Genomic DNA, 57,671 nt, shown 5'->3' with positions numbered 1-57,671 from the left:
GCCGGAAGCCTATATTGCGACGACGGACACCTATATTGAAAAGGATTCCGCAATCAATGATGAAATAGACAAGCTGCGCCATTCGGCTACCTCGGCCCTTTCGGAGCGCCGGGACGTCATCATCGTTGCCAGCGTGTCCTGCATTTACAGCTTGGGCGACCCGATCGATTACCGCACCATGGTGATTTCCCTGCGCCCGGGCATGGAAAAGAGCCGCGACGATCTGCTGCGCAAGCTTGTTGAGCTTCAGTATGAACGGAACGACATCAATTTTATCCGTAATAAATTCCGGGTCCGCGGCGACGTGGTGGAGATTTTCCCCGCCCAGTCGAACGATACGGTGATTCGCGTGGAATTCTTTGGCGACGAAATTGACCGGATCAGTGAAATCAACGCGCTGACGGGGGAACTCAAGGCCGTCTTAAAGCACGTTGCCATTTATCCGGCGTCCCATTACATTGTCCCGCGGGAAAAGATGCAGCGCGCCATGGGCGATCTTGAACGGGAAATGGAAGAACGGGTCGCGTTTTTCAAAGCCAACGGCAAGCTGATTGAGGCGCAGAGAATTCAGGAGCGTACCCGGTACGACATGGAAATGCTGGCCGAAATCGGGTTCTGTAAAGGGATTGAAAACTATTCGCGCGTTCTGTCCGGGCGTGAGCCGGGCAGCTCGCCGTTCACCCTTCTGGATTACTTTCCGAAGGACTTTTTGCTGTTTGTGGACGAGTCCCATGTGACGCTTCCGCAGGTCCGCTCCATGTACGCGGGCGACCGGGCCAGAAAACAGTCGCTGGTCGATTTCGGCTTCCGCCTGCCGTCCGCGTTTGACAACCGTCCGCTGAATTTTGACGAGTTTTACAACCATGTCAATCAGGCCGTCTTCGTTAGTGCGACGCCGGGCGATCTGGAAAAAGAAAAATCGGCTCAGGTCGTGGAGCAGGTGATCCGTCCGACCGGACTGGTCGATCCTGAGATTATCGTCAAACCGACGGATGGGCAGATTGACGATCTGATTTCCGAGATCAACATGAGAACCGCCGACGGAGAGCGCGTCCTCATTACCACCCTGACCAAAAAAATGGCGGAAGACCTCACCTCTTATCTGGAGGGAATGGGAATCCGCGTCAGATATATGCATCACGATATCGATACCGTGGAACGGATGGAAATTCTCCGTGACCTGCGCCTGGGAGAGTTTGACGTGCTGGTCGGTATCAATCTGCTGCGGGAAGGACTGGATATTCCGGAAGTTTCGCTGGTAGCCATACTGGATGCGGACAAAGAGGGCTTCCTGCGTTCCGAGCGTTCGCTGATTCAGACGATCGGCCGTGCCGCGCGCAACGCTAAGGGACAGGTCATCATGTACGGCGATACGGTCACTCCGTCCATGGAGTCCGCTATCCGTGAAACGGAACGCCGCCGCTCCATTCAGACCGCGTATAACCGGGAGCACGGGATTATTCCAAAAACCATCAAGAAAAAGGTTTCCGATATTTTGGAAATCTCCACTCATAAAGAGGACGAGAAGGGAAAGAAGCAGAAGCGTCTGAGCCCGATTGAGAGAAAACAGATGATCGAACAGCTCACAAAGGAAATGAAGGCGGCTGCGAAGCTGCTCGAATTCGAGCACGCCGCTTACCTGCGTGACAAAATCAAACAACTGAACGGTGAAAAATAGCCGGCGAAACGCTACGGAGGAAATTATAATCAATGACAGCAAAGAACATTTTTGTTAAGGGCGCAAGGGAACATAATCTGAAAAACATCGATATCGAAATTCCAAGGGACAAACTGATTGTTTTCACGGGACTTTCCGGCTCCGGAAAGTCCTCTCTCGCTTTCGATACCATCTATGCGGAAGGGCAGCGCCGCTATGTGGAGTCTCTTTCATCCTATGCTCGCCAGTTTCTGGGGCAGATGGAAAAGCCGGATGTGGATTACATCGAGGGGCTTTCCCCGGCCATTTCCATCGATCAGAAGACGACTTCCAAAAATCCCCGCTCCACGGTCGGAACGGTAACGGAGATTTACGATTATCTACGGCTTTTGTACGCGAGAATCGGAATCCCGCACTGCCCGATCTGCGGTCGGGAAATCAAGCAGCAGACCATTGACCAGATTGTCGACCGCATCCTCAATCTGGAAGAGGGAACAAAGATTCAGGTGCTTGCTCCCGTGGTGCGGGGACGCAAGGGCGAACATACCAAAGAGTTTGACGCCGCGCGCAAGAGCGGGTTTGTCCGCGTGCGTGTGGACGGCAATCTCTATGATCTATCGGAAACCATTCAGCTTGAAAAAAATAAGAAACATACGATCGAGGTCATTGTCGACAGGCTGGTCATCCACCCCTCGATTCACTCCCGCCTGTCCGATTCCATCGAAACGGCCTCCTCGCTTTCCGGCGGAATTATCGTGATTAATGTCGCCGGGGGAGACGATATCACCTTTTCCCAGAACTACGCCTGCCCGGAGCACGGCATCAGCGTGGAGGAGCTTACTCCGCGCATGTTTTCCTTTAACAATCCGTTCGGCGCGTGTCCCAAATGTACGGGACTCGGTGTCTTTATGAAAATTGACCCCGACCTGATTATTCCGGACAAGTCCCTTTCCATCAGCAAGGGCGGCCTGAAAGCCAGCGGATGGGCGATGGAAGGCAGCACGATCGCCTCCATGTACATGACGGCGCTGTCCAAACACTATCATTTTTCTCTCGACACGCCTCTTGGAAAGCTGCCGCCGGAAATTATCGATGTCCTCCTTTATGGCACGAAGGGCGAAAAGATACAGATTGAGCGCAGCAACGAATACGGAAGCGGAATCTATAAAACCGAATTTGAGGGAATCATCAATAATCTTGAGCGGCGTTTCCGTGAAACGCAGAGCAACTGGATCAAAGAGGAAATCGAATCCTATATGAGCGCGATTCCCTGCGATGCCTGCCATGGCAAGCGCCTTTCCCCGATCAGCCTGGCCGTAACCGTGGGCGGCATCAATATCAGCGATTTCTGCGACAAATCGGTCACGCAGGCGCTGGATTTCATCAATCATCTGGAGCTTTCCGAACGCGATACCATGATTGCAACCGCTATCTTAAAGGAGATCAGAAGCCGTCTGGGGTTCCTGCAGAGCGTTGGGCTGGAGTACCTTACGCTTTCGCGCTCGTCCGGTACGCTTTCCGGCGGAGAAAGCCAGCGTATCCGTCTGGCCACGCAGATCGGTTCGTCCCTGATGGGAGTCCTTTACATTCTTGACGAACCGAGCATCGGACTGCACCAGCGCGACAACGATAAGCTCCTTGCCACGCTGAAGCGGCTGCGCGACCTGGGGAACACCGTCATTGTCGTAGAGCACGACGAGGATACCATGCGCGCCTCCGACCATATTGTGGATATCGGCCCGGGCGCGGGCATCCACGGCGGCCATGTGGTATTCAACGGGAGCGTGGACGATATTGTCAACTGCAGGGAATCCATTACCGGGCAGTATCTGAGCGGGGTAAAAAAGGTGGAGATTCCCGCAAAACGCCGCAAGGGCAACGGGAAAAAGCTGAAAATCATCGGCGCTTCCCAGAACAATCTGAAAAACGTGAACGTGGATATCCCGCTTGGGGAATTTGTCTGTGTCACCGGTGTATCCGGTTCCGGAAAATCTTCGCTGATCAATGAAATATTATATAAATACCTGGCGGCGGAGCTGAACGGGGCGAAATCCCGTCCCGGCGCTTTTAAAGAAATCAAGGGGCTCTCGGAGCTGGACAAGGTGATTGAAATCAACCAGTCGCCCATCGGCAGGACGCCCCGTTCCAACCCCGCTACTTATACCGGCGTTTTCACGGATATCCGCGAACTGTACGCCTCCACGCAGGACGCCAAGCTGCGCGGGTTCAATTCCGGACGGTTCTCCTTTAATGTAAAGGGCGGCCGCTGTGAGGCCTGTCAGGGCGACGGCATCATCAAAATCGAGATGCATTTCCTTCCGGATGTCTACGTTCCCTGCGACGTCTGCAAAGGGAAACGCTACAACCGTGAAACGCTGGAGATCAAGTATAAAGGCAAAAGCATCTATGATGTGCTGGAGATGACGGTGGAAGAGGGACTGGAGTTCTTTTCCAGCATTCCGCGCATTGCCCGCAAGCTGCAGACGCTGCAGGACGTCGGACTGGGCTATGTCAAAATCGGCCAGCCGGCGACGACCCTGTCCGGCGGCGAAGCGCAAAGAGTCAAGCTGGCAACTGAGCTTTCCAAGCGCTCCACGGGCAGAACGATTTATATTCTGGATGAGCCCACCACCGGCCTTCATATCGCGGACGTTCACAAGCTGATTGAAGTGCTCCAGAAGCTGGTGGACGGCGGAAACACCGTAGTGGTCATCGAGCATAATCTGGACCTGATCAAAACCGCCGACTATATCATCGACCTTGGTCCGGAGGGCGGGGACGGCGGCGGTGAGGTCATCGCAAAGGGAACCCCGGAACAGATCGTAAAAGTAAAGGAATCCTATACCGGAAAATATCTGAAAAAATTGCTGTAAGTATCAAAAAACCTTCCGCACGGGAATTTACATTCCCTGCGGAAGGTTTTTGTTTTCTATGGATTTATTCCACGCTGTCTTCCTGCAGTTCCGTCCTTTTTTGATTCAATCTGAAGAAAGACGGCTTCGTTTCCGAAATCAGAATGGAAAGAAGAATCAGCAGAGATCCGGCTAAGATTTTGGGCGTCAGCGCTTCATGCAAAAAGATAATGCCGAAAACCGAGCCGAACAGAGATTCCAGCGACATAATCAAGGAAGCTCTGGCGGGCGGAGTGTATTTTTGACAGACGGTCTGCAAGACCAGTGCGATCAAGGTACTGAATACGCCGATGTATAAAAGAGACAGCACAGAGTCGGTTCCCAGACCGGCGGGGAACGTTTCGGTGCAGAGAGCCACTGCCAGTCCAATTACTCCGGTAACGGCAAATTGCGTGTAGGAGAGCAGAATAGGATCATTCTTTTCGGTTAAAATACTGGTACCTACGATCTGTGAAGCAAAAGCGATTCCGCACAGCAGGGAGAGAATATCGCCGACATTCATCGTGAATCCCGCGTGCAGCGATAAAAGCCCGATTCCGGCAATGCATATTAATGCAGCCGTTATATTGTACAGGTCCGGCTTTTCATTGCGCAACAGCCAATAAAGGAACGGTACCACCACAACATAGACAGCCGTCAGAAACGCATTGTTGCCCGCCGTTGTATATTGGATACCGGTTGTCTGCAAATAATAGGCGACAAAACTCAGGATCCCGAGGATGGCACCCGACTTGATACAGTCGGCGTCTATTTTTTTCAGCCTTTTGAAGAAAAAAACAGTCATGAGCAAAACGGCGATCCCGAAACGGATTGCAATAATGTAGCTTGTCGGAACGGCGCCGGTAGCGTTCTTTACGACGACAAAAGCGCTGCCCCAGATGATTGTGACAAAAACCAGCCCCAAATCCGCGGCCAATGCCTGATTTTTAATTTTCAATAATGCCACCTCGTTTTTATGTTCCCGGATATTATAACATTATTCTATTTTTACCGCAACAGAAAAGCGACTGATTCCGGCAGGACACAGCATGAATTTTGTATGTTCATAAATAATTTAGAATATTATTTCTTTGCTAAAGCAGAGGATTGTGATATAATAAAGCTTGATTTTAACCGAGTTTAATATGGAGATGAATAATCGAATGACAGAGATAGAACAGCGCTCCGTTTGTGACGGCGTCAATTTCAGAAGCGTCCGGGATGTCAAATTCAAAACGGTGCGCATGTCCGTTAATTTTTTACTGCCCCTTCAAAAAGAAGCTGCGGCTTCCAATGCTATTCTGCCTTTCCTTCTCAGCCGTGCCAGCAGGGAATATCCCGACTTTACAAAACTGGGAGAACGTCTGGCCGAGCTTTACGGAGCGGATCTGAGCGCCGACGTTCAGAAAATCGGCGACGTTCAGATGCTGTCGCTTTATGCTTCCGGAATTGCCGACAGGTATGCTTTGCAGGGGGAGAGCACCTCGACGGAGCTCTCAAAGCTGCTGTGCAGCATTCTGTTTGACCCGCCGTTTGAAGACGGCCTTTTCCCGAAGGAGGGATTTGAGCAGGAACAGCGCCAGACCATTGAACTGATCGACTCTGAATTCAATGACAAGCGTACCTATGCCAGACAGCGCTGTGAAGAAATCATGTGTAAAAACGAGCCGTACGGCATCAGCCGTTATGGCAGCAAGGAAGATATCAGGAATCTGAAGCGTGAGGAACTGACCGGGGTATGGCGCTATCTGATTCAGAACGCAAGGATCGAAATCATGGTTCTGGGCGACTGTGATCCAAAGCCCGTTTATGAAGGGTTTTATAACGCTTTTCAGAAGCTTGGGAAAAGGTCCACGGTGGAGTGTCCGACCGTCAATGTCAAAAAAGCCGATCAGGTCAATGAAGTCACTGAAAAAATGGATATTGCCCAGTCCAAACTTGTTCTCGGCTTCCGCACCGCGGCCTCCCTTCGGGATGAGCAGGTGGAGGCGGTCAAGCTGATGGTTGCCCTTTTTGGCGGCACCCCGAACTCCAAGCTGTTTCTGAATGTCCGCGAAAAGCTCAGCCTTTGCTACTATTGCAGCGCGCTGTACGTTTCCATGAAGGGAATCATGCTTGTACAGAGCGGCGTTGAAACAAAAAATATTGAAAAGGCCAAAGAGGAAATTTTATTCCAGCTGGAAGAAATAAAAAAGGGTAATTTTGACGATAATGAAGTCAATGCGGCAAAACTCAGTATGTGCAACAGCTACCGCTCTCTTTCCGATTCCCTTGGCGGGCTGGAAGCGTGGTACCTGTCGCAGACGTTTGCCAATTATGTCAAACGCCCGGAGGAAGCGGCGGCTCTGATCAGCGCCGTTACGCGTCAGCAGATGATCGACGCCGCTAACAATGTCACTCTCGACACAGTGTATCGCTTGGTCGGAAACGGGGTAGAAAAAGAATGAATGTAATGAAGGAAATCAAAAGCTCGCGGATCGGCGACCGGTATTTTGAGATCAACCATTCGTCCGGGCTGAAAATTTTTGTATATCCGAAAGAGAATTACAGTTCCACTTATGCCGTATTTGGCACCAAATACGGTTCCGTAGACACCTGCTTTAAAACCTCGGAAGAAGCCGAGATGAATACGGTTCCCAACGGCATCGCGCATTATCTGGAGCATAAGCTTTTTGAAAGCGAGGACGGGGACGCCTTTGCCCGTTACGCAAAAACGGGGGCTTCCGCAAACGCCTATACTTCTTTTGACAAAACCTGTTACCTGTTTTCGTGTTCGGAAAAAGTATACGAATCGCTGGAAATCCTTCTGGATTTTGTTCAGTCCCCTTATTTTACCGAGCAGACCGTACAGAAGGAGCAGGGCATTATCGGGCAGGAAATCAGAATGTACGACGACGACCCGCAGTGGCGCGTGATGTTCAACCTTCTGCGTGCTATATACCATAAGCATCCGGTCAGGATCGATATTGCCGGAACGGTTGAAAGCATTGCGGAGATTACGCCGGAATTGCTTTATAAGTGCTATCATACCTTCTATAACCTCAACAATATGGTGCTGTGTGTCGCGGGAAACGTCGACGTTTACAAGGTGTTGGAGCTTTGCGATAAAATGCTGAAGCCCTCGAAAGACGTCACCATCGACCGGTTCTTTGAGGAAGAGCCCGAAGAGGTTGTGGAGAGCAGGGTGGAGCAGAAGCTTTCCGTGGCCGCCCCGATCTTTCAGCTTGGTTTTAAGGAAAAAGCGGGCAAAAACCGCCTGTCTGCCCGCGAAATCGCGGACACTGAAATCCTGCTGGAAATCCTGGCTTCCGACGCGTCCCCACTGTTCCGCAGGCTGCTGGACGCCGGGCTGATCAATCAATCCTCTTTCACCTATGAATATTTTGAGGGACCCGGTTATGCGTCGGTGATCTTTTCCGGGGAATCAAAGGACCCCGATGCCGTTGCGCAGGAGATCAAAAAAGAGGTTGCCGGGCTGCGTGAACACGGACTGGACCCCGCGGCTTTTGAGCGTTCCAAAAAAGCGGTTTACGGCCGTATGGTTTCGTCCTTCAACAGTGTGGACAACATCGCCAACACCATGGCCTCCCTGGCATTTACCGGCCATGAACTTTTTAACTATATCGATACGATTGCTTCGGCGGATATTCAGTCCGTGCAGAACAGGCTCAATGTCCAGCTCAGACCGGAGTATTCCGCACTTTCCATTGTGAGACCGGTTGAAGAATAAGCTTTTCTTTATTCTTACCGCCAGAACATCCCACGCGAAGTTTTGGCCGGGGTCTAATCTGTTTTTGCGCGTGGAGAAATGGTGGAGTATATGTTAAATGTTCAATTTCCGGGACTGGGCATTCACTTTACAATCAATCCAGTTGCGTTTTCAATCGGTTCGCTTACCGTCAGATGGTACGGTGTGATTATCGCAGTCGGTTTTTTACTGGCTTTCCTTTATGTGATGGCAAGCTGCAAAAAGTTTAATATGGATCAGGACAGGCTGATCGACGCCGTGATTGTCGGTATTATCGGCGGGATCATCGGCGCAAGGGCCTATTATGTTATTTTCGATACCAGCGACCAGTATCTGAGAAATCCGATCAGCGCCCTTTATATCTGGGAAGGCGGACTTGGAATTTACGGCGGAATCATCGGCGGCCTGCTCTGCGGCGCGCTGATCGCCAAGCTGCGTAAAATCAGCATTCCGGCCATGCTGGACCTGGCTTCGCTCGGTTTCTTAATCGGACAGACGATCGGCCGCTGGGGCAACTTTGTCAATCAGGAGGCGTTTGGCCGTGAAACCACTCTGCCGTGGGGCATGGTCAGCGAAAATACTTCCGCCATTGCGAACGGCCCTGTGCATCCCTGCTTCCTTTATGAATCCTTATGGTGCCTTCTGGGCTTTGTCCTGCTACATATTTTCAGCCGCAGGTTCAGAAGATATGACGGACAGGTTTTTCTCGGTTATTTGATCTGGTACGGCGTCGGCCGGTTCTTTATTGAGGGACTGCGCACGGACAGCCTGATTACCCCGGTCATTCCTCTCAGAGTCTCTCAGGTAGTTGCTGTGATAACGGTTTTAACCGGTATCGCCTTGTTAATTGTTTTCCGCAACAGAACCGCTCTTGCCGGATGCGGTTCCCCGAAAGTCATGGCGCTCAATGCTGTGGTGGATGAAGTACCCGAAGAATTGATTGACGACGATGCAAGCACTATTTTTGACACAGATGCTTCTGAAGATGCGTCGGACGGTGCGGTACAGGAAGAGCCAGAGCCCACTGCGTCCGAACCAGCCGCGGAAACGGAAGAGCCCGTTTCCGCTTCTCCCGAGGATACGGCGGAGGAAACGGACAAATCATGATTTTGGAGGCAGGTTATGGCGAAATACATTGACGGGAAAGCGGTTGCAGCCGAAATTCGGGCTCAGCTGGCCCTTGAAGTTGAGAAAACGGTCCGGCTCGGCGTAACGCCGGGCCTTGCCGTGGTGATTGTCGGAGACGATCCCGCGTCAAGGACATATGTAAACAATAAAAAGAAGGCCTGCGCTCAGGCGGGAATCTATTCGGAAGAATACGCCCTGCCCGCGTCCGCCTCTCAAAAAGAAATCATGGACCTGGTCGCGAAACTGAACGCAAAAAAAGACATTAACGGTATTTTGGTTCAATCCCCGCTGCCGGACGGATTGGATGAAAAGGCGGTGGTGGAAGCCATTGATCCCGAAAAAGACGTGGACGCTTTCCACCCTTCCAATGTGGGCAGGATCATGATCGGAAACTATCATTTCCTGCCCTGTACTCCCGCGGGGGTCATTGAGCTTCTCCGCCATGAAAAAATCGAAATCGAAGGAAAGAACTGTGTCGTAATCGGCAGAAGCAATATTGTCGGCAAGCCGATGGCCATGCTGCTCCTGCATCACAACGGAACGGTGACTATCTGCCACAGCAGGACAAAAAACCTGAAGGAAGTATGCAGACAGGCCGATATCCTTGTCGCGGCGGTCGGCAAACCGAAATTTGTTACCGCGGATATGGTGAAACCGGGTGCGGTGGTGATCGATGTGGGAATGGACCGCGACGAAAACGGAAAACTGTGCGGAGACGTGGATTTCGCCAATGTGGAAAAAACAGCGTCTTACATAACTCCTGTTCCGGGCGGTGTCGGTCCTATGACGATTGCGATGCTCCTTAAAAATACAGTTGCCGCGGCGAAACGTCAGAACGGGATGACTCTGTAAAATGCGGGATCCCGGTATACTGCGTCCGGCGGCTGCCAGTTGAGGTACGGAATGGACAACCTTTTAAATCAAATTAATTTTCCGGAGGACTTGCAAAAGCTTTCTCTGGATGAACTTTATGAATTGTGCGATGAAATTCGCGAAAAAATCATTAAGACTGTTTCCAATAACGGAGGGCATCTGGCTTCCAATCTGGGGGTCGTTGAATTAACGGTTGCGCTGCACCGTGTTTTCAGTTCCAAGGACGACAGGATCGTCTGGGACGTCGGGCATCAGGCCTATACCCATAAGATTCTGACCGGCAGGCGCGACACCATTTCCACCATCCGGACGCAGGGTGGCCTTTCCGGCTATCCGAGCCGTATGGAAAGCAGCTACGACGCTTTTAACGTGGGGCACAGCAGCACCTCCATCTCCGCTGCGCTGGGGATCGCCAACGCAAAGCTTCTTGCCGGAGAGCCCGGCCACGTCATTTCTCTGCTCGGCGACGGCGCTCTGACCGGCGGTCTGGCCTATGAAGGGCTGAACAACGCCGGGCGTTTTAAGAAGAATTTTATTGTTATTTTAAATGACAATAAAATGTCTATTTCGCGGAATGTCGGTTCCATTGCCCGCTATTTGGCGCATATTCGCACAAAGCCCGGTTATTTCAAGGCAAAGGGCAATATTGAAACCGCGCTGAACCGGCTTCCTCACGTAGGAAAGCCGCTGCACCATTTTCTTTCGAAATCAAAGGCTGCTTTAAAGCAGATATTATATAACAGCACCATTTTTGAAGATATGGGCTTTTATTATTACGGGCCGTTTGACGGTCATGATTTAGGAAAACTGATCGATGTTCTGGAAAATGCCAAGAATATCAATCATCCGGTTTTGCTCCATGTGATTACCCGTAAGGGAAAGGGCTATCCATATGCGGAGCAGAATCCGGGAGCTTTTCACGGGATATCCAGCTTTGATATTAAGACGGGAAAATCCGCCCCCGCCGGTGAGAATTTTTCCAGTGTTTTCGGCAGCCATCTTTGTACGCTGGCAAGTAAGGATGAAAAAATCTGCGCAATTACCGCAGCGATGCAGATGGGAACCGGTCTGACGGGGTTTGCGAAGCAGTTTCCCGGCCGCTTCTTCGACGTGGGGATTGCGGAAGAGCATGCGATCACCTTTGCCGGCGGTCTTGCCGCGGGCGGCATGCTTCCCGTATGCGCGATTTACTCCACGTTTTTACAGCGCGGCTACGATCAGATTATTCATGACGCGGCCATCCAGCGTGTAAAAGTGACGTTGGCCATTGACCGGGCGGGTGTTGTCGGCGACGACGGCGAAACACATCAGGGTATCTTTGACGCGGCTTTTTTGAGTACCGTCCCCGGTATTACCGTTTATTCCCCGGCTTACTATGACGAGCTTTATTTTTCTTTCCAGCAGGCACTTTACCAGAGCGAAGGCGTTTCGGCCGTGCGCTATCCGCGCGGAAAGCCCATGTTTAAGCCCTTCGACTTTGAAAGCACCGGAAAAGCGTACGACACTTACGGACAGAGTGGGGCGGAGCTGGTGATTGTGACCTACGGCCGTTTATTTTCCCTGGCCTGTAAGGCTATCACGTCGCTGAAAGAGTCCGGGATCTCTGCGAAAATTATCAAGCTGAACCGGATTACTCCGGTGGACAGGGATGCGGTAGCGGAAGCTGCGGCCGCGAGAAAAGTCTTTTTCTTTGAAGAAGGAATCCAGCAGGGAGGAATCGGAGAGCATTTCGGCTATCTGCTGTCCCAGAACGGGTACTGCGGCGAGTTCCGCTTACGCGCGATCACCAACTTTGTTCCCCATGCGACCATGCTGCAGTCGCTCAGCGCCCTTGGCCTCGACGACAAGGGAATGGTAAATATGATATTGACGGAGTACAAAAAGTGATAGAGAAAAAAAGACTGGACTGCCTGCTGTTTGACCAGGGCCTTGCCGAAAGCAGGGAAAAGGCCAAGGCAATGATTATGATGGGCAACGTCTATATCGACCATCAGAAGTCCGACAAGCCCGGGACCATGCTTCCGGTCGGTACGAAAATAGAAATCCGCGGGGAAACCATGCCCTATGTGAGCCGCGGCGGCTGGAAGCTGGAAAAAGCCATGGCGGCTTTTCCGATTGAACTGAAAGACAAAATCACGATGGATATCGGCGCTTCTACCGGAGGCTTCACGGACTGCATGCTGCAGAGCGGCGCGAAAAAGGTCTACTCCATCGACGTCGGCTACGGGCAGCTCGCGTGGAAGCTGCGCACCGACCCAAGGGTCGTGAATCTGGAGCGCACCAATGTCCGTTACCTTACACGGGAGCAGGTGCCGGACGACATCGATTTTTTCAGCGTGGACGTCTCTTTTATTTCCCTTTGTCTGGTCCTTCCCGTCGCAAGGGAGTTCATGGCGGAAAACGCGCAGGCCGTCTGTCTGATTAAGCCCCAGTTTGAAGCGGGACGGGGGAAAGTAGGCAAAAAAGGCGTGGTACGCGATCAGGCGGTTCACCGGGAAGTGATTGAAAAAATCGTCGGCTTTGTGCTGGAACACGGATTTTCCGTTCTGGGCCTTACCTATTCCCCGGTAAAAGGACCGGAGGGAAATATTGAGTATCTGGTTTACCTTCAAAAATCGGAGAAACCGGAAAGTGTTCCGCTGAATATAGAAGCATTGGTGGAAGAATCGCATCATGAATTAAACGGTGGTGAATAATGTGAAAATAGCGATCATGCCGAATCTAAGCAAGCACAACGCACAGCTTCATACTACGCGGGTAGCGGAAACGCTGCAAAAATTCGGCGCGGAGGTATGCATGCGATTAAACCTGAAAAGCTGTTTTCCAAATTCGCACATTGTCTTTTACGATGATTTTGATAAAATGATGTCCGACTGTGACGCCGTCATTGCCGTTGGCGGCGACGGAACCATCATTCACTCTTCCCGGCATGCCGCTATGGCGGAAAAGCCGATTTTGGGCATCAATGTGGGGCGGCTCGGTTTTGTCGCCGGGCTGGAAACGGACGAGCTTGACAAGCTGAAAAAGCTGATCGACGGGGACTATACCATCGAAAACCGTATGATGCTGGAAATCCGGCTGGTCAATCAGGGGAAAGAGGAAACCCATCTGGCGCTGAATGACGCGGTGATCGCCCGCGGAGCGCTTTCCCGGATATTGGATATCACGGTTCACTTCAATGACAAAAATGTCTGCGAATACAGGGCGGACGGCCTGATTATTTCCACTCCCACCGGCTCGACCGCGTACTCCCTTTCCGCCGGCGGCCCTGTGATTGACCCGAGCATCAACTGTATTCTGCTTTCGCCGATCTGTCCGCATTCCCTGCTGACAAGGCCGGTTATTTTCGGGCCGGACGCCAAGCTGAGCGTAACGGCGTGTTCCCACTATAAAAGCGAGATTATTTTGTCCGTGGACGGGGACACTTTTATTCAGATTGCCGATAATCAGAAAATTAATTTTTGCCGTTCAGAACGTATGGTGAGAATTATTAAATTAAAAGACGATAATTTTTATGAGGTAGTGAACGAAAAATTAGCCGAGAGGAGAAATTGAATTGAAAACACGACGACACGCAAAAATCCTTGAATTGATTAACGAATACGCGATTGATACCCAGGAAGAACTGCTGCGCCGCCTGCGCGAAGACGGTTTTGAAGTAACCCAGGCCACCGTTTCCCGCGACATTAAAGAGCTCAGGCTGATCAAGACTTTGTCCCACGACGGAAAGTACAGATACTCCACCGGCAGAAGCAACACGGCCGATTACTCCTCTAAATTTTATTCCCTCCTCTCCGATTCCGCTGTGCAGATTGACTACGCGTGCAATCTGGTGGTAATCAAATGCCACGCGGGCATGGCGCAGGCTGTTTGCGCGGCAATGGACACCATGCACTGGCAGGGCGCCGTCGGCACTCTGGCCGGGGACGATACCATTTTTATTGCGATGAGGGACGAAGACCATGCACAGCAGCTGGTTGCTGAACTTAAAAAAATGGTTGGGTGATTGCAATGCTTTCTCAGCTTTACATCGAAAATATTGCTGTGATTGAAAAGACCGGGATTGATTTTCACCCCGGCCTGAACGTTCTGACCGGGGAAACCGGAGCCGGAAAATCCATTGTTATTGATTCCATCAACGCGATTTTGGGGGAAAGAACCTCGCGCGAGCTTGTACGGACCGGGGCGCGTTCCGCTTTTGTCACCGCCGTTTTTTCCGACCTGGGGGAACAGGCCGTCCATAAGCTGGCGGAATTCGGCTATGCGCCGGAAGAAGACGGTTCCGTCATGATTCAGCGTGAAATCCATACCGACGGCAAAGCCGTGTGCCGCATCAACGGCCGTCCGGCAACCGTATCCGTTTTGAAAGAGATCGGGGTCATGCTGATCAGTATTCACGGCCAGCACGAGAGCTATGACCTGCTGTCGCCCGATTTACATATCCGGTATATCGACCGCATGGGCGTGCCCGAGGCACTGCTCTCGGAGTATCGCGCCGCTTTCAGCAATATGCAGCGTATGAAAAGCACCCTGGACGCTTTTGATATGGACGAGGCACAGAAAGCAAGACAGATTGATCTGCTGACCTATCAGATCAATGAACTGGAGGCAGCCGGACTGCGGGCCGGCGAGCAGGAAGAACTGAATAAAATCCGCACCCGCTATTTAAACAGCGAAAAGATCGCCTCGGCGATTCATACGGCGCAATCGGCCTTGAACGGGGAAGAAAGCTTTGACGGCGCTTTATCCGCCGTCGCTTCCGCTTCGGACGCTCTGTCCGAAACGGAAAAATACCTTCCGGAAATCCATGAGCTTTCCGAAAGAATCAAAAATATCCGCTACGATCTGGAGGACTGCGGCGAGGAACTGCGCGGTTTCTCTTCGGAGCTGGAATATGATCCCGCGGACCTTGAAAGGATAGAGGACCGGCTGGACGTCCTTTATCGCCTTGGTCTGAAATACGGCGGCTCCGTGGAAAATATGATCGATTTTCTCGAAAAATCGCAGGCCCAGCTGGAGGACATCCAGCTTTCGGATGAAAAAATTCTGCAGATGACAAAGGAATATCAAAAGGCAAAGGCGGAGGCGGAAAGACTTGCGAAAAAGATTTCCGCCTGCCGCAAAGAGGCGGCACGGGCCTTTACGAAACGGGTGAAGGAAGAGCTCCGTTTTCTCGATATGCCGAGCATCGATTTTCAGGTACAGCAGGAGGAATGCCCGCTGAATCCGCTCGGCTGCGACAAGCTTCAGTTCCTGATTTCGGTGAACGCGGGCGAGCCGGCCAAGCCGATTGCAAAAATCGCCTCCGGCGGCGAGCTTTCCCGCATTATGCTTTCTATCAAAACGGTGCTTGCCGGGAAAGACGATATTGACACGCTGATTTTCGACGAGGTCGACACCGGTATCAGCGGAAGCGCTGCGCAGAAGGTTGGCTTGAAGCTGCATGAGGTCGCGGGCCACCGTCAGGTGATCTGTGTAACGCATCTGGCGCAGATAGCCGCTTTGGCCGACACGCAGTTCCTAATCAAAAAGCAGGTCCGAGAGAACAAAACCTTCACCGACGTGGCCGAGCTGGATTACGAGGGAAGGAAGCAGGAACTGGCAAGAATTATAGGCGGAGCACAGATCACGCCGCTGCTGCTGGAAAATGCGGCGGAAATGCTCAGGCTTGCCAAAAAGCACGGATCGTCTTGACAATGCGGAGGGAATTAGGTATAATGCAGTATAATGACATTGATGGGAAGAAGTAAGTCAAAAAGCCGGCAAAGAGAGCCTGCGGCTGGTGTAAGCAGGCGCGTGATTTGGCTGAAGTACATCCCGGAGTCGCCAGATTGAACGGTTCCTATTAGATTTGGCCGTGAAAGCGCACGTTACAGCGCGTGGGTATTTTTTGTACCCGTAAGGCCGTATCCGCGAGGTTACGGTGAACTGAGGTGGTACCGCGGTTATTTCCGCCCTCTGCAAATTAGCAGGGGGCGTTTTTTATCCCCCTGAAATGGAGGATTTTTTATGGGAGTTTTCGAAGAACTCAAAGCAAGGGGCTTGATTGCCCAGATGACGGATGAGGAGAAGATTCAGGATCTTCTCAACAATCACAAAACCACATTCTATATCGGGTTTGATCCGACAGCCGACAGCCTGCACGTAGGCCACTTTGTACAGATTATGGTCATGGCGCACATGCAGAGAGCCGGCCATACGCCGATTGCGCTGTTCGGCGGCGGAACGGGCATGGTCGGCGATCCTTCCGGAAAATCCGATATGCGCAAAATGCTGACCAAAGAGGAAATCGACCACAATATTGCCTGCTTCCAAAAGCAGATGTCCCGTCTGGTTGATTTTTCGGAAGGCAAGGCGATTATGGCCAACAACGGTGACTGGCTTCTGAATCTGAATTATATTGAGTTTTTGCGCGATGTCGGCGTGCATTTTTCCGTCAACCGTATGCTTGCCGCGGAATGCTATAAGCAGCGTTTGGAAAAGGGACTTTCTTTCTTTGAGCTGAACTATATGATTATGCAGAGCTATGACTTTCTGGAACTGAACCACCGCTATAACTGTCAGCTGGAGCTTGGCGGCGACGACCAGTGGAGCAATATTATCGGCGGCGTCGAGTTGCTTCGCCGCAAAGAGGGCAAGGAAGCCTACGGCATGACGTTTACCCTGCTGACCACCAGCGAGGGCAAAAAGATGGGCAAAACCGAAAAGGGTGCTGTTTGGCTGGACCCCGAAAAGACCACGCCGTTCGACTTCTACCAGTACTGGCGCAATATCGGCGACGCCGACGTTATCAAATGCCTGAAAATCCTTACGTTTCTTCCGCTGTCGGAGATCAATGAACTTGCGAAGCTGGAAGGCGGGGAACTCAACAAGGCCAAGGAAATTCTTGCGTTTGAGGTCACTAAGCTGATTCACGGCGAGCAGGAAGCGCTAAAGGCGCAGGAAGGCGCGCGCGCGCTGTTCTGCAGCGGCGAGAACACGGACAACATGCCCTCCACGGACATTACCGCGGCCGATTTTGCCGATGGGGAAATCGGCGTGCTTGATCTTCTGGTCCTGACAAAGCTGGCGCCTTCCAAAGGAGAGGGAAGACGTCTGATCGATCAGGGCGGTATTTCAGTCGATAACGAGAAGATACTTTCCAGCGCGGAGAAACTTTCCCTGAACCATTTCGAGAAAAAATATGTGGTGATTAAAAAGGGAAAAAAGGTGTTTCACAAAGTCAATCTGGTTGATTAACGCAAAAATTCGCTCAGCCCGCCGCCGAAATTTCGGCGGCGGGCTGTTTTGATTGATTTTCGTCCGGCAATTCCTTATAATAGGTACATTGACAAATGTTGGAGGATTCATCCAGATGAAAAAAAACGGCTCTTTTCTGTTGGCACCTGCTTCGGTGATGGTGATTATGCTTTCGGTGTTTTTTGTAAGCAGGATGTTTCCTTTTGGATATAACACTCTTTCGTGGTGCGACATGAACCAGCAGGTCATCCCTTTTCTGATGGACTTTAAAGATATCCTGTCCGGAAAAGCAAACATGTTTCTGAATATGCAGAATGCCGGGGGCATGAGCTTCTGGGGCGTATTCCTGTTTTTCATCAGCAGTCCGTTCAGCTTTCTGGTTGCCTTTGTCGATAAGGCGGATCTCTATCTTTTCATGAATATTCTGGTCCTGCTGAAAATGATGGTATGCGCGTTTACGGCAAGCGTCTTTTTTCGCTTTCAATTCAAAAAGCTCGGTGTGCTGCAAAACACCGCGATCTCCGTGATGTATGCCTTCTGCGGCTACACCATGTTTTACTACCAGAACCACGTATGGCTGGACGTCATGTATCTTTTTCCGATTCTTCTGATCGGCCTGATAAAGCTGGCCGACGAAGGAAAAATCCTGTGGTATGTCCTGTCTTTTTCAGCGATACTGACAGTAAATTTCTATCTGAGCTATATGGTATCCATTTTTCTGGTACTGGCATCCGGAGTCTATGTTTGCTTCTTCGCGAAAAAGGGGACACGCCGGAAAAATATTTTGCTTCTGGGAGTTTCCACCCTGATTACCGCTTTGATTACCGCCGTGGTCTGGCTGCCTTCCCTGATGCAGTATATGGTTTCCGCCAGAACCAGCGACCTGTTTACGAGCTTAAAAGTGGGCGGACTGATTTCCAGGCTGGACACGACGTTTACCGTGATTCTGTGCTCGGGCGCGATCTTTGCCGCGCTGATTGTCTATTTGTTTTTTGCGAAAAGTCTTCCGCCGAGTACAAACCTTGTATTTTTCCTGTTTGTTCTGACTGTGATACCGGTTTTCATAGAACCGATCAATAAGATGTGGCAGACCGGAAATTATCAGGCTTTTCCGGTCCGCTACGGATATATTACTGTCTTTTTCGGCCTGATTCTGCTTGCCGCCGTATTATCGGAAATCAATCAGGAAAATCGCCTTGTGTCAAGCAGTTCGATTGCCGTATTCGGCGGGATGCTGGCGGTAAGCGCCGCATTCCTTGCGGAATGCCTGATTTTTTATAAGGAATATGATGTCGTCAGGATTTACACGGAAACCCTGTGGGGAAACAGCGCGAGCTTCCGGCTTCTGCTCCTGTTTTCTCTGGTCGCGGGGCTCGCGTATCTCGTCCTTCTGCTGCTCTACCAGTTCAGGCTGCTGGGTAAAACCGCATTCTCCGTCCTGCTGTGCGTCATGGTTGTACTGGAGTGTGTATTTAATTCCGGGGTTTACGTGGCCTCCGCCGCCAACAACGGAAAAACCGAGGCAGCCGTCATCGATCTGAGTGACCGGATCGAAGATGACTCTCTTTACCGCGTGAAATCCGAAGAGAAATACTTCGACGTAAACCTGATGGGCAGCCTGGGGTATCATACGCTGAGCCATTATACGTCGCTGACGGGCGAAAGCTTTATGTATACCATGAAGAAGCTTGGCTATTCGTCCTACTGGATGGAAGTCAATTCGAACGGCGGCACCAAACTGACCGACGCCATAATGGGGAACCGGTACACGATTCTTCGCAGGGGAACTTCCTTCAGCAAGGAACAGAAGGTTTACCAAAATGAGAAATATGAGATCAGGAAAAAAGAGGATACCCTTCCCGTAGGGTTTGTTGTTCATTCCGATGCCGTTCAGAAATTAAGCACTCTGCCGGACACGACCCGTCTCAACATTCAGCAGTTTGTCTTTGAATCCCTCTTTCATACACAGGACAAGCTGTTTACCAATTATGAGCCGACTCTTTTGAATAATATCGCCTATACTTCCGGAGAAAGATATTCTCTTACTTTTCCGGACAACAGCACCGAAGGGTCAGTGGTTTACCGGATTCCGGTTCAGGGAACGGAAACGCTTTATTTCGACTGCTTTGACAGGCTGTCAAACAGCCTGATCGAGCATATCAACTCAAGCTTCAATATTCTGGTAAATGGGATGACCGTACAGGACGATTATCCGAATCAAAGCAATAACGGACTCCTGAATCTCGGTACCTTCCGCGACCAGACGGTGGAAGTGGAAATTCAGGTTTTAAAAGAAGTCGACGTGAAATCCTTTGGGATCGCCGGACTTAAGGACGATGTTTTAAAGAAAGCTGTCAGCGATACTGCCGCCGCGCAGCTAAAGCAGTCCGGGAACCGGATTACCGGCACTGCGGACGCGGTTGACGACCAGTCCTACCTCTTCCTTCCGATTACGGACGGCAAGGGATATACCGCGACTGTAAACGGGAAAAAGACCGATATCAACTGCGTGCTGGATTCCATGATGGCGATCAAGCTGGACAAAGGGAAAAACGAAATCTCTGTTTCTTATATCCCGCCCGGCTTTTCCTTGGGAAGCTGTTTATCCGCCCTGGGAATCGCCGGTCTGATTCTTTTCCTGATATTTCTGAGGAAGGGGCTCTACCGTAAAATCCGGTTTCTGGAACTGCCGGCGGTTGTTTTCTTTACGGTTTTGTTCATCGGCGTTTTTATCGCGGTCTATATTTTTCCCGTAGTCGTCTATTACTGGAGATAAAAAAATCCCTTCCGCTGTCGGCAGATCATACTGCCTGACGGAAGGGATCGTTATTTTACAGAAAACAGGAAGCAGGTTTTCATTTCTTCAGACACTTTTCGATTTCGTTCAGCGTCTGGTCAAAATCCGCCGCCGTAACCAGCAGGGAAATGTCGACCTCGGAGGTGGTGATAATCCGTATGTCCGTTTCGCTCTTCGCTGCTGCTGCAAAAACCTTTGCCGCTACGCCGGGGGTGTCCTTCATTCCCTGATCATACACGGAAATTTTGCAGTTTCCGCTGCTGACAATGGTTTTGATACTGGAATTGTCATGAAGATCGGATGTAAAGGTCAGAATTTTATCCAGATCATTGTCGGAAATCGTAAAGGAGATGGAAGTGAAAGCGCCGTGTGCCGGTGCAAGCGAAATCATATCCACATTGACTCCGAACCCCGAAATTTTCTGAAAAACATCGGCGATAAAGGTCAGTTCGGAGGGACAGTTCTGCAGCGTGATCAGGGTAATTTCATTTGAAGTGGTGATCATTGGTTCCGTACTCATCATGCTACCTCCTATTTTAATAAATCAGACATGTTATAAAGTCCTGCGGGCATCTTTGCCAGATAAACAGCCGCGTTGACCGCCCCGACGGCAAAAACTTCTTTTGACTGAGCGGAGTGGGCGAGCGTAATCACCTCATGATGTCCGGCAAAAATCACTTCATGTTCGCCGACAATGGTTCCCCCGCGAACGGAATGAATTCCTATTTCGGTAGCTTCGCGCTTTTTCCTCTGGGAATGCCGGTCGTAAATATAGTGCGCATTTTCATTCATGACGGAAGAAATGCCGTCGGCCAGCATGAGGGCGGTGCCGCTCGGCGCGTCGACCTTCTGATTGTGGTGTTTCTCTATAATTTCAACATCAAAGCCGCTTCCCAGCACTTTAGCCGCCTTTTTGGACAATTCGATCAGCAGGTTGATCCCCAGCGACATATTGCCCGAATAAAATACGGGGACAGATTCGGAAACACGGGTAAGCGCTTCCACCTGCGCTTTGTTATAACCGGTGGTGCACAGAACAAGCGGCGTTTTATGAATCTGCGCATACTGGAGCAGGGAAGCGAGAAGGGCGGGGTTGGAAAAATCGACGATGACGTCGGCGTCGACATTGATATCCGCCGGTTTCGCAAAAACCGGATAATCCTCTTTCGCCTCCGTATTCATATCGATTCCGCCCACAACTTTGCAGTCTTCCCGCAGCGCCGCACAGGCCGAAACCTCACGGCCCATCTTGCCGTTGCATCCGCAGATAATCATCCTTGTCATTTTTACTTCCCTCCGGAAAGGTCAATTTATTTTAACAGATTATATTTTTTAAGAATCATCGCAAGCTTTACTTCCGTTTCTTCGCCCATCGCCGTCAACGGCAGGCGGCAGCCGCCGCTGTTGAATCCAAGCATTTTCATGGCCGCCTTCACCGGGATCGGGTTCACATCCATGAACAGTGCGTCCATCAGCTCAAGGTACTTCAAAAAGGCCGCACGGCTGGCAGCAAGGTTGCCGTCAAAGAAATCCGCGCAAATTTGGTGTATTTCCTTCGGCATGATGTTCGCGAATACGGAAATGATTCCTTTTCCGCCCAAAGAAAGAATGGGCAGCGTCTGATTGTCTTCACCGGAGTATATATTCAGCTCGTCGCCGCAAAGGGCAATGGTTCTCGCCAGAGCGGAAATATCCCCGTTCGCCTCTTTTGCAGCATTGATATTCGGGTGTTTGGAGAGCTCCAGATATGTTTCCGGTTTAATATTGCATCCCGTTCTGGACGGTACGTTGTAGACGATGATCGGAAGCTTCACACGGTCGGCCACATAGTGGTAATGCTTTACCAGACCTGCCTGAGAGGTTTTATTGTAATAGGGCGTAACCATTAAAAGGGCGTCCGCGCCAAGCTCCTGAGCGGTCAGGGACAGCTCTGCCGCGTAGCGGGTGTCGTTGCTGCCGGAGCCCGCGATGACCGGAATCCGTTTATTCGTCTTTTTAATGATGTATTCGATGACCTTGCAATGCTCTTCGTGGTCCAAGGTAGCCGATTCCCCTGTTGTACCGCAGGCAATAATGGAATCCGTTCCGTTGGCGACATGAAATTCTACGAGATCGCCCAAAACGTCATAATTCACGGAACCGTCTTCGTTCATCGGCGTGATGATCGCGACGCCGGAACCGCTGAAAATAAGCTTTTTCATGACACTTTACCTCCAAATTCGCAAATTCTTCAATCGATATAACCTTTTGCGCAAAGAAGCTCCGCCATCAAAACAGCTCCGCCTGCGGCTCCGCGCAGAGTGTTGTGGGACAGACAGACAAATTTTACATCGTACTGCGTATCCGGGCGCAAACGTCCGATGGAAACGGCCATACCGTTCTCCAGATTACGGTCAAGCCTTGACTGCGGACGGTCGTCCTCGCGGAAATAATGCAAAAACTGCTTTGGTGCACTGGGAAGCTGAAGCTCCTGAGGGACTCCCTTAAAGTTTTCCCATCTTGCAATAATTTCTTCAAGCTCAACCTTTTTTTCATAGGAGAGAAAAACCGCGGCGGTATGCCCGTCGGAAACGGGAACACGGAGACACTGAGAGGTAATGGACAGGGAAGTGGCGTTGACGATTGCGCCGTTTTCGACATGCCCCCAGATTTTCAGCGGTTCATTTTCAGATTTTCCTTCTTCGCCGCCGATAAAGGGAATCACGTTATCGACGCTTTCCGGCCACGTCTGAAAGGTTTTTCCCGCGCCGGAAATGGCCTGATAGGTGCAGGCGAGGACTTTGGTTACGTTCAGATCCATCAGAGGGTGAATAGCCGGAACGTAGCTCTGCAGAGAGCAGTTCGATTTCACGGCGATGAATCCGCGTTTTGTGCCGAGACGTTTGCGCTGAGCGTCAATGACCCCGGCATGGTCGGCGTTGATTTCCGGAATGATCATCGGTACGTCGGCCACCAGACGGTTCGCGCTGTTGTTGGACATCACCGGGCACTCCGCTTTGGCATAGGCTTCTTCCAGCGCTTTGATTTCCTCTTTTCTCATGTTGACTGCGCAGAACACGAAATCAACAAGGGAAGTGATTTTTTCAATATCCTGCTCCGCGTTGAAAACGACCATATTTTCCATTGATTTCGGCATCGGTGTTGTCATCAGCCAGTGGTCCCCGACAGCCTCTTTATATGTTTTTCCGGCGGAACGCGCGCTCGCAGCGAGCGCGGTAACCGTAAACCACGGGTGGTTCTCGATCAGCGTAGCAAATCTTTGACCAACCATGCCGGTTGCGCCGATAATTCCTACATGATACTTTTTCATTGGTAGCCCTCCTGTAATATATATGTTTAAAGAATGAGAAAATATATACATAAGAAAAAAACCGGTTGAAAACCGGTCATCAGGCAAATATAATAGATACTGTTCGACATTGATAGGGTCCGGCATCTGCCGAACCAAATGTTAGCCGATAGCGCTCCATCATATCAACATGATGACAGTTGTTCTGCTGTTCACAAAAACAACCAGGCGGTTTCCTGCCCAGAAACCCCCTTCGGCGAGTTTACCTTTCACGGACGATAAACGGCTTTGGCAGCCTGGAATCCGTTACTCTTTAAAATCGCGCCTCTATCTTTGAATTATAATAACATGGGTTGCTATTACTTGTCAATTTATTTATAATAAAGAATCGGTAGTATATTATGTGGGAGATATGAAAATGACATTGGATTTAAAAAATTTGCAGACAAAAGATTTTTTCTATGATTTACCGAACGAACTGATTGCGCAGACCCCGCTTGAACCGCGCGATTCCTCCAGACTTTTGACACTGAACAAAGAAACCGGCGAGATTGCCCATAAACACTTTTTCAATATCATTGACTGCTTAGATCCCGTAGACTGTCTTGTCCTGAATGATTCACGCGTTCTTCCGGCCCGGCTTTACGGAATCAAGGAAGAGACGGGGGCCCGCGTGGAGTTTCTGCTTTTGAACCACCGGGAAGGGGACGTATGGGAAGTTCTCTGCGGTCCCGGCAAGCGCGCGAAGCCCGGTTCCCGTTTCGTTTTCGGCGACGGTCTTCTCAGGGCGGAGGTGCTGGAAATCATCGACGAAGGCAACCGCCTGGCGCGTTTTACCTATGAAGGGAATTTCTATGAAATCCTCGATCAGATCGGGGAAATGCCGCTGCCGCATTACATCACGGAGCATCTGAACGACAATGAGCGCTATCAGACCGTGTATTCCAAGGAAGTCGGTTCCGCGGCCGCGCCGACCGCCGGGCTGCATTTTACGCCGGAGCTTTTGGAAAAGGTAAAGGCCAAAGGCGTGAAAGTGGTATTTGTCACGCTGCACGTTGGGCTGGGCACGTTCCGCCCGGTCACGGCGGAAAAGATACTGGATCATAAAATGCATTCGGAGCATTACTATCTCCCGAAGAAAACGGCGGATGCCATCAATGAAACAAAACGGAACGGCGGCCGCGTCATTGCGGTGGGGACGACAAGCTGCCGCACGCTGGAGTCTGTCGGTACCGCAGAGGGCTGTATCAAGGAAAGCGCCGGATGGACGGATATTTTTATTTATCCCGGCTACCGGTTCAAAGTGCTCGACGGCCTGATCACCAATTTTCACCTGCCGGAGAGCACGCTCATCATGCTGGTTTCCGCCCTTGCGGGTTACGAGCATATTATGAACGCGTACCGAGTCGCCGTTCAGGAAAAATACCGCTTTTTCAGCTTCGGTGACGCGATGCTGATCATTTAACAGACTTGAAACAAGGCATATGCATCGCGACGCCGGGCTTGCCTGCCATGCATATGGCTGACGCGATGTTCATTTACTGATACGAAAGGATAAATAAGGATTATATGTATAAGCTAATCAGCAATACGGGAGCGGCAAGGCGCGGCGAATTCACTACGCCGCACGGAACGGTTCAAACTCCGGCTTTTATGAACGTGGCTACCTGCGGAGCGATTAAAGGCGGTGTTTCCGCGCTGGATCTGAAGGACCTGAAATGCCAGGTACAGCTCTGCAATACTTATCATCTTCATCTGAGGCCGGGCGACGAAAACGTGAAAAAGCTGGGCGGCCTGCATCGGTTCACCCGGTGGGACGGGCCGATTCTGACCGACAGCGGCGGATTTCAGGTATTCTCGCTGGCAAAGCTCAGAAATATTACCGAAGAGGGCGTGACCTTCTCTTCCCATATCGACGGCCATAAAATCTTTATGGGACCGGAGGAAAGCATGAGGATTCAGTCCAACCTGGCCTCTACAATTGCAATGGCCTTTGACGAATGCGTGGAGAATCCTTCGGAATACGACTACGCGCGCAGCTCCTGTCAGCGCACGGTTCGCTGGCTGTATCGGTGCAAGGCGGAAATGGACAGGCTGAACACGCTGCCGGATACGATCAATCCCCGCCAGATGCTGTGGGGAATCAATCAGGGCAGCACCTACGAGGACCTGCGTATCGAAAACATGAAACAGATCCGCGAACTCGACCTCGACGGATACGCCATCGGCGGGCTGGCGGTGGGGGAGAGCGCGGAAGAGATGTACCGCATCCTTGAAGCGGTGGAGCCGGAAATGCCCAAGGACAAACCCCGTTATCTGATGGGGGTGGGCACTCCGGCCAATATTCTGGAGTCGGTCAGGCGCGGCGTGGATATTTTCGACTGCGTTATGCCGTCCAGAAACGCCCGCCACGGGCACGCCTTTACCTGGGACGGCTGCCGGAATATGATGAACGCGAAATACACGCTCGACGAGAAACCGCTCGACGAACACTGCGACTGTCCCGTCTGCCGCAATTTTACGCGCGCATATATTCACCATCTTTTTAAAAGCGGGGAGATGCTCGCGATGCGGCTTTGCGTCATGCACAACATCTATTTTTACAATTCCCTTCTGGAACGTATCCGCTTTTCTCTTGATGAGGGTCGTTTTGAGGAATTCTATAGCAATAATATCTCGAAATTGAGCGCAAGGATATAAGAAATCCTTGCAAGACGACGAAGAAATTGCTATAATCATTATATTAAATTGGAGGTGCAGTTCTAAATGAATTTCAACACTTTAAGTGGATCTCTTGTGGACGGAGGAGGAACATGGACCATCGTTCTCCTTTACGCGGCCATTATCGGCGCTTTTTATTTTTTTGGAATCCGTCCCCAGTCCAAGAAAAAGAAAAATGAAGAAAAAATGCGCAATAATATCCAAATCGGCGATGATATCACCACAATCGGCGGAATTGTCGGACGAGTAGTCGGCATTAAAGACGATTCCGACACCATCGTTATCGAAACCGGTACGGACCGCGTCAAAATCCGCATTAAGCGCTGGGCGATCGGAAGCATCGATACCGTTCACGCGGACGCCGAATAAGACGAAAAAGCGGAATAATTAGTATATCTTCGGCGCCTTCTGAATATCTATTGTATTAGATATTTGAGGGGGCGCTGGTAATGAAAAGCAAGAAGCATTTAAAGCATTTAAATGAAAATCCGATGTTGGGAGCGCTGCGCTCCATTATCCTCGGGGCTGTCGTCGGGGCTGTACTTTGTGCTGCCCTGTTGGGTGCTTTTGCCTTGGCCTTTGTGTCGGCGGGACACATTCCGCAGAATTTGATTTCTCCTATGATGCTCGGATTGTCCGTGCTCGCGTCCTTTGTGGCGGGGTTTGTCACAGCAAAGATTTCCCGTAAACGCGGTTTGGCCTACGGCGCTTTGTCCGGTTTGCTGCTGTTTGTATTGTTTCTTGTTTCCGGTATGATTGCGTCCCATGAACCTGTTTCCCTCACGGCCGGAATCAGGATGCTGGTGATGGTGCTTTCCGGCGCGATCGGCGGGCTGCTTGCGGTCAGTAAGAAGTCAAAAGTAAAATAATACTTTTATTCTTTCCGTCAGTGTGATATAATCATGAAGCGAAAATGATCAGTAATATTGAAATGGAGGTTTCAAAAAAATGAAACAGATTAAGACTTTGAATAAAGCCAATTTAAAAGAGAGTGCAGTCAAAGGCGGATGCGGCGAGTGCCAGGCGTCCTGTCAGTCGGCCTGCAAAACTTCCTGCACTGTCGCAAACCAGAAGTGCGAAAACGCAGGCAGATAAATCAATTGATTTGAATTTCATTCAAACCTTAAGGGACAGTAATGTCCCTTAAATTTTGTGTAAACGGAGAAAATACATGATTCACAAGTATTCTTTAAATGGTTTTCATATCGTACTGGATACCAACAGCGGGGCCGTCCATCTTTTTGACGACGCGCCGTTTGATATGCTGGACTATTTAAATGACAGCGTGCCGGAGAATCCTCCCCAGGAAATGCTGAACGGCCTGAGCGGTAAATATGACGGCGAAACCGTTCATGAAGCCTATGAGGAGCTGAAAGAGCTGTACCGGATCGGTCAGCTTTTTTCAGCGGACGAATATGGAAAGTTCGCTGAAATGATGAAGGACGCCCCGGTAAAATCCATGTGCCTGAATATTGCCCACGACTGCAATTTAAGGTGCGAATACTGCTTTGCCGCCAAGGGAGACTTTGGCCGCGGCAGAATGCTGATGCCCTTTGCGGTAGGGAAGAAAGCGATCGATTTCCTGATTGAGAAATCAGAGGGAAGGCATAACCTTGAAGTCGATTTCTTCGGCGGCGAACCGCTGATGAATTTTGAGGTTGTCAAGCAAATCGTCAATTATGCCCGCAGTATCGAAAAAGAACACAATAAAAACTTTCGCTTTACCATTACGACAAACGGCATCTTGCTGACGGACGATAAGATCGATTTTATCAATCGGGAAATGTCCAACTGCGTGCTGTCCCTTGACGGAAGAAAAAGCGTCAACGATCTTTTGCGGGTCAGGACCGACGGTACGGGCAGCTATGATTCGATTGTTCCGAAGTTCCAAAAGCTGGTCGCGTCACGCGGCGATAAAGACTATTACGCCAGAGGAACCTTTACCAAACACAATCTTGATTTCACCAACGATGTGTTACATATGGCCGAGCTTGGTTTTGAGCAGGTTTCCGTTGAGCCGGTGGTCTCGGACGTGAAGCTGGATTATTCGATCAAGGAAGAGGACTTGCCCCGCGTATTTGAAGAGTATGAGCGTCTGGCAAATACGATCATTGACCGCAAAAAAGCGGGGAAGGGGTTCAATTTCTTTCATTTTACGCTGGACCTCGATCAGGGCCCATGCGCCATCAAGCGCCTTCGCGGCTGCGGCTGCGGCAACGAATACATCGCCGTAACGCCGGAGGGAGATATTTTCCCCTGCCATCAGTTCGTAGGGGACGAGAGCTTTAAAATGGGGAATGTCATGGACGGAACCTTGAATACCGATATGAAGCATTCCTTCGCGCTGGCAAACGTCTATTCAAAACCGGAATGCAGAAACTGCTGGGCTAAATTTTACTGCAGCGGCGGCTGCAACGCGAACAGCCAACAGTATGAGGGGGATATCCATAAGGCCCATAAAATCTCTTGTGATCTTGAAAAAAAGCGCCTGGAATGCGCCATTATGATCAAAGCGGCGATGGCCGAATAACAAGAGAAAACTGATAAGCGGCGCACGCTTGCCTGAAAAATGCAAGCGTGCGTATTTTTATTCATAAGGTTTACATAATGCTTATTACATAATTTTTTATTAGTTTACATAATCAAGTTTACATAAATTATTTGAAAATGCATAAAAATAGTTTTCCTGTATATTTTTGTATTGCTAACTGGTAAAAAATGTATTATAGTATATAGTTACAAGGCAGGTGTTTTTTTTGAATGATAAAATACTGGGGTTTATCGGCGCCGGCAATATGGCAGGCGCTATTATTAATGGGATTGTCGGGACAAAAACCTTTCCGGCACAGCAGGTTTTTGTTTATGATATCAACCGGGAGAAGCGGGAAGCGCTGCGGCAAAAGGCGGGGATCCGGACCGTTGACTCGATTGAGCAGCTAATCGAAAAATGCGATATTGTTTTTCTGGCAGTCAAACCGCAGAATTTTGCAGAAGTATTGGCTTCGGTAAAACCTTTTGTAAATCAAAAAATTCTGTTTGTTTCTATTGCGGCGGGCATTTCAACGCACTATATCAACAGTGCTCTCGGCTGCCGGTGTCCGGTTATCAGGACCATGCCCAACACGCCCCTTCTCATCGGAAAGGGTGCAACCGCGTTAAGCAGGACGGAAAATGTAACGGACGAAGATTTTCAGCTGGTTCTGTCATTATTCGCCGCCTGCGGCACGGTGACGGTTTTGGGCGAAAGCCAGATGAACGCCGTCATTTCCGTAAACAGCAGCAGCCCGGCGTATATTTATCTGTTCGCCAAAGCGATGCTGGACAGCGCAGTCAAACAGGGGATCGCCGCCGACACAGCTTTGCAGCTGATCTGCCAGACGCTGGAGGGCAGTGCGGGGATGCTGCGCCAGCCGGAGCTGACCCCGGAAGCACTGATTAAAATGGTCTCTTCACCCGGCGGAACCACCTTAAAAGCATTGGACGTTTTTTATGAGCATCATTTTGAGCAAATCGTGGACGAGGCGATGAGGGCCTGTACAAAAAGAGCGGAAGAGCTGGGCAAGTAATCATATAACACAAATCATTCTCATACATTTATGAATGTATCCTTATATATATTAAGGGGATGTTTGAGTATGATTGTTGTAAAACACAGCTTTCGGCACAGGCCTGTTATCAACAGCAGGATTCTTTTAAAAGCACTGCGTGAAAATTATGTTCTGGTACTGTTCTCGCTTTCTTTGATCATCGGCATGATTTTTGGAGCGGTCTTCGCCAGAAATGCGGATTTCACCGCGTTAAATAAACTGGATTTTCTATTTTACAGCAATTATAAAGCCAGGGCTGTACAGCCCATTATCTCCATTTTCTCCGCTTCCTTTGCTTCGTCCTTTATTTTTATACTGGCCTGTTTTCTTTGCGGGCTTTCCGTGTGGGGGATGTTCATCATCCCTGCGGTCCTGTTTTTCCGGGGGTTCGGGCTGGGGCTGACATCCGGATATCTGTATGCGGCTTATGGCTTTATGGGCGTGTTGTTTAATCTGGTGGTTATTTTGCCCGGGGCATTTGTGTGCTGCCTTGCAATTCTGCTTGCGGCAAGGGAGGGGACACGATTTTCCCGAATGATTGCGTCTTGCAGTGTTGTATCTCAAAGAGGGACAATCAGCCCGCCGAAAATGAAGCCGTATTTACTGAACTTCGGCGTGATTCTGATGGTTGCTTTTCTGGCGGCGGTGATTGACGTTATATTTTCAGGATGTTTTGCGGGTATGTTTTCTTTTTAAAAATAGAGGGGATAGGACAAAATGAAGGACTACTGTTCGGATTTCAGCAATTATCTGGTCAATAAAAAGGCTGTGTCTGCAAACACACTGGATTCGTACATTCGCGACGTCGGACATTTCTTATCATTTCTGGATGAGAACGGGCTGGGCGATCCGGCTCAGGCGGATTCCGACTTTATCAATAAATATGTTGCAAATCTGACAGAATTAAAAAAGTCAAACGCTACGATTACGAGAAATGTCGCTTCCATCCGGTGCTTTTATCAGTATCTGATTATTACCGGCCAGACGGACAGCAATCCCGCAAAGGCCGTTAAACTGGAAAAGACGGTAAAAAAGCTCCCTCAGATCCTGACCGGCAAGGAAATCGAGCTTCTGCTGTCTCAGCCGGATACTCAGGAATCAAAGGGCTGCCGCGACAAAGCAATGCTGGAGCTTCTGTACGCAACCGGAATCAGGGCTTCGGAACTGGTTGATTTAAATATTCAGGATATCAATATCCACACGGGAATGCTGAGCTGCAAAAATGACAAAAGCGAACGGCTGATTCCGGTTTATCCCACGGCGGTAAATGCCATATCGGAATATATTATCAGAGTCAGGAGCCTGATTATCACGCCGGATGGGGGACAGGCACTCTTTACGAATCTGAACGGCCGCAGGCTTACCCGTCAGGGTTTCTGGAAAATCGTAAAAGGATATGCGGAAAAGGCGGGAATCGTCAAGGAAATTACTCCTCATACGCTTCGCCATTCCTTTGCTTTGCATCTGCTGGAAAACGGCGCGGAGCTGAAGGACATACAGATGATGCTCGGCCACGCGGATATTTCCTCCACACAGGTTTACGTACACTTATTGAATGATCATTTTAAAAAAGTGTATAACAACTGCCATCCGCGTGCAAAATTGGGTTAAATACAAAAGAACCGGTCATTCCGGTTCTTTTTTTATCGCCTTTTTGAAATCAACGGTACTGCGCTGCTTTACCTTCGACAGTGGATTTGCTTTTGCGGCGTTGGCCATCTGTTCGTCAGACAAATGAGTATAAATTTCAGTGGTACCCAAATTTTCATGGCCTAAAATATCTTTTAAGACCCGGATATCGACATGTCCGTGCTGATACATCAGGGTCGCCGCCGTGTGTCGGAGTTTATGTACGGAAAGGTTGCCGAGTTCAATTTCCGAAAGGTACTTTTTAACGAGATACTGTACGGTTTTCGGACTGATGCGCTTCTTCTGCTTACTGATGAACAGCGCGTTTTTGTCTATCAGAGCATCGTTGGGCCGCACCGCGACATATCGGTCGATCGCGTCAAGGCAGGCGTCGTTCAGATAAACGATCCGTTCCTTGTTGCCCTTGCCGACGATCCTGACCGTCGACGTGCCGTGGCGGACATCGCTCAGATTCAGGCCGACCAGTTCGGACAACCGCATGCCACAGTTTAAAAACAATGTCAGGATACAGTAGTCCCGTTCTTTGGTAGGGCCGTCCACTTTGGACAAAAGCTCCAGACTTTGCTCCAAAGTCAGATATTTCGGCAAAGCTTTCCTTTGCTTGGGCGTTTCCAGCTCCTGAACCGGGTTTACAGCCAGTTTGCCGGTCTTATTCGTCAGATATTTAAAAAAAGTCCGTAAACTGGAAACCTTTCTGGATCGGGTCGAAGCTTTGTTCTGGCGCTCTGTGGACAGATAATTCATGTACTCAAAAACATGTGTCAGAGTAATGGTTTTAATGAGATCAAGATCAATGTCGGAAATACTGATTTCCTCGAAATCGATTTCCGGCGGTACAAGGTTCCGGGATTTTTTAATATACCTGAAAAACGTACGTAAGTCAAGATAGTATTCATCAACGGTTTTTGGAGATTTTCCTTTAATTGTTCCGACGTATCCCAGAAATTCTTTGATGACCGGCGGCGCTTCAGCCATCCATTCAGATTTTATTTCTGATTTCATGAGCCATTCAAATCCTTTCTTCGGCTTTTTCAGTCCCCTTAATTATACAAAATATTCATTTTGTATAATTATATCGTTTTTTTATGGGGCAGTCAAGGATTTTCTATTTCTTTCCAAGGTTTCTTTTCCGATACGGTTTTTAACGGAAGGATTCCCCCAATGTCCAGCAGCGGACCTTTCGTCAGAGAAATCAATTCCACCTTTTTCTGATCGCAGAAGCTTTTCATACCACAATAATCAGGATGATTTTGGATGCTGCCTGTAAAAGCCAGTTTTCCTTTCCCGATCATTCCGCAGGCGCCTCCAAGAAACCCATATTCGTATCCCTCTAAATTTACATAGCCCGGAGTAATTTTCAGAACATCCATCCTCATTCTTTCCGCCGCTTCCGCTATGGACGGGTCCGCCGTAATCACGGACCGGCTATCGACGATCACCGTGGAACATTTCACGTATCCTTGCCTTACGTCCGTTATTTCTATCCGGTTCGCTCTGCAGTAATCATAAATCGTGCCGTCCATGGCCTTCCAGTTAGCCAATAACCGGTTTCCGACACGAGCGCAATTTAAAATAACATCCTGCGGATAAGAATTGGAAAATACATTTGTTCGAACAGGATACCTCGAACCCCAATTGTTCCAGTCTTATTTTTAAGTCCTCTTCCCCATTTGCCGCAACGATTCGATTGCCGCCCAGGTGGTGCAGCAGCATATCGGCGTGACAGCATACCGGCCTGCTCAAAGCCTTACACGGTTTTACCGGAAGAACCTCTATATTCCGCGCTCTGAGCGCGTCCGTAACTGCTTGATATGTACCGGACACGGCCGCTGCGGCCACGTCCGACTCCGGAAGGTTCGGAGTTTGGATAAAACCCATATTTTTACTCCTGTCTGAGCGCGTCGACGGGCTTCAGCCTTGACGCTTTATATGCCGGATAAACCCCGAAAACAGTGCCGGATGCAAGGGAGAATTCTACCGCGATCATCATGATATCCGCTCTTGTACTCAGCTCTACGCCAAAATATTCGGCGCCGGCGAAGGAAATGATATATCCGGCCGCGATACCGCAGACGCAGCCGATCAGGGATATCAGAACAGCCTCGAACATAAATTCCAGCATGATGGAGCTTTGCTTTGCCCCAATCGCTTTCTTGATTCCAATTTCCCGCGTCCGTTCGTTGACCGAAACCAGCATGACGGTCATGATGCTCAGGCTTGCCACCAATAAAGAAACGGAGCCTACCGCGGAAAGAATCAGAGTAATAATTCCCAGCATATTGGTAAGGCTATCCTTTTGCTTAGCAAGATTATTGGATACAAACGCGTCCGCCGTTCCGTTATCGCGGTTGAGCGTGTCTACGATTGTTTTTCCGATGCTCTCTACATTGCCGCCAGATTTCACTTTGACCACAATCTGGTCGAAATCGTTTCTTCCGGATGTGGCCTGAATCGTGGTGTAAGGAACATAGACGAATGTGGGGATATAATTTCCGATAATGTTCTGCAAAAGGCCGCTGCCGGTTTTAATAATCCCGATCACCTTATAATTTTCTTCGACTCCGCCGCTCATAATGGACACTGTTTTCCCGATGATATTGCTTCTCATATAAGTGCTTTTTGAAAAAGCTTCATCTACCAAACATACGTTTGATCCCGTGCTGATATCTTCGGAATTGAACAGCCGACCGTACAGCAGATTAATGGAAATAATCTGGCTTGCATTGGTGTCTATCCCCCACACCAGAGCTTTGGAACTCAATTTTCTGGCCGAGATATCCGTGCTTTCCACCATCACGGGGGCTGCCTGTTCCACCTCTTCACACCGCTTGATGATACTCAGGTCATCTTCATTGAGAGAAACCGGGGCGGTGGTATCCGACGAAGAGGAAATGGTAAGACCGCTCAGGCCGAGGCTTTCCAGCTCGTTGCTGAGCGCGTTGGTTCCGCACTGGCTGATATTGCCGATGATCACGACAGAGGCCACACCGATCGCGATTCCCAGTATGGTAAGCACTGTCCTGACCCGTTTTCTGCCTAAATTCTGAAACGCAGATTTCACATAGTCAATCATCGGAGCTCACCGAACTTTCTTTGGGAATGACGTGAGCCCCGTTTGACACGGAATCCGGATTGGCGATGACTTCATCGTTTTCGGACAGGCCGCTGGTTATTTCAAAACCGTCGTCAAATTCCCTGTTGGTCACCACAGGGGTTTTGACGGCTTTCTTTTCTTTTAACTTGAACACATACTCATTTCCGTTTTTATCGGCTCTGACGGCGTTGTAGGGCGCAATAAGCACATCGGGGTTTTCAGATGTAATAATTTTTGCCTTCGCGGTATAACCGGGCTTGATATCGCTCCCCGGTTTTTCGACGCTGACGATTACCTCTACCACCGTTTCCTGCCCGGTTGTGGAAACCATCTGTTTCGCTTCGGCGGAAATGCTTTTGACAGTGCCGGTATATGCCGTGTTTTTAAATCCTACGCCGGTAATAATCGCCTTTTGCCCCTTTTTTATGTCGGAAATCTGCGATTCATTGACCGAAAGCCTTACCTGAAGCATATCGGAGCTGTCCGATATGACCGCGACCGGGGTGCCGGCCTGGACATAGCCCTGATTGGCAACCGATAGCGACGTGATTTTTCCCTCGTACGGAGAAGTAATCGTCCTGGTCGTAATCTGGCTTTGTCCGCTGTATTGATTGAGAAGGCTTTCGTACGTTCCGCCCAATTCGGAATCGGAAGAACTGGAAGAATCGGAAGCGGAGGAAGGTACCTGGATGTCCATTAAGCGCTGTCCCTGAGTGACCTTGTCCCCCAGCTGGACATAAACCTGGCTGACAAAAGCCGCGGACGGCGAGTAGACGTTGTGCATCGAAACCCGCTCTACCCTGCCGCTGCACGTCACAGAATTTTCGACTGTAACCGGGTTTACCTTTACAATACTGACAGGAACGACGGAATTTCGCGAAAAAACACCCCATGTGAAAACTCCCACGACCATCATAACTGTAAAGGATAATAGCATTACATACTTCTTCATTCTCATTCCCCCATTCCTGTTTATTCTGTGATGGAAGAGGGAAAATATTAGTTCAATTTTAAGTAAAGCAATGAATAATTTTCACGCTTATCCCCCAAAATATAATTGAGGTGAACATAAATGAGCATCATTCAATGTGATGAAGACTGTATTTATCAGCATGACGGCTACTGCAGTCTGGAAATGCCCTCCGCAATTACCAATTATACCGGCGACGGCTGTGTGCACTGCATCAAGGTCACTCCCCGGGCTCCTGTCAGCAACCAGATAAAGCCTCAAACGCCTCCCTCACGCCTTTGACACCGATCAGTTGAATACCGTTTCCTTTGACGTTGACCTGCTTCAGGCTGTGAAAGGGCAGAATGCATTTTGTAAAGCCCAGCCGGGCAGCCTCGCTGATTCTGGCGTCGACATGGGTAACGGCGCGTATTTCCCCGGCAAGGCCGATCTCGCCGAATACAATGGCGTCGTCGCTGACGGGGATATCCTTCAGACTGGACACGAGCGACATGGCTACCGCAAGGTCGGCCGCGGGCTCGTCCAGCCTTAGTCCTCCTACAACATTGACATAAGCGTCCAGATTGGAAAAATAGTATCCCGCCCGTTTTTCAAGCACGGCAAGCAGCAGAGACATTCGGTTGTAATCAAAACCGGTCGACATCCTTCTGGGATTTCCAAAGCCGGTCGTCGTTGCAAGTCCCTGTATTTCGGCCAGAATCGGGCGGGAACCTTCTATTACGCAGGTGACGCAGGTCCCCGATACATTTTTCGGCCTTCCGTCAAGCAGAGCGAGCGAAGGGTTGTCCACCTGATGCAGCCCGTTGTCGCCCATGTCAAACACGCCGATCTCATTGGTGGAACCGTACCGGTTCTTTGCGGCCCGCAGAATACGGTAGGACATTTGGCGGTCTCCCTCAAAATAAAGTACCGCGTCAACGATATGCTCCAGCACCTTCGGTCCCGCGATGGCCCCGTCCTTATTGACATGGCCGACAAGAATGGTTGGGATCTCCAGCGCTTTTGCGGTGTGCATCACAGCGTTGGTGCATTCCCTCACCTGTGTAACGCTGCCGGGCGACGAATTCAGATCGGTGTTATTCATCGTCTGGATGGAATCAATCATCACCAGATCGGGTTTTTGGGCTCTCATTTGCTCTATAACGCATTGAATGTCTGTTTCGGTCAGGATATAGAGATTGTCGCTTTGAACGCCCAGACGGGCCGCACGGAGCTTTATTTGACGGTTTGATTCTTCTCCCGATACATATAGGATCTTCAGGGATCGCCCGAGATATTCGCAGATCTGCAGAAGGATCGTCGATTTGCCGATTCCCGGCTCTCCGCTGATCAGGATCAGGGAGCCTTTTACAATCCCGCCGCCAAGCACTCTGTCCAGCTCCGTTAAACCGGTATGGTAGCGGGCTTCCTCTGCGGTGCTGATTTCATTGATGGAAACGGGGACGATGCTTTTACGCGCCGCACCCACAGAATTCTTTTGGACGGCCGGTTCCCTGATTTCTTCTGTCATCGTGTTCCACTGCCCGCAGCCGGGACATTTTCCGAACCATTTTGCAGATTCAAATCCACACTCGGAGCAGATATAAATACTTTTTGATTTGGAAGCCATTTTTAGTTCCTCTTATTTCCTCTGTTTTTTAAATTATAGCCCAACATGTGGACGAATACAAGACACTACTCCACGGAATGAAGGTAATCCAGCAGTCCGCTGTAGACACAAAATGCCATTTGCTGCTGATAGGTTTTGTCATTCAGTTTTGCAGCCTCGGAATCATTGGAAAGGAAACCGCATTCGACCAGCACAGCGGTGACTTTTGTGTTCCACAGCAGATAAATGGAACTGGTGGCGGGCTTTGTCTCCCGCTTGTTTTCCGGCTGTATCAGCTCTACAATCCGGCTTTTGATATTTTCGGCTAGGATTTTACTTCCGTCGGTATTTTTTGAGTAGAAGATCTGCGCTCCGCTGTAGCGGCTTTCCGTGAAGTGGTTTTGATGAATGCTGATAAAGATGCAGTCGCCCTGCTCCTCAATGATTTTCAGGCGGTTATGGAGGTCGCTGACCTTTCGTTCCCGCACGGTGTCAAGGTGATCGTCACAAATGGAAGCATCCGCGGTCCTTGTCATTACGACACGCATCCCGGAGCTTTTCAAAAGTTTTTCCAGTTGCAGGGCAATTGCCAGGTTAATATCCTTTTCAAGCGCGGAGTTTTTTCCCGTAGCTCCCCCGTCTTCCCCACCGTGGCCCGGGTCGAGCACAATGACGGGATTGCGTTTTTCCGCCAAGGCCAATGCCATTTTATCGATTTTATTATAGGAGATGTAGGACAGCAGCAAAAAAGCAAGACAGCATAAAACCAGGACGGCTATCGGTATAAAATATGTTTTGACTTCTTTCTCATTCAACGCAATCACCCCATGCAATCTATATGCATGGGGTGATATCGATATTAAAAAAGTCCGTAAAACAAAAACTTGTTTTACGGACTTTTTCCTTTGTTTGGAGGCGTCACCCAGATTTGAACTGGGGAATCAGGGTTTTGCAGACCCATGCCTTACCACTTGGCTATGACGCCAAAAATGGAGCGAACGACGAGGCTCGAACTCGCTACCTCCACCTTGGCAAGGTGGCGCTCTACCAGATGAGCTACATTCGCATGCTTGGTGCCTCCGGGCGGAATCGAACCACCGACACGGGGATTTTCAGTCCCCTGCTCTACCAACTGAGCTACAGAGGCAAATGGCGACTCGGATCGGGATCGAACCGACGACCTCTAGCGTGACAGGCTAGCGTTCTAACCAGCTGAACTACCGAGCCAACTTGAAGTGGTGGGAACAATAGGACTCGAACCTATGACCCCCTGCTTGTAAGGCAGGTGCTCTAACCAGCTGAGCTATGCTCCCATTCGCGTGTGCCGCATTCATCAGCGACGTGTTATATAATACTATATATTGTGCCAGTTGTCAACACTAAAATTACATTTTTTTCATTTTCCCCGGATTATTTTGCTTGCTTTTTTTCCGCAAGCTCTTCCAGTTCCTGCTTCGACAGCTGATAGGTATGACCGCAGTACTGACACTTCGCCTCGGCAAAGCCTTTCTCATCCGCCAGTGACAGAATATCCTCCGGTTTCAGTGTTGAAATCGCACGGAGCACACGTTCCTTGCTGCAATTGCAGACATAACCGATTTGAAATTCATCCAGAATTTCCATTTCAAAGCCTTCCAGCACGGTCTTACACATCTCTTCAATCGACATTCCCGCGGCCAGCATGGTTGTGACCGGTTTTAATCCGCTTGCATTTCGTTCCAGCCTGTCTATGGCCGCCTGATCCGCTCCGGGCAAAACCTGTATCAGCATCCCGCCCGCAAGGAGCTGGCGGCTGTCCGCTTTGTCTAGCAATACCCCCAGCGCGCAGACGGTGGGAACCTGTTCGCTGACGACATAATAATTGGTAAGATCCTCCGCGATTTCTCCGGATTTAATTTCCACATGGCCAATATAAGGGCTTCCCTCGCCAAAATCGCGTATCACACCCAGAATACCGTCCGCACCTACCGCCGTGCCGACATCGAGCTTTCCGTTCGGCTTGAGCGGCAGTTCAACTGCGGGATTGTCAACGCAGCCCCGGCAGTTGCCGTGGCTGTCCGCAATGGCGATCACTGTGCCCAAAGGTCCTCCCCCGTTGATTTTCAGCGTAAGGGAAGCGTTCTCCTTTTTCAGCATCGAGCCCATCAGGGAAGCGCCCGTGAGCAGCCTGCCGAGCGCCGCGGTTGCGACCGGGCTGGTGCCGTGAATCTGCTGGGCTGTGGCAACCAGGTAGGTGGAATCCACGGCGGCTGCCATGATACTGCCGTCGGAGGTAATGCATCTGATCATTCTATCCATATTAAAAATCCTTTTATTTTATCTTTCTTGCTGCAACGACAATTCGTTCCGTTTGATCGTCCGGTTTTTCAAAACTGAGTTCACGAAATAAACCCACGGTTTCCAGCCCCGCTTTGGACAGCATGGAAACAATCAGTTCCGAATCGTAAGCGCGCTCATAAAAGTGCTCGGAGCTTCTGTGGTAGGCTTCCCCTTCCCGGCCAAAAAAGTCCAGAGTAATTCCGACCCGGCCGGTCTTTTCTTCAAAGCGGTTCTGCCAGACACAGTAAACGTCGTCTGTGTCGTAAACGTATGTCTGATTTCCGAGAACATACCGGTGCTTATACAGTGTATTCATATCAAAAACAAAATATCCGCCCGGATTCAGAAAAAGCGAAACACGGGAAAACGTCTTCATTACATCGCTTTCACGGGTCAAGTGGTTGATGCTGTCCAGCATACAGATCACCGTATCGACCGTGCCGTACAGGTCGATATTCTGCATCTGCTGACGCAAAAAAAGAATATCCAGCCCACGGTCCGCCGCCTTTTGCTTTGCAACCGAAAGCATGGACTCGGAGCCGTCGATTCCGTAAATATCGATTCCCCGCTCAGCCAGTTCAATGGTAAAGCTGCCTGTGCCGCAGGCCAGATCGAGCGTCAGTCCGGCCTTATGGTCCAGCCTGTCCAGCAAACCGATCAGATACTCCGCCCGTTCCGGATAACTGACATTTTGTGTAAGACTGTCATAGTAAAGGGCAAAAGACGAATAACTCATTTGCTCTTTTCGTCTTTGTCGATCCTGTTAAATACCAGCTCATAGCCGTCGCAGCCGTAGTTCAGCGAGCGGTTGACTCTGCTGATGGTAGCTGTGGAAGCGCCGGTTTTGGCAACGATGTCGCTATAGACCCGCTTGGTGCTCAGCATATGGGCCACAAGCAGGCGCTGCGACATTGCCTTTATCTCCGGTACTGTGCATAGGTCCTCAAAAAAATTATAACATTCGTCAACCGTCTTTAAAGAAAGAATCGCTTTAAACAAAAAGTCCACACTCTCATCTTTAATTTTTGAATTCAAACGGTTTCACTCCTTATTTTAATTTAATAGGATAAAATTCTAACACACAAAAGTCCAAAAGTAAAGCGAATCAGGGCGGACATCAAGTTAGCTATGTACCGTTTACAGCGACAGGCTTGGAAACGGTTTTTAAGAATGATCGCAAATCTTCGAAATGATATTCCGAATCTCCTCCACTCCTTCCCCATTGACCGACGAAAAAGGAATCAGCTTCAGTCCCTCGGCCTGACTGAACATCTCCTGGAATAGCCGAAGCTGATTCATTCGTTCCGTCTTGTTCAGCTTGTCGCTTTTTGTAGCGGCAATCAGAAAATGCGTGCCCGAATTTATTAGATATTCGATCATATCCAGATCGTCGGCAGAAGGACTGTGCCTCATGTCGATAATCTGGATGACAAGCCTGACATTGCGTTGTGCGCTGAAATAGCCTTCGACCAGTTCAGACCAGCGCTTTTTTTCCGACTGAGAGACTTTCGCGTAGCCATAACCCGGCAGATCCACCAATCTGCAAGTCTGCAAATTGTAAAAATTAATGGTTCCTGTTTTCCCGGGTTTCGCGCTGACCCTGGCAAGGGATTTACGGTTGACCAGTTTATTGATCAGAGAAGATTTTCCCACATTGGACCGTCCGGAAAATACGATTTCCGGGACGGTGGATTCTGGCAGCTGATCCGGTCTCCCCGCCGCGAATTCAAATAAAGCTTTATCAAAATTCAATGCTTCACCCCGTTACTGCGGAATGCCGGGCGTCAGAATCGCCGGCTGGCTGGAAGCATTCATCGGAACAATCGAATCCGTGTTCTCTTCCTTTTTATTTTCCGGCATTCTGGTTAAAGCCGCTTCAAGCACCTGGTCGATTTTCTCAACCGGCAGAAAATCCACCGCGTTTTTTACCACAGCGTCAATTTCAGCCAGATCAGAAACGTTGTCGGCCGGAATAATGACCGTCTTGATTCCCGAACGGTAAGCGGCCATCGTTTTTTCCTTTAACCCGCCAATAGGAAGCACCCTGCCCAGTAAAGTAATTTCCCCTGTCATTGCGACATCGTGCCGGATCGGGATGTTGGTCAGCGCGGAGGTAATCGCGGTCGCCATTGCGGTTCCGGCAGACGGTCCGTCCTTGGGAATGGCCCCCTCCGGCGCGTGGATATGAATATCGTATTTGCTGTAGAAATCATGGCAGATGCCGAACGAATCGGCCCTGGTCCGGATGCAGCTGATCGCGGTTCGGGCGGACTCCTTCATCACATCGCCCAGTGAGCCGGTCAGCTCGATTTTTCCCGTGCCGTCCATTACTGCCACTTCAATCGGAAGAATCTCACCGCCGACGCTGGTCCACGCAAGACCGTTAACCAGACCGACCATATCGGATTTCACAAGTTCGTCTTTTTTGAACCTCTTCGGACCCCAAAGGTCCTCCAGATTCTCCGGCTTGACAACGATTTTCGTCTGGTTGTCTCCCACGATCTTTTTCGCGCATTTTCTGCAGATGGAAGCGATCTGACGTTCCAGATTACGTACACCGGCTTCTCTGGTATAGCCGTCAATCAGCTCGTGAACGGCGGCCGGAGTCACCTTCAGCATTTTGGAATTGATCCCGTGTTTCTTGAACTGCTTCGGAATCAGGTGCTTCAGGGCGATGTTGTACTTTTCCTCATGGGTATAGCTTCCAAGGGTAATCACGTCCATTCTGTCCAAAAGGGGCTCCGGAATGGCGCTGTAATCGTTGGCGGTGGTAATGAACATCACCTTGCTCAGGTCAAACGGCATATCAATATAGTGATCGAAGAAGGAAGAATTCTGCTCCGAGTCCAGCACTTCCAGCAAGGCGGATGCAGGATCGCCGCGGAAATCGTTTCCTAATTTATCGATTTCATCCAGCAGGATCAGCGGATTGTTTGTGCCGGCCTGCTTCATGGCGGAGATAATCCGTCCCGGCATGGAACCCACGTATGTCTTTCTGTGTCCCATGATATCGGATTCATCCCTCACGCCGCCGAGCGACACGCGTACATAATTGCGCCCGATGGCCTTGGCGATCGAACGGGCGATGGATGTTTTGCCGACGCCCGGAGGACCCACCAGACAGATAATCTGCCCTTTGATATCGGGGGCAAGCTTTTTGACAGCCAGAATTTCAATAATCCGTTCCTTTACCTTTGTCAGGCCGAAATGGTCGCGGTCAAGCACCTTCTGTGCTTTTGCAAGGTCGATATGCTCACGGCTCGCGGCGTTCCACGGCAGTTCCAGACAGGTTTCCACATAGCTGACGATCACGCTTGCTTCGTGGGAACCGTAGGGCATTTTGGAAAGCCGGTCGCATTCCTTCAGCAGCTTCTCATTCTGGAGCTTGGGAAGCTTCATTTTCATGATGCGCTCCCGCAGATCGTCGGCCTCGTTCAGCGGGCTGTCGTCGTCTCCAAGCTCGTTGGAGATGGCCTTCATTTGCTCGCGCAGAAAATATTCGCGTTGATTTTCGTCAATCTGTTCCTTTGCCTTTTCACTGATCTGGCTTTCAATGGAAAGCACCTGAATTTCATTCTTTAAAATCTCATTCAGCTTTTCCAGCCTTTTTACCGGATGGAGCTCCTCCAGAATTGCCTGTTTCTGCTCATAGTCGAGCATGATGTTGGAGGTGATATAGTCCGCAAGCTCTCCGCAGTTTTTCTTTTGCACCACGCCAATGATAATATCCGGAGGGATACGGCTGTAATTTTGAATATATTCTTCAAAAAGCGTCTGCGTGTAACGGATCAACGCCTCGGTTTTATGGCTGGTCCGGTACGATTTGGTTTCGCTTGAAACGATTTCGGCAAGAATAAAAGGGTTTTCGCTGGTAACGGAGGAAATTTCAGCGCGGTACATTCCTTCTGCAAAAAGCCGTACGCCCTCGTCGGTATGGCGGATCACCTGTTTGATTTTCGCCACGATTCCCATTTTATAAAGATCCTCGCCGCCCGGTTCGTTTGTATTTAAATCCTTTTGGGCAACCAGAAAAATCTGCTGATTTTCTTCCATCGCCTGGGAAAGAGCCAATATGGACTTTTTTCTTCCCACATCAAATTGCAGAAGCATGCCCGGGAAAATAACCAGTCCCCTGAGCGCGAGCACAGGGATGGAGATATTTTCAATTTTCTTCAGTTCTTGATTTGTACTCATAGTTTGCTCCTTGGCAGAAAAGGCTGTTGCAAGTGGACAACAAAAAGTCTGCCACGTGCAACAGCCAAGATTTCTATCGTTATGACGCTGTATCCTTACGGCCGCGCTTCCTGGGAGTTGTTATTTTAATCCTGACCGGTTTGCGGTCCTGATTATACACGATCTCCGGTTCCGTGCCCTGATTCACCGTATCCGCGGTAATGGTGACCTTTTCAACGGTGTAGTCAGACGGGACCTTATACATGAGATTGGTTAACAAATCCTCCATGATGGATCTCAGCCCTCTTGCGCCCGTGCGGCGGTCAATGGTCTTTTTGGCAATTGCTTTCAGTGCGTCGGGTTTAAACTCCAGCTCAACCTTATCCAGCTGAAACAGCTTCTTGTACTGATTGATCAAGCAGTTTTTCGGCTCAGTCAAAATTCTTACAAGAGCGTCCTCATCCAGTCCGTTGAGCGCGGCAATGACAGGCACACGGCCGACCAGTTCAGGAATCAATCCGTATTTCACCAGATCATGCGGCACAACATCCTGCATCCAGGCTGTGGAATCAAGCTCCACCTTGCTTTTGACCTGTGCGCCGAAGCCCATAGCGGAGGATGCCGTGCGTTTCTGAACAATCTTATTCAGGCCGTCAAAAGCTCCGCCGCAGATAAACAGGATATTGGAGGTATCGATCTGCAAAAATTCCTGCTGGGGATGTTTTCTGCCGCCCTGCGGGGGAACGTTGGAAACAGTTCCCTCCAGAATCTTCAGAAGAGCCTGCTGTACTCCCTCTCCGCTGACGTCACGTGTAATGGAGGGATTTTCGGACTTTCTGGCGATCTTGTCGATTTCATCGATATAGATAATACCGCGTTCGGCTTTTTCAATATCGAAATCCGCGGCCTGGATTAAACGAAGCAGGATATTTTCAACGTCTTCGCCGACATAGCCGGCTTCCGTCAATGTGGTGGCGTCCGCAATCGCAAACGGAACATCCAGTATCTTTGCCAACGTCTGCGCCAGCAGAGTTTTTCCCACACCGGTCGGGCCGAGCAGCAGCACGTTGCTTTTTGTCAGTTCTACGTCGTCTTTACCGTAATAGATTCTTTTGTAGTGATTATAGACCGCAACAGAAAGCGCAACCTTTGCTTTTTCCTGTCCAATCACATATTCATCCAGCTGTTTTTTGATTTCATGCGGTTTGGGAAGTTCGGCCGAAGCTTCACTGTAGTTGGATTTTCGGTTGGATAGGTTTTTTTCGTCGTCAAGGATCGACATGCACAGCTCTATGCATTCATCACAGATATATACACCGGGACCTGCAATCAGACGGCGCGCTTCATTTTGCGGTTTTCCGCAGAACGAGCAGCAGATTCCTCTGTCCTTGATATCGTCATTATTTGGCATCTAATTAATCACCAACCTCAACTCATCGAATTGTAGATGACCTTGTCGATCAGGCCATATTTCGCGGCAGCCTCCGCCGTCATAAAATTATCGCGCTCGGTATCTTTCGCAATAACTTCAATCGGCTGTCCCGTTCTCTCAGCAAGGATTTCATTCAGCTTCTTCTTGGTGGCAATAATGTGGTCGGCGTGGATCATCACATCAGTCGCCTGACCCTGTGCGCCGCCGCTTGGCTGATGAATCATAATATCGCTGTTGGGAAGAGCGTACCGTTTGCCTTTGGTACCCGCCGCAAGCAGGAACGCGCCCATGCTGGCAGCCATACCCATGCAAATGGTGGAAACGTCGCATTTAATATACTGCATCGTATCGTAAATTGCCAATCCCGCGGTTACGGACCCTCCCGGGCTGTTGATATAAAGGCTGATATCCTTCGACGGATCCTGGCCCTCAAGATATAAAAGCTGAGCAACCACCAGACTGGAAGTGGTATCGTTTACCTCTTCCGTAAGCATTACGATTCTGTCATTCAGCAGGCGTGAAAAAATATCATAGGAACGTTCTCCCCTGTTTGTCTGCTCAATAACATATGGGACTAAACTCATTATTGCGTACCTCCAATAAAACTAAACAATAAATTAATAATTGGCAGGAAGGACTTTTCTTATTCAGCAGTTTTTGCAGTTTCGGAAGTATCTTCTTTTTCCGTTACAACTGCGCTGTCACGAACGAGGTTGATTGCTTTTTCAACGGAGATATCTTTCGCCAGTTCCTCTTTGGGGATAAAGGTCTTTACCTTTTCAGCGTCGATTTCATAGCCCTTGGCAAGCTTTTCAAACTCTGCTTCGATTTCTTCCTCGGTCGGATGAATGTCTTCCAGCTGGGCGATCTTTTCGAGCGCCAGACGGACCTTTACCGCGCGTTCCGCCTGCGGCTGGAACTGCTTGCGGATAGAATCCTTGTCCATACCCGTGTACTGCAGGTATGTATCGAGGTTCAGGCCCTGGGACTGAAGACGGTACCCGAATTCACGGATATCCTCGTTGATTTTGTTTTCATACATCGCCTGCGGAATTTCGGCTTTGAGATTCTCGACCAGCTTATTGATCAGCTGATTTTCCACATCGTCCTTTACCTTCTTTTCCTCGGCTTCGGTTAGCTTTGCTTTAATGTCTTCCCTGTATTTATCGAGCGTATCGAAATCGCTGACATCCTTGACAAAGTCGTCGTCAACTTCCGGCAGCTCCTTCATTTTGATTTCATGCAGCTTGATTTTGAAAACAGCGTCCTTACCGGCCAGATCCTTTGAGTGGTAATCCTCCGGGAACTTTACATTTACATCAAATTCGTCGCCTGTTTTATGGCCCACAACCTGCTCTTCAAAGCCCGGGATAAACTGGCCCGCACCGAGAGTAAGGCTGTAGTTTTCCGCTTTGCCGCCGTCAAAAGCAACGCCGTCCACGGAACCGTCAAAATCAATGACGGTAATATCGCCGTTCTGGGCCGCTCTGTCTTCTACGGTTACCATTCTGGAATTGCGCTCCTGAACCTTCTTGATCTCTGCGTCAATGTCCTCATCGGTTACTTTAACCGGATTTTTGGCTGCGGTCAAGCCTTTATATTCATCAATTTCCACTTCCGGCTTTGTTGTGACGGTCGCTTTAAAAACAACGCCTTCCTTGCCGGCGGAAACCAGATCAAAATCAATTTTATCCTCGATCATTTCGAGTTTCGCCTCGTTGATAGCCGCATCCAGCGCGTCGGGGTAAACCGCATTGATCGCATCCTCATAAAACACCTGCTCGCCGTAATACTTCTCAACAAAAGCACGGGGAGCCTTTCCCTTACGAAAGCCGGGAATCGCAATTTTTTTGTTTTCTTTATGATATGCCTGATCAAGCGCTTTTTCAAATATAGCAGCGTCTACTGCAACCTCAAGCTGGTAACGGTTTGTATCAACCTTATTGGACGATTTTAAGCTCATTATTAACTTCCTCCTGCAAAATGCAAATTATCTAAATTATTATAGCACATGGAAAATAAATATTCTATATATTAGATAAAATATTCAAAAATTGTTCACTTCACCGGCACCGGTATGAATTTCAGGTAGTCGCAGGAAATCAAATGCATTTTGATTCCGTCATAAACCCCGGTGATTGCCCGGCGGGCCGCCTGATTCCCGTGAATATGTCCGAAGTAGCATTCCGTGATGCCGTGCGACTTTAACACGTCAAGGATCTCTTTGCACTCCGCCCCGTCGTAGACAGGCGGGTAGTGCAGAAACACGACCGGCTTTATCCCCATCCTTTCCGCCTCGTTGATCGAGGTATTGAGACGGCCGGCCTCGCGGTTGACAATTTTGATATCCTCCGCGGTTTCGGAATTGTACAGCCACCCGCGCGTACCGCAGACCGCAATATCCCCGACGGCCACCGCGTTGTTGTGAATAATACTGATGGAATCCAGCCCGTGCACCTTCAGAAAATCGTCAATCTTCTTTTTTGTGGCCCACCAGTAATCGTGGTTGCCCTTCAAAAACAGCTTGCGGCCGGGCAGGGAATGAATGAACTCGAAATCCTTCACCGTTTCCTCGAGTTTCATCGCCCATGAAATATCCCCCGCGACGACAACGGTGTCGTCTTCGCCGACCACAGCGCGCCAGTTTTTTTCAAGACGGACGGTATAGTCCCGCCAACCTTCAAATACGTCCATTGGTTTGTCACAGCCAAGGGACAGATGCAGGTCTGCAATAGCAAATAGTGACATGTGATCCTCTCTTAGACAGTATACTTTATTCCGGCTGTTTTCAGCACAGCTTCGCCCATTTTATCTTTCGGGCAAATAGCGGTAAATCTGACTTTTTTTGATTCCAGCTGTACAATCGGCGCCGGAATCGGGGTGCCTGTGACGGCGGAAAGCGCCTGAACCTTTTCAAACTCAGAGGCATCCGCGCTGTAATCGGCCGAAACGGCGCTCAGCACACTGTCGGCGAATTTATACGGACTGGCCGTAGATACGACGATCGTCGGAGTTTCCGTATCCTTTTCAGCTTCGACATACTGCTGATAGACGTTGACCGCCACCGCCGTGTGGGTGTCGCAAAGGTAATTTTCCGTCCGGTAGATTTCCTGGATGGTTTCCTTTGTCGCGGCATCGTCGCAGAACCCCGCGCAGAACAGCTCGTGAAGCCGGTTCAGGATATCGCTGTCAACCTGATATCTGCCGCCTGTCGCCAGTTCCTTCATCCACTCGGCTACTCTTGCGCTGTCGTTACCGGTCAGGTCATACAGCAGGCGCTCCAGGTTGCTGGATACCAGAATATCCATGGACGGAGAAATGGTGGTATGGAAATCCCTGTTGCGGTCATAAATGCCCGTGTTCAAAAAATCGGTCAGCACATTGTTGGCGTTGGACGCACAGATCAGCTTTTTCACCGGCAGGCCCATCTTTTTGGCGTAATAAGCGGCCAGAATATTTCCGAAATTGCCCGTCGGGACAACGATATTGACCTTTTCGCCCTCATGGGCAATTTTTCCGTTTGCCATCAGATCGCAGTACGCGGAGAAATAATAGACGATCTGCGGCAGCAGCCTGCCCCAGTTGATGGAGTTCGCGCTGGAAAACATAATATTATTCTGTTCAAGCAGACGGTTGATTTCGGGATCGGTAAAAATCTTTTTCACGCCGGTCTGGGCATCGTCGAAATTACCCTCGATCGCGCAGACCGCCACATTGTTCCCTTCCTGGGTGTTCATCTGGCGCTTCTGCATTGGGCTGACGCCATTTTCCGGATAAAATACCTGAATCCGGGTCCCGTCCACATCTTTAAAGCCTTCCAGCGCCGCTTTTCCCGTGTCGCCGGAAGTAGCGACCAGAATCAGGGCAGTCCGGGAGGACTGAATCTTTTTCAGCGATTTTGTAAGAAGGTGCGGCAAAAGCTGCAGCGCCATATCTTTAAACGCACAGGTGGGACCGTGCCACAGTTCCAGCAGGTACATATTCATTTTTCCGTTTTGCAGACAGGAGATCGGAGCCGGCCTGTCCTGTTCAAATCTTTCGCCGGTGTAAGCCTTCCCGACACATTCCGTAATTTCTTCTTCGGTAAAATCGGAAAGAAAAGCCGATAAAATGCGGACTGCGCGCTCTGTATAGCCGCAGTGCTGAAACTCCAGCAAATCCGAATATGAAAAGCAGGGCAGCTTTTCGGGAACAAAAAGCCCGCCTTCGCTGCTGATGCCCTGCGAAATCGCCTGAGCAGAGGATACGCTGACGCTGCTGTTTCTTGTGGAGTGATAATTCAAGTTTTTTCCCCCTTCACGTTGTCTGTTTTTAATCATATCATACTTTCCGGGAAAGAGAAACAGAAAAATGATAGGCATTACTAAATAATATCGAATCAAATAGAAAATGCGTTTTCAATGTGTTCCACAGAAAGGATGGAGAAAGGTTCCGGCCTGGTAACGATGCCGATCACATCAAACCGCGGCTGCAGCCCTGTTTCATGCGACTGCAGATAACTAAGAGCAGTTTTGATGATTTTCTTCTGCTTTCCTGCCGTGACCGCCTCCAAAGGACTGACGCAATAATGTTCGTCACGTGTTTTGACTTCTGCAAAGACAATATAATCCCCGTTTTCGGCAATCAGGTCGATTTCCCCGAAACGGGAATGATAGTTGCGCGCAACAATCCGGTATCCCTTCTGCTCCAGCAGCCGGGCCGCGTGATCTTCTCCCGTTTTTCCGGATGAATTGTTCATAGGGTCTCCCCCAGTATTTTTTTTAAAAACGTTTTTCTGTGAACCGGGCTGGGACCGTACTGTTTCAGCAATTCCCTATGTAAAGCGGTGCCGTAGCCCTTATGTTTTGCGAACTGGTACTCGGGGTAAATCCGGTCGATCTCGGCCATCAGCCGGTCACGGCTGACCTTCGCAAGAATGGAGGCGGCCGCGATGCTCGCGGAAAGCGCGTCGCCTTTGATGATAGTCTGCGTATCCATCCCGAGCCGCGGCATCCGGTTTCCGTCCACCAGCGCCAGGTCAGGCCTGACGGAAAGCCCGTCACACGCACGCTTCATTGCCAGAAAGGTCGCCTGTAATATATTGATTTTATCGATTTCCTGCTCCGTTGCGAATCCTACGGCATAGACGATTGCAGTCTTCTTGATTACATCAAACAATGCTTCGCGTTTTTTTTCACTGAGCTTTTTGGAATCGTTCAGTCCCTCGATCATCTGACCGGGGGGCAAAATAACAGCGGCAGCGAACACCGGTCCGGCCAGAGGGCCGCGTCCGGCTTCATCGATGCCGCAGATCATCCGATAGCTTTTTTTCAGCGCCATGTTTTCATAGGCGAACCAATCCATATTATCTACCAACCTGTTCCAGAGTAATTTTGCCTAATTTCGCACTTCGGAATTCATCCAGTATCATAATCGACGCGCGTTCCAGATCGATTTCCCCGCCGGAAATCAGCATGCCGCGTTTCCTGCCGATCAGCTCCAGCATTTCATAGCCTTTCAGATCGGCTATGTCGGTGCCGTCCAGCTTATATCTTGCTTTCAGCTCCCTGGGATAGCTGTCGCGGAGAACCTCCAGCAGACGGGAAGCCAAATGCTCCGTGTCAATCACTTCGTCTTTGACCGCTCCGGTAAACGCCAGCCTTTCCCCTACGGCCTTATCTTCAAATTTAGGCCACAGTACCCCCGGCGTATCCAAAAGCTCAAAGCCTTTTCCAATGGTAAACCATTGGTTGGACCGTGTTACGCCCGGCCTGTCCTCAACATTTGCCTTGCTGTTTTTGGCAAGACGGTTAATCAGCGAGGATTTGCCTACATTGGGAATCCCGACGATCATGACGCGGATCTGCCGTCCAACCATCCCTTTTGCTTCCCAGGAGGCAATCCGGTCGCTCAGAACATCTTTCACAAGGGGAATAAAGCCGTTCAGCCCTTTTCCGGTGCGGCAGTCGATCGCGATGGCGGGGATACCCTGTGTCTTATAATAATCGATCCATCTGCCTGTCTGAACCGGATCGGCCATATCGCATTTATTCATTAAAATAACGCGGGGTTTCGTTTGGATCAGTCCGTTTAAAACCGGGTTCCGGCTGCTGACCGGAATCCGGGCATCAATTATTTCAGCAGCTACATCGACAAGCTTTAAACTTTTTTCAATCTGCCTTTTGGTTTTGGTCATATGACCGGGGAACCATTGTATCGTTTGTGCTTCACTCATTTTCGTTCGTCCTGTATCTTTATTGTTATTTGATTGTCCCAAATCTGTTAAATGGAAAAACAATCATCTCCGCTTTTCCAAGAATATATCTCTCGTCCACCATACCCACGTCAATAAACCGGCTGTCGTTGGACACGGAACGGTTGTCGCCGAGAACAAAGACATGCCCCTTAGGAACCTGAAGCGGATAATTGAAGTCCGAAAGCTGTGTAGTAATGCCGTTTTCAATATAGGCGGATTCATCCAGCGCAACCCCGTCCACAGAAACGACGCCGGTTTCAAAGTCAATATCCACAACCTGATTTTCCAGCGCGACGACCCTTTTGATAATCGGTTCCTTTAACTTGGTTGTGTGGGTGATTACAATAACATCCCCCTGGTGCGGTTTGTAAAAAAAGCTGGACAAAATCACGCGGTCATTGGACCGCAGAGTCGGCAGCATGGAAGGGCCGCTCACATTGACCACCCGGAACAGAAACATGAATACCACGATCACGGCAATTAAAGAAGAGATCAGGGCTTCCACCCACTCATAACTGTTAACGATAAAATTTCTTTTTTTCTCAGATCGCGTTTCTTGCTGGGAAACGCTGTTTTCGTGGTCCAATGAAGGAACAACTCCTTTATATCAAAAGGCAAAGCCTTATAATTGACCGAATTTTCCAAAAGGCATAATGATAAATTTGACCTTGCCGATAATATAGCGCTGGTCGATCATGCCCACCTCACTGAAACGGCTGTCCTCCGAAACCGTGCGGTTATCACCCAAAACAAAAACATGGCCGGCAGGGACCTTCTGCGGGAAAGTAACGTCATACTCGTCCTTGGTAATCCCATTCTCGATATAAGCGGACTCGTCGAGCGCAACGCCGTCAACGGAAACGATTCCGGTATGAAAATCGATATCGACCGTCTGCCCTTCCGTAGCGATCACTCTTTTTACAATGCGCTTCTCCAAAGACGTTCCTTTGGCGTCGATCACGACAATATCCCCGCGGGCAAGACCCGGCTCAACGCAGACGGTAAATAACTTATAACCGTCCATTAAATTGGGTTCCATGGAAGGCCCGTTTACAACGATATTTACCCTGAACAGGAATGTGAAAAAGATCATAATAATGATCAGTGCGGGAATCAGAGCCTCCATCCACTCGAAGCAGGCGCGGGCAACACTGTTTTTTTCTGTTTCCGGTGAAGCGGGTTCCATATCCGCCTGAATTTCATTTGGGTTCAAGAGGAATACAACTCCTTTTTTGCAAATTGCTGTGTTTATATGGTTCCGAATTTTTCGTAAGGTATGAGAACGGTTTTGACTTTGCCGATAATATAGCGCTGATCGACCATACCGACGTCGCTTGAACGGCTGTCGTCCGAGAGCCTGCGGTTATCGCCGAGCAGGAACACATGCCCTTTGGGGACAGTCTGCGGAAAACGGAGGTCGTACTGATTTTTGGTAATACCGTTTTTAATATAAGTCGATTCGTCCAGCGCAACGCCGTTGACAGAGACGGTTCCCGTCTGAAAATCGATATCCACCGTCTGTCCCTGGGTTGCAATGACCCTTTTGATAATCACCTCATGAAGCGCGGTGGCCTTTGCGTCGACCACAACGACATCTCCCAGAGAAAACGTCCGGTCAAAACAGGATACAAGCACTTTATAGCCGTCCGTAAAATTGGGCTGCATGGAGGGTCCGTTGACCGTTATGATCCGGAACAGAAAAGCAAATACCGCCATAATTACAAGCAGCGCGGGGATCAGTGCTTCCATCCATTCATAACAGCTCAAAACAACACGGTCCGGCGTTTTGCTGTCGGCCAGGGATTCTGCACAAGGGCAACTTTTCAAGAACGGCCACCTCTTTTGAGACCTGAAAAATATTGCAGTAGCAAAAAAGGGACACCTACATGTCCCTTTCAATCGCTATCTGATTCCTTATCTGAGCTGTTCCTTTACCTTTGCCGCCTTGCCGACTCTGTCACGCAGATAGTAGAGCTTCGCTCTGCGCACACGGCCCTTGCGGACAATTTCAACACTCTTTACATTAGGAGAGTGAATCGGGAAAACTCTTTCTACGCCTACGCCGTAGGAAAGGCGTCTGACGGTGAAAGTTTCGGAAATGCCGCTGCCCTTACGAGCGGTAACGGTACCCTCGAAAACCTGAATTCTTTCTCTTTCGCCTTCTCTGATATTCACGCTCACCCTTACGGTGTCGCCAATTTCAAATACAGGAACTTCTGTTTTTACGGAATCTTGCGCAATCAGTTTTAACGCATCCATGGATATTTCCTCCTTAAAATTCAGACATTCATGCCACAGTGGCAGAGGACTGTCCGCTTCAATGTCACGGTACAACCGGGCATTAAACCCCACCAAAATCAATCAGCGGATTCCAAATGCCTATATATAATACCATAATCCTGGAAAAGGTGCAATATTTATTTTTATTTTACTCAAATATTTTAAAATCCGCGTCGTAAAGATTGAGCCTTCGGATATCGCTGTATAAATCCAACTGCAGATATTTTTTCATCGCATCGCATAAAAGCGAAGGGTTTACATTCATAGTGCTTCCTGCCGGGAGCGTCGCGCTGATTTCCACCCCGTCGTCCAGGGGAACCACTTCCGTCCGGTCAAGGTACGGTCTCAGGTCCAGATCGATCATCCCGTTTTTCGTATGCTTGGGAACGACCACCGTTTCCCGGCTGAACAGTTCGCGGATGACGGCGGCTGTTTCTTCGGGGGAGTGTCCCTGCGTTTCCAGCTTCATCAGGTAAGAGGCGTAGGCGATCTGCCCCGGCTTCATCACCGGCTCGGTAACGTCAAACACGGGAATGTCGTCTGGCAGCGCCGCGTTCAGCTTCTCAATCAGCTCTTCGCGCGTAATACCGTCGTCGTCCAGCCGGATATCCATGCTTTCCCGTTCTCCACCGATACCGAGCGACAGCGGAAGCGCAAACGTAATAAACGCGTGGGGATTATAGCCCTGGGTATACCAAAGAGGAAGCTTCGCCTTGTGAATCGCGCGCAGCATGCAGCGGTTTAAATCGAGGTGTGAAATATACCGCGCCGTTCCGATCTTCTTAAACCAGACCCTGACGTTTTTCATAGCAGATTCCTCCTTTGAAGCAGGCTGCGCCGCAGGAAGAACACTGTTCCCGGCAGTTTGGGGTGGTGACGTTTGCGTAGGCCTTTTGGCATTCGTCAATCAGGAAGGATTTTTTGATCCCGTAATCAATGTGGTCCCATGGCAGCACTTCGTCGAAGCTTCTTCTGCGGTTGGCGTAAAAGGCCGGATCAATTCCGCACCTCTCGAAAATTTCCATCCATTTCGGAAACGAGAAAAAGTTCTGCCAGCCGTCCATTTTGCATCCGCTCCGGTACGCTTCCAGCAGGACGCCGCACAAACGCCTGTCCCCGCGCGCAAAAACGGCTTCCAGAAAGCTGGTGTCCGCCTCGTGCCAGTTGGGTTCCACCTTTCTGGTTTTGACCGAAGCGACCAGATGGCGCTGCTTTTTACGGAGCGTCTCCATGGTATCCTGCGGTTCCCACTGAAAAGGCGTGAAAGGCTTCGGAACAAAGGAGGACGCGCTGACGGTGACTTTTACGCCCTTCCCCTTCGGTTTGTCGGGATTTGCGTAAAAGGCGTCAACCACCTTCTGTCCCAGCTCCGCGATTCCGGCGATATCCTCCAACGTTTCCGTCGGCAGCCCGATCATAAAATAGAGCTTGATGGTTGTCCAGCCGCCCTTAAACGCGGTATTGACGGTTTTCATCAGCTCTTCTTCCGTGACGTTTTTATTGATAACGTCCCTCAGACGCTGTGTTCCCGCCTCCGGCGCAAAGGTAAGACCGCTGCGGCGGACGGATTTGATTTTGGACATCAGCTCCGGGGAAAAATTATCGACCCGAAGGGACGGCAGCGAAATGCCGGTGTTCTCCTTTTCCGTCCATGTATGGAGCCGGTCGATCAGCTCGTTCAGCTCGGAGTGGTCGCTCGTACTGAGCGAGGAAAGCGAAATCTCATCATAACCCGTGCTGTCGCACAGATCGTGGCACTGCCGGTCAATGACGTCCACTGATTTTTCACGGAACGGGCGGTACAGGAAGCCCGCCTGGCAGAAGCGGCAGCCGCGGATACAGCCGCGCAGGACTTCCGCCACTGTCCTGTCGTGTACGATTTCAATATAGGGCACCACAAATTTATCCGGAAAATAGGACTTGTCCACGTCCATCATAATACGTTTTTTCACGGGGAAGGGCGCGTCCTCTTTCGGAACGATCGCCTTTACCGTATGATCTTCGTTATAAGAAATATGATACAGAGACGGCACGTAGACTCCCTGAATCTGAGAAGCCGCCTTCAAAAATTCCTCTTTGGAACGGTTCTGCTTTTTATATTCCCGGTAAAGAGCGACTACTTCCAGATCCACTTCTTCCCCCTCGCCTATAAAGAACAGATCAAAAAAGTCCGCCAAAGGCTCCGGGTTGCAGGCGCAGGGGCCACCGGCCACCACAAGCTGGGAAAGGGAATGCCGGTCGCCGGCTTTCAGCGGGATTCCCGCCAGATCGAGCATATTTAATATATTGGTATAGCTGAGCTCGTATTGAAGGGTAAAGCCGATGATGTCGAAGTCGCGGACGCTGTCCCCGCTTTCCAGCGCATAGAGCGGCAGGCCGTTTTTACGCATCTCCTCTTCCATATCCACCCAAGGGGCGAATACGCGCTCACACCAGACATAGGGTACGGTATTCAGCTGGCTGTACAGAATTTTCAGCCCGAGGTGCGACATGCCCACTTCGTATATATCGGGAAAACAAAATGCAAACCGCACATCCACTTCATCCGCATGCTTCATCACGCAGTTGAGCTCGCCGCCAACGTATCTGCCCGGTTTTTGCACGTTTGCAAGCAGTTTTTCTATCTTTTTATTGACCATTCGTATCCTCCGCACAGTATATGTTTTATTATTATACCGCCAGCGTACGGAGAATGCAAATCAATAATACCTTCCGTTCTTGTAAAGGAGCAGAAAGATTAAATAAACGGATACGGCTAGAAGATAAAAATTGCCGTTGGCACGGAAGAGAAAAAGAAAACCAATCGCTGCCAGCGGCGCCAAAACCGCGAATGAGGTGACGGATACAATCCTTGCGGACAAAGTGGAGTTCAAGCGGGTACAAAGGACGGAATATAATGCCTGACCGCCGTCAAGCGGCTCCACAGGAAGCAGATTAAACCCTGCAAGCACCAGGTTGGCAAGGATAAAAAAGTGAAAATAACGCTCATTAACGAGGGTACAGATCAGCGCGGCGGCAAGGTTGGTTCCCGGTCCCGCGACGGAAATGGCGGCGTCTCGCCAGTAGGACCGGTCGATACCCGCAGATTTAATCACATCGATGCCGAAGGGGGTAAATCGAATCTGTGACGGTGCCGCTCCGAACGCGGCCATGACCGCCAAATGACCCAGTTCATGCAGCGCAGCACAGGAAAGGCCCAGAACAGCCATTCCGTTCCTGTCAAACAGAAAAAAAACTGCCAGTAAGGCCACAAATAAAAAATCGACGGTCACACGGCAGTTTTTGATGGAAAAAGACATCAGCCGCTGACCTGCTGGGAGGGCGCCGCCTGCTGGTTCTCCGGCTGCTGTGAATTTGCCGCGGAACCTGCGTCAGCCTGGGAAGCAGTACCGGCCTGAGACCCGGGATTTGTCTGTGAATTGGCGCCGCCTTGGGGATTCTCACTTGCCTGAGAAGTCACACCGGGCTGGGATGCAGCGCTTTCCGCCTGGGAAGGATTCTCCTGAGCGCGCGGCTTTGTAAAAAAATCGGTAACCGACGGCAATATCTCCACAACGGTATGTTTTACGTGGTCGATGTCCTCAGTCGGAACAATGGAATTATTGACGTTCTGCAGATACCAGTTTTTGATAATCAGATATGCATTGCCTCCAAAGACCCGGAGAAAAATCGCCGTGGCCAAAATGATCGAACATACCGTTATCTGAATGGTGGTCAGCAGTCTTGTGCTGAGGGTTTTCGCTTTTTTGTTCCTTCTGTATTGCTGTCCATCGTAGTCCTTTTCATAATTTCTTTCATAGTCCCGCTGATCATCTTTTTCGTAATTCCTGTAATTCCTGTTGTCATTTCTGCTGTAGACATCCTCGTAATGATCTTCTACATAACCGTCGTCATCGTCTTCGTAGTCATCTTCATAATCTTTATCATACCGATTATCTTCATACCGATCGTCCATTGTTATTCCTCCTGCATCATTATAATCCTAATAATAATATGTCCG

The 57,671-nt window shown here is 49.9% G+C and carries 55 protein-coding genes, 5 tRNA genes, 1 pseudogene, 1 riboswitch and 1 other annotated feature (1 of these 63 only partly in view); of the genes and pseudogenes, 23 read left to right on the top strand and 38 right to left on the bottom strand.

Annotated features, from left to right (window positions below):
* Positions 1-1,678, top strand: the 3' portion of a protein-coding gene (gene uvrB, locus ACRQU7_RS10055; RefSeq protein ID WP_444640562.1) for an excinuclease ABC subunit UvrB. The gene continues 284 nt to the left of window position 1, outside the view; only the last 1,678 of its 1,962 coding nucleotides appear in the window; its start codon lies beyond the left edge, outside the window; its stop codon occupies positions 1,676-1,678.
* 32 nt (positions 1,679-1,710) lie between these two features.
* Entirely contained in the window at positions 1,711-4,530 is a 2,820-nt protein-coding gene (gene uvrA, locus ACRQU7_RS10050) for an excinuclease ABC subunit UvrA (protein ID WP_444640560.1), read from the top strand.
* Positions 4,531-4,594: 64 nt separating this feature from the next.
* Here the strand turns inward: uvrA and ACRQU7_RS10045 are convergent, their stop codons facing one another.
* Positions 4,595-5,506, bottom strand: a complete 912-nt coding sequence (locus ACRQU7_RS10045) for a DMT family transporter (RefSeq protein WP_444640558.1) — start codon at positions 5,504-5,506, stop codon at positions 4,595-4,597.
* A gap of 205 nt (positions 5,507-5,711) precedes the next feature.
* Between ACRQU7_RS10045 and yfmF the strand changes: the two genes are divergently transcribed.
* The 11 genes from yfmF to ACRQU7_RS09990 all read left to right on the top strand — a co-directional run bounded on the left by yfmF (position 5,712) and on the right by ACRQU7_RS09990 (position 20,312).
* A complete protein-coding gene (gene yfmF / locus ACRQU7_RS10040; RefSeq protein ID WP_038324211.1) occupies positions 5,712-6,995 on the top strand; it encodes an EF-P 5-aminopentanol modification-associated protein YfmF in 1,284 nt (427 codons plus the stop codon).
* Positions 6,992-8,278, top strand: a complete 1,287-nt coding sequence (gene yfmH, locus ACRQU7_RS10035) for an EF-P 5-aminopentanol modification-associated protein YfmH (protein WP_444640556.1) — start codon at positions 6,992-6,994, stop codon at positions 8,276-8,278. The genes yfmF and yfmH overlap by 4 nt, the downstream gene beginning before the upstream one ends.
* A 90-nt stretch (positions 8,279-8,368) precedes the next feature.
* Positions 8,369-9,403: a prolipoprotein diacylglyceryl transferase gene (gene lgt, locus ACRQU7_RS10030; protein ID WP_444640554.1), complete on the top strand. Its 1,035-nt coding sequence runs from the start codon at positions 8,369-8,371 to the stop codon at positions 9,401-9,403.
* 15 nt (positions 9,404-9,418) lie between these two features.
* Entirely contained in the window at positions 9,419-10,276 is an 858-nt protein-coding gene (gene folD, locus ACRQU7_RS10025) for a bifunctional methylenetetrahydrofolate dehydrogenase/methenyltetrahydrofolate cyclohydrolase FolD (protein ID WP_444640552.1), read from the top strand.
* 51 nt (positions 10,277-10,327) lie between these two features.
* The gene (gene dxs, locus ACRQU7_RS10020; protein ID WP_444640550.1) at positions 10,328-12,184 is read left to right on the top strand and encodes a 1-deoxy-D-xylulose-5-phosphate synthase; all 1,857 of its coding nucleotides are present in this window, start codon (positions 10,328-10,330) and stop codon (positions 12,182-12,184) included.
* Complete coding sequence (locus ACRQU7_RS10015) at positions 12,181-12,993, top strand: TlyA family RNA methyltransferase (protein ID WP_444640548.1); 813 nt, start codon at positions 12,181-12,183, stop codon at positions 12,991-12,993. The genes dxs and ACRQU7_RS10015 overlap by 4 nt, the downstream gene beginning before the upstream one ends.
* Position 12,994: 1 nt before the next feature.
* A complete protein-coding gene (locus ACRQU7_RS10010; RefSeq protein ID WP_444640546.1) occupies positions 12,995-13,852 on the top strand; it encodes an NAD(+)/NADH kinase in 858 nt (285 codons plus the stop codon).
* Position 13,853: 1 nt separating this feature from the next.
* A complete protein-coding gene (locus tag ACRQU7_RS10005) occupies positions 13,854-14,303 on the top strand; it encodes an arginine repressor (RefSeq protein ID WP_141825245.1) in 450 nt (149 codons plus the stop codon).
* Positions 14,304-14,308: 5 nt separating this feature from the next.
* Positions 14,309-15,991 carry a DNA repair protein RecN gene (gene recN, locus ACRQU7_RS10000; protein WP_444640543.1) on the top strand — a complete coding sequence of 561 codons (1,683 nt, stop codon included), beginning with the start codon at positions 14,309-14,311 and terminating at the stop codon, positions 15,989-15,991.
* Between the two features lie 30 nt (positions 15,992-16,021).
* Positions 16,022-16,259: a binding site (T-box leader), on the top strand.
* Positions 16,260-16,306: 47 nt separating this feature from the next.
* On the top strand, positions 16,307-17,536 hold the full coding sequence (tyrS, locus tag ACRQU7_RS09995; RefSeq protein WP_444640541.1) for a tyrosine--tRNA ligase: 1,230 nt from the start codon (positions 16,307-16,309) through the stop codon (positions 17,534-17,536).
* A 115-nt stretch (positions 17,537-17,651) separates the two neighbouring features.
* Complete coding sequence (locus ACRQU7_RS09990) at positions 17,652-20,312, top strand: YfhO family protein (RefSeq protein WP_444640539.1); 2,661 nt, start codon at positions 17,652-17,654, stop codon at positions 20,310-20,312.
* A 79-nt stretch (positions 20,313-20,391) separates the two neighbouring features.
* Here the strand turns inward: ACRQU7_RS09990 and ACRQU7_RS09985 are convergent, their stop codons facing one another.
* From ACRQU7_RS09985 to asd, 4 genes are read right to left on the bottom strand one after another with little or no spacing between them, the layout of a single operon-like run.
* Positions 20,392-20,853: an ACT domain-containing protein gene (locus ACRQU7_RS09985; RefSeq protein WP_444640537.1), complete on the bottom strand. Its 462-nt coding sequence runs from the start codon at positions 20,851-20,853 to the stop codon at positions 20,392-20,394.
* A gap of 11 nt (positions 20,854-20,864) precedes the next feature.
* Positions 20,865-21,617 carry a 4-hydroxy-tetrahydrodipicolinate reductase gene (dapB, locus tag ACRQU7_RS09980; RefSeq protein WP_444640535.1) on the bottom strand — a complete coding sequence of 251 codons (753 nt, stop codon included), beginning with the start codon at positions 21,615-21,617 and terminating at the stop codon, positions 20,865-20,867.
* Between the two features lie 26 nt (positions 21,618-21,643).
* Positions 21,644-22,534, bottom strand: coding sequence for a 4-hydroxy-tetrahydrodipicolinate synthase (dapA, locus tag ACRQU7_RS09975; RefSeq protein ID WP_444640533.1), 891 nt, complete (start codon positions 22,532-22,534; stop codon positions 21,644-21,646).
* Positions 22,535-22,563: 29 nt separating this feature from the next.
* A complete protein-coding gene (gene asd / locus ACRQU7_RS09970) occupies positions 22,564-23,643 on the bottom strand; it encodes an aspartate-semialdehyde dehydrogenase (protein ID WP_444640531.1) in 1,080 nt (359 codons plus the stop codon).
* 141 nt (positions 23,644-23,784) lie between these two features.
* A riboswitch (Lysine riboswitch) is annotated at positions 23,785-23,960 on the bottom strand.
* 101 nt (positions 23,961-24,061) lie between these two features.
* On the opposite strand from asd, the gene queA reads away from it, so the two are divergent.
* From queA to ACRQU7_RS09925, 9 genes are all read left to right on the top strand, one after another.
* A complete protein-coding gene (queA, locus tag ACRQU7_RS09965; protein ID WP_444645575.1) occupies positions 24,062-25,087 on the top strand; it encodes a tRNA preQ1(34) S-adenosylmethionine ribosyltransferase-isomerase QueA in 1,026 nt (341 codons plus the stop codon).
* 104 nt (positions 25,088-25,191) lie between these two features.
* Positions 25,192-26,322 carry a tRNA guanosine(34) transglycosylase Tgt gene (gene tgt / locus ACRQU7_RS09960; protein WP_444640529.1) on the top strand — a complete coding sequence of 377 codons (1,131 nt, stop codon included), beginning with the start codon at positions 25,192-25,194 and terminating at the stop codon, positions 26,320-26,322.
* Positions 26,323-26,388: 66 nt separating this feature from the next.
* On the top strand, positions 26,389-26,712 hold the full coding sequence (yajC, locus tag ACRQU7_RS09955) for a preprotein translocase subunit YajC (RefSeq protein ID WP_141825237.1): 324 nt from the start codon (positions 26,389-26,391) through the stop codon (positions 26,710-26,712).
* An 80-nt stretch (positions 26,713-26,792) separates the two neighbouring features.
* Positions 26,793-27,212 (top strand): TIGR04086 family membrane protein, encoded by a 420-nt coding sequence (locus tag ACRQU7_RS09950; protein WP_038324190.1) that lies wholly within the window; start codon positions 26,793-26,795, stop codon positions 27,210-27,212.
* Between the two features lie 79 nt (positions 27,213-27,291).
* Positions 27,292-27,438 (top strand): six-cysteine ranthipeptide SCIFF, encoded by a 147-nt coding sequence (scfA, locus tag ACRQU7_RS09945; protein ID WP_081928276.1) that lies wholly within the window; start codon positions 27,292-27,294, stop codon positions 27,436-27,438.
* A 76-nt stretch (positions 27,439-27,514) separates the two neighbouring features.
* The gene (gene scfB, locus ACRQU7_RS09940; protein WP_444640526.1) at positions 27,515-28,873 is read left to right on the top strand and encodes a thioether cross-link-forming SCIFF peptide maturase; all 1,359 of its coding nucleotides are present in this window, start codon (positions 27,515-27,517) and stop codon (positions 28,871-28,873) included.
* 226 nt (positions 28,874-29,099) lie between these two features.
* On the top strand, positions 29,100-29,909 hold the full coding sequence (proC, locus tag ACRQU7_RS09935; RefSeq protein WP_444640524.1) for a pyrroline-5-carboxylate reductase: 810 nt from the start codon (positions 29,100-29,102) through the stop codon (positions 29,907-29,909).
* A gap of 69 nt (positions 29,910-29,978) precedes the next feature.
* Positions 29,979-30,626, top strand: a complete 648-nt coding sequence (locus ACRQU7_RS09930) for a stage II sporulation protein M (RefSeq protein ID WP_141825235.1) — start codon at positions 29,979-29,981, stop codon at positions 30,624-30,626.
* Positions 30,627-30,647: 21 nt separating this feature from the next.
* Positions 30,648-31,541 carry a tyrosine recombinase gene (locus tag ACRQU7_RS09925; RefSeq protein WP_444640522.1) on the top strand — a complete coding sequence of 298 codons (894 nt, stop codon included), beginning with the start codon at positions 30,648-30,650 and terminating at the stop codon, positions 31,539-31,541.
* Positions 31,542-31,556: 15 nt separating this feature from the next.
* Here the strand turns inward: ACRQU7_RS09925 and ACRQU7_RS09920 are convergent, their stop codons facing one another.
* From ACRQU7_RS09920 to ACRQU7_RS09900, 5 genes and pseudogenes are all read right to left on the bottom strand, one after another.
* A complete protein-coding gene (locus ACRQU7_RS09920; protein ID WP_444640520.1) occupies positions 31,557-32,582 on the bottom strand; it encodes a tyrosine recombinase XerC in 1,026 nt (341 codons plus the stop codon).
* Positions 32,583-32,674: 92 nt separating this feature from the next.
* Positions 32,675-33,178: pseudogene (locus tag ACRQU7_RS09915) on the bottom strand (DUF6873 family GME fold protein); the annotation flags it as partial.
* On the bottom strand, positions 33,114-33,458 hold the full coding sequence (locus ACRQU7_RS09910) for a DUF6873 family GME fold protein (RefSeq protein ID WP_444640518.1): 345 nt from the start codon (positions 33,456-33,458) through the stop codon (positions 33,114-33,116). The pseudogene ACRQU7_RS09915 and the gene ACRQU7_RS09910, both read right to left, overlap by 65 nt.
* Positions 33,459-33,462: 4 nt before the next feature.
* Entirely contained in the window at positions 33,463-34,653 is a 1,191-nt protein-coding gene (locus tag ACRQU7_RS09905; protein WP_038324185.1) for an ABC transporter permease, read from the bottom strand.
* A complete protein-coding gene (locus tag ACRQU7_RS09900) occupies positions 34,646-35,626 on the bottom strand; it encodes an efflux RND transporter periplasmic adaptor subunit (RefSeq protein ID WP_141825231.1) in 981 nt (326 codons plus the stop codon). The genes ACRQU7_RS09905 and ACRQU7_RS09900 overlap by 8 nt, the downstream gene beginning before the upstream one ends.
* A 120-nt stretch (positions 35,627-35,746) precedes the next feature.
* Between ACRQU7_RS09900 and ACRQU7_RS09895 the strand changes: the two genes are divergently transcribed.
* Entirely contained in the window at positions 35,747-35,926 is a 180-nt protein-coding gene (locus ACRQU7_RS09895) for a hypothetical protein (RefSeq protein WP_141825230.1), read from the top strand.
* On the opposite strand, the gene radA is transcribed toward ACRQU7_RS09895, so the two are convergent.
* The 28 genes from radA to ACRQU7_RS09755 form a co-directional block, all read right to left on the bottom strand.
* Entirely contained in the window at positions 35,883-37,253 is a 1,371-nt protein-coding gene (radA, locus tag ACRQU7_RS09890) for a DNA repair protein RadA (protein WP_444640515.1), read from the bottom strand. The two genes, ACRQU7_RS09895 and radA, sit on opposite strands and share 44 nt — an antisense overlap.
* A 65-nt stretch (positions 37,254-37,318) precedes the next feature.
* Complete coding sequence (locus ACRQU7_RS09885) at positions 37,319-38,047, bottom strand: N-acetylmuramoyl-L-alanine amidase (protein ID WP_444640513.1); 729 nt, start codon at positions 38,045-38,047, stop codon at positions 37,319-37,321.
* A 95-nt stretch (positions 38,048-38,142) separates the two neighbouring features.
* A tRNA-Cys gene (locus ACRQU7_RS09880) sits at positions 38,143-38,217 on the bottom strand.
* A gap of 5 nt (positions 38,218-38,222) precedes the next feature.
* Positions 38,223-38,298: transfer RNA gene (locus tag ACRQU7_RS09875), tRNA-Gly, on the bottom strand.
* A gap of 5 nt (positions 38,299-38,303) precedes the next feature.
* Positions 38,304-38,379: transfer RNA gene (locus ACRQU7_RS09870), tRNA-Phe, on the bottom strand.
* 3 nt (positions 38,380-38,382) lie between these two features.
* Positions 38,383-38,459: transfer RNA gene (locus tag ACRQU7_RS09865), tRNA-Asp, on the bottom strand.
* A gap of 9 nt (positions 38,460-38,468) precedes the next feature.
* A tRNA-Val gene (locus ACRQU7_RS09860) sits at positions 38,469-38,545 on the bottom strand.
* 97 nt (positions 38,546-38,642) lie between these two features.
* Positions 38,643-39,530 (bottom strand): Hsp33 family molecular chaperone HslO, encoded by an 888-nt coding sequence (gene hslO / locus ACRQU7_RS09855; protein WP_444640511.1) that lies wholly within the window; start codon positions 39,528-39,530, stop codon positions 38,643-38,645.
* A 13-nt stretch (positions 39,531-39,543) separates the two neighbouring features.
* The gene (locus ACRQU7_RS09850) at positions 39,544-40,287 is read right to left on the bottom strand and encodes a class I SAM-dependent DNA methyltransferase (RefSeq protein ID WP_444640509.1); all 744 of its coding nucleotides are present in this window, start codon (positions 40,285-40,287) and stop codon (positions 39,544-39,546) included.
* The gene (locus tag ACRQU7_RS09845; protein WP_038324176.1) at positions 40,284-40,586 is read right to left on the bottom strand and encodes a YerC/YecD family TrpR-related protein; all 303 of its coding nucleotides are present in this window, start codon (positions 40,584-40,586) and stop codon (positions 40,284-40,286) included. Before ACRQU7_RS09845 ends, ACRQU7_RS09850 begins: the two co-directional genes overlap by 4 nt.
* 129 nt (positions 40,587-40,715) lie before the next feature.
* Positions 40,716-41,303 carry a ribosome biogenesis GTP-binding protein YihA/YsxC gene (gene yihA, locus ACRQU7_RS09840; RefSeq protein ID WP_444640506.1) on the bottom strand — a complete coding sequence of 196 codons (588 nt, stop codon included), beginning with the start codon at positions 41,301-41,303 and terminating at the stop codon, positions 40,716-40,718.
* Positions 41,304-41,315: 12 nt separating this feature from the next.
* The gene (gene lon, locus ACRQU7_RS09835; RefSeq protein WP_444640504.1) at positions 41,316-43,745 is read right to left on the bottom strand and encodes an endopeptidase La; all 2,430 of its coding nucleotides are present in this window, start codon (positions 43,743-43,745) and stop codon (positions 41,316-41,318) included.
* 79 nt (positions 43,746-43,824) lie between these two features.
* Complete coding sequence (gene clpX, locus ACRQU7_RS09830) at positions 43,825-45,135, bottom strand: ATP-dependent Clp protease ATP-binding subunit ClpX (protein ID WP_038324170.1); 1,311 nt, start codon at positions 45,133-45,135, stop codon at positions 43,825-43,827.
* Between the two features lie 17 nt (positions 45,136-45,152).
* Positions 45,153-45,740: an ATP-dependent Clp endopeptidase proteolytic subunit ClpP gene (clpP, locus tag ACRQU7_RS09825; RefSeq protein WP_038324168.1), complete on the bottom strand. Its 588-nt coding sequence runs from the start codon at positions 45,738-45,740 to the stop codon at positions 45,153-45,155.
* Positions 45,741-45,799: 59 nt separating this feature from the next.
* Complete coding sequence (gene tig / locus ACRQU7_RS09820) at positions 45,800-47,119, bottom strand: trigger factor (protein WP_444640502.1); 1,320 nt, start codon at positions 47,117-47,119, stop codon at positions 45,800-45,802.
* Positions 47,120-47,214: 95 nt separating this feature from the next.
* Positions 47,215-47,904 (bottom strand): metallophosphoesterase, encoded by a 690-nt coding sequence (locus tag ACRQU7_RS09815; protein WP_444640500.1) that lies wholly within the window; start codon positions 47,902-47,904, stop codon positions 47,215-47,217.
* Between the two features lie 11 nt (positions 47,905-47,915).
* A complete protein-coding gene (thrC, locus tag ACRQU7_RS09810; RefSeq protein WP_444640498.1) occupies positions 47,916-49,439 on the bottom strand; it encodes a threonine synthase in 1,524 nt (507 codons plus the stop codon).
* 95 nt (positions 49,440-49,534) lie between these two features.
* Entirely contained in the window at positions 49,535-49,894 is a 360-nt protein-coding gene (locus tag ACRQU7_RS09805; RefSeq protein WP_444640496.1) for a YraN family protein, read from the bottom strand.
* Positions 49,891-50,499, bottom strand: a complete 609-nt coding sequence (locus tag ACRQU7_RS09800) for a ribonuclease HII (RefSeq protein ID WP_444640494.1) — start codon at positions 50,497-50,499, stop codon at positions 49,891-49,893. The genes ACRQU7_RS09805 and ACRQU7_RS09800 overlap by 4 nt, the downstream gene beginning before the upstream one ends.
* A gap of 1 nt (position 50,500) precedes the next feature.
* Entirely contained in the window at positions 50,501-51,370 is an 870-nt protein-coding gene (gene ylqF, locus ACRQU7_RS09795; protein WP_444640492.1) for a ribosome biogenesis GTPase YlqF, read from the bottom strand.
* Between the two features lie 25 nt (positions 51,371-51,395).
* Complete coding sequence (lepB, locus tag ACRQU7_RS09790; RefSeq protein ID WP_243122452.1) at positions 51,396-51,977, bottom strand: signal peptidase I; 582 nt, start codon at positions 51,975-51,977, stop codon at positions 51,396-51,398.
* Between the two features lie 36 nt (positions 51,978-52,013).
* Positions 52,014-52,604: a signal peptidase I gene (gene lepB / locus ACRQU7_RS09785; RefSeq protein WP_444640490.1), complete on the bottom strand. Its 591-nt coding sequence runs from the start codon at positions 52,602-52,604 to the stop codon at positions 52,014-52,016.
* A gap of 35 nt (positions 52,605-52,639) precedes the next feature.
* On the bottom strand, positions 52,640-53,218 hold the full coding sequence (lepB, locus tag ACRQU7_RS09780; protein ID WP_444640488.1) for a signal peptidase I: 579 nt from the start codon (positions 53,216-53,218) through the stop codon (positions 52,640-52,642).
* Between the two features lie 87 nt (positions 53,219-53,305).
* Positions 53,306-53,650: a 50S ribosomal protein L19 gene (rplS, locus tag ACRQU7_RS09775; RefSeq protein WP_038324155.1), complete on the bottom strand. Its 345-nt coding sequence runs from the start codon at positions 53,648-53,650 to the stop codon at positions 53,306-53,308.
* 169 nt (positions 53,651-53,819) lie between these two features.
* The gene (locus tag ACRQU7_RS09770; RefSeq protein WP_141825218.1) at positions 53,820-54,479 is read right to left on the bottom strand and encodes a TIGR03936 family radical SAM-associated protein; all 660 of its coding nucleotides are present in this window, start codon (positions 54,477-54,479) and stop codon (positions 53,820-53,822) included.
* The gene (locus ACRQU7_RS09765) at positions 54,454-56,310 is read right to left on the bottom strand and encodes a TIGR03960 family B12-binding radical SAM protein (RefSeq protein ID WP_141825217.1); all 1,857 of its coding nucleotides are present in this window, start codon (positions 56,308-56,310) and stop codon (positions 54,454-54,456) included. The genes ACRQU7_RS09770 and ACRQU7_RS09765 overlap by 26 nt, the downstream gene beginning before the upstream one ends.
* Positions 56,311-56,370: 60 nt before the next feature.
* Complete coding sequence (locus ACRQU7_RS09760) at positions 56,371-56,970, bottom strand: site-2 protease family protein (RefSeq protein WP_444640485.1); 600 nt, start codon at positions 56,968-56,970, stop codon at positions 56,371-56,373.
* Entirely contained in the window at positions 56,970-57,626 is a 657-nt protein-coding gene (locus ACRQU7_RS09755; protein ID WP_444640483.1) for a hypothetical protein, read from the bottom strand. The genes ACRQU7_RS09760 and ACRQU7_RS09755 overlap by 1 nt, the downstream gene beginning before the upstream one ends.
* Between the last annotated feature and the right edge of the window lie 45 nt (positions 57,627-57,671).

The organism is Caproiciproducens puteiluti, assembly GCF_052442865.1.
Lineage (GTDB): Bacteria > Bacillota > Clostridia > Oscillospirales > Acutalibacteraceae > Caproiciproducens.
This window is presented reverse-complemented; position numbering and strand designations above follow the sequence as displayed.

What these genes read in the sequence shown, in the direction of transcription:
- uvrA (WP_444640560.1), top strand. Translation starts at nt 1,711, where the DNA reads ATGACAGCAAAGAACATTTTTGTTAAGGGCGCAAGGGAACATAATCTG.
- yfmF (WP_038324211.1), top strand. Translation starts at nt 5,712, where the DNA reads ATGACAGAGATAGAACAGCGCTCCGTTTGTGACGGCGTCAATTTCAGA.
- yfmH (WP_444640556.1), top strand. Translation starts at nt 6,992, where the DNA reads ATGAATGTAATGAAGGAAATCAAAAGCTCGCGGATCGGCGACCGGTAT.
- lgt (WP_444640554.1), top strand. Translation starts at nt 8,369, where the DNA reads ATGTTAAATGTTCAATTTCCGGGACTGGGCATTCACTTTACAATCAAT.
- folD (WP_444640552.1), top strand. Translation starts at nt 9,419, where the DNA reads ATGGCGAAATACATTGACGGGAAAGCGGTTGCAGCCGAAATTCGGGCT.
- dxs (WP_444640550.1), top strand. Translation starts at nt 10,328, where the DNA reads ATGGACAACCTTTTAAATCAAATTAATTTTCCGGAGGACTTGCAAAAG.
- recN (WP_444640543.1), top strand. Translation starts at nt 14,309, where the DNA reads ATGCTTTCTCAGCTTTACATCGAAAATATTGCTGTGATTGAAAAGACC.
- tyrS (WP_444640541.1), top strand. Translation starts at nt 16,307, where the DNA reads ATGGGAGTTTTCGAAGAACTCAAAGCAAGGGGCTTGATTGCCCAGATG.
- ACRQU7_RS09990 (WP_444640539.1), top strand. Translation starts at nt 17,652, where the DNA reads ATGAAAAAAAACGGCTCTTTTCTGTTGGCACCTGCTTCGGTGATGGTG.
- ACRQU7_RS09985 (WP_444640537.1), bottom strand. Translation starts at nt 20,853, where the DNA reads ATGAGTACGGAACCAATGATCACCACTTCAAATGAAATTACCCTGATC.
- dapB (WP_444640535.1), bottom strand. Translation starts at nt 21,617, where the DNA reads ATGACAAGGATGATTATCTGCGGATGCAACGGCAAGATGGGCCGTGAG.
- dapA (WP_444640533.1), bottom strand. Translation starts at nt 22,534, where the DNA reads ATGAAAAAGCTTATTTTCAGCGGTTCCGGCGTCGCGATCATCACGCCG.
- asd (WP_444640531.1), bottom strand. Translation starts at nt 23,643, where the DNA reads ATGAAAAAGTATCATGTAGGAATTATCGGCGCAACCGGCATGGTTGGT.
- tgt (WP_444640529.1), top strand. Translation starts at nt 25,192, where the DNA reads ATGTATAAGCTAATCAGCAATACGGGAGCGGCAAGGCGCGGCGAATTC.
- yajC (WP_141825237.1), top strand. Translation starts at nt 26,389, where the DNA reads ATGAATTTCAACACTTTAAGTGGATCTCTTGTGGACGGAGGAGGAACA.
- ACRQU7_RS09950 (WP_038324190.1), top strand. Translation starts at nt 26,793, where the DNA reads ATGAAAAGCAAGAAGCATTTAAAGCATTTAAATGAAAATCCGATGTTG.
- scfA (WP_081928276.1), top strand. Translation starts at nt 27,292, where the DNA reads ATGAAACAGATTAAGACTTTGAATAAAGCCAATTTAAAAGAGAGTGCA.
- scfB (WP_444640526.1), top strand. Translation starts at nt 27,515, where the DNA reads ATGATTCACAAGTATTCTTTAAATGGTTTTCATATCGTACTGGATACC.
- ACRQU7_RS09930 (WP_141825235.1), top strand. Translation starts at nt 29,979, where the DNA reads ATGATTGTTGTAAAACACAGCTTTCGGCACAGGCCTGTTATCAACAGC.
- ACRQU7_RS09925 (WP_444640522.1), top strand. Translation starts at nt 30,648, where the DNA reads ATGAAGGACTACTGTTCGGATTTCAGCAATTATCTGGTCAATAAAAAG.
- ACRQU7_RS09920 (WP_444640520.1), bottom strand. Translation starts at nt 32,582, where the DNA reads ATGAAATCAGAAATAAAATCTGAATGGATGGCTGAAGCGCCGCCGGTC.
- ACRQU7_RS09910 (WP_444640518.1), bottom strand. Translation starts at nt 33,458, where the DNA reads ATGGGTTTTATCCAAACTCCGAACCTTCCGGAGTCGGACGTGGCCGCA.
- ACRQU7_RS09905 (WP_038324185.1), bottom strand. Translation starts at nt 34,653, where the DNA reads ATGATTGACTATGTGAAATCTGCGTTTCAGAATTTAGGCAGAAAACGG.
- ACRQU7_RS09900 (WP_141825231.1), bottom strand. Translation starts at nt 35,626, where the DNA reads ATGAAGAAGTATGTAATGCTATTATCCTTTACAGTTATGATGGTCGTG.
- ACRQU7_RS09895 (WP_141825230.1), top strand. Translation starts at nt 35,747, where the DNA reads ATGAGCATCATTCAATGTGATGAAGACTGTATTTATCAGCATGACGGC.
- radA (WP_444640515.1), bottom strand. Translation starts at nt 37,253, where the DNA reads ATGGCTTCCAAATCAAAAAGTATTTATATCTGCTCCGAGTGTGGATTT.
- hslO (WP_444640511.1), bottom strand. Translation starts at nt 39,530, where the DNA reads ATGGATAGAATGATCAGATGCATTACCTCCGACGGCAGTATCATGGCA.
- ACRQU7_RS09850 (WP_444640509.1), bottom strand. Translation starts at nt 40,287, where the DNA reads ATGAGTTATTCGTCTTTTGCCCTTTACTATGACAGTCTTACACAAAAT.
- lon (WP_444640504.1), bottom strand. Translation starts at nt 43,745, where the DNA reads ATGAGTACAAATCAAGAACTGAAGAAAATTGAAAATATCTCCATCCCT.
- clpX (WP_038324170.1), bottom strand. Translation starts at nt 45,135, where the DNA reads ATGCCAAATAATGACGATATCAAGGACAGAGGAATCTGCTGCTCGTTC.
- clpP (WP_038324168.1), bottom strand. Translation starts at nt 45,740, where the DNA reads ATGAGTTTAGTCCCATATGTTATTGAGCAGACAAACAGGGGAGAACGT.
- tig (WP_444640502.1), bottom strand. Translation starts at nt 47,119, where the DNA reads ATGAGCTTAAAATCGTCCAATAAGGTTGATACAAACCGTTACCAGCTT.
- ACRQU7_RS09815 (WP_444640500.1), bottom strand. Translation starts at nt 47,904, where the DNA reads ATGTCACTATTTGCTATTGCAGACCTGCATCTGTCCCTTGGCTGTGAC.
- ACRQU7_RS09805 (WP_444640496.1), bottom strand. Translation starts at nt 49,894, where the DNA reads ATGAACAATTCATCCGGAAAAACGGGAGAAGATCACGCGGCCCGGCTG.
- ACRQU7_RS09800 (WP_444640494.1), bottom strand. Translation starts at nt 50,499, where the DNA reads ATGGATTGGTTCGCCTATGAAAACATGGCGCTGAAAAAAAGCTATCGG.
- ylqF (WP_444640492.1), bottom strand. Translation starts at nt 51,370, where the DNA reads ATGAGTGAAGCACAAACGATACAATGGTTCCCCGGTCATATGACCAAA.
- rplS (WP_038324155.1), bottom strand. Translation starts at nt 53,650, where the DNA reads ATGGATGCGTTAAAACTGATTGCGCAAGATTCCGTAAAAACAGAAGTT.
- ACRQU7_RS09770 (WP_141825218.1), bottom strand. Translation starts at nt 54,479, where the DNA reads ATGAAAAACGTCAGGGTCTGGTTTAAGAAGATCGGAACGGCGCGGTAT.
- ACRQU7_RS09765 (WP_141825217.1), bottom strand. Translation starts at nt 56,310, where the DNA reads ATGGTCAATAAAAAGATAGAAAAACTGCTTGCAAACGTGCAAAAACCG.
- ACRQU7_RS09760 (WP_444640485.1), bottom strand. Translation starts at nt 56,970, where the DNA reads ATGTCTTTTTCCATCAAAAACTGCCGTGTGACCGTCGATTTTTTATTT.
- ACRQU7_RS09755 (WP_444640483.1), bottom strand. Translation starts at nt 57,626, where the DNA reads ATGGACGATCGGTATGAAGATAATCGGTATGATAAAGATTATGAAGAT.